This window comes from Knoellia pratensis (assembly GCF_042666395.1).
GTDB classification, from domain to species: domain Bacteria; phylum Actinomycetota; class Actinomycetes; order Actinomycetales; family Dermatophilaceae; genus Knoellia; species Knoellia pratensis.
In genome coordinates this window covers 503500-558441 of the sequence record NZ_JBHTDJ010000003.1, presented here as the reverse complement: position 1 = coordinate 558441, position 54942 = coordinate 503500, and the positions used below count along the sequence as shown (strand labels likewise).

61 protein-coding genes, 1 tRNA gene and 1 pseudogene (2 of these 63 cut by a window edge) are annotated in these 54942 nt (G+C 66.2%); 5 read left to right on the top strand and 58 right to left on the bottom strand.

Annotation, left to right across the window (positions count from 1 at the left end; all coding sequences use genetic code 11):
* The 4 genes from meaB to ACFQRE_RS12540 form a co-directional block, all read right to left on the bottom strand.
* On the bottom strand, positions 1-606 hold the 5' portion of the coding sequence (meaB, locus tag ACFQRE_RS12555; protein ID WP_380122760.1) for a methylmalonyl Co-A mutase-associated GTPase MeaB. 363 nt of this gene lie to the left of the window's left edge; 606 of the gene's 969 nt are visible here — the first part of the coding sequence; it begins with the start codon at positions 604-606; its stop codon lies beyond the left edge, outside the window.
* Positions 603-2792, bottom strand: coding sequence for a methylmalonyl-CoA mutase (scpA, locus tag ACFQRE_RS12550; RefSeq protein ID WP_380122758.1), 2190 nt, complete (start codon positions 2790-2792; stop codon positions 603-605). The genes meaB and scpA overlap by 4 nt, the downstream gene beginning before the upstream one ends.
* Positions 2789-4504 carry a methylmalonyl-CoA mutase subunit beta gene (locus ACFQRE_RS12545; RefSeq protein ID WP_380122756.1) on the bottom strand — a complete coding sequence of 572 codons (1716 nt, stop codon included), beginning with the start codon at positions 4502-4504 and terminating at the stop codon, positions 2789-2791. Before ACFQRE_RS12545 ends, scpA begins: the two co-directional genes overlap by 4 nt.
* A gap of 128 nt (positions 4505-4632) precedes the next feature.
* Positions 4633-5136, bottom strand: a complete 504-nt coding sequence (locus ACFQRE_RS12540) for a winged helix-turn-helix transcriptional regulator (protein ID WP_380122754.1) — start codon at positions 5134-5136, stop codon at positions 4633-4635.
* 108 nt (positions 5137-5244) lie between these two features.
* Between ACFQRE_RS12540 and ACFQRE_RS12535 the strand changes: the two genes are divergently transcribed.
* Positions 5245-5910, top strand: a complete 666-nt coding sequence (locus tag ACFQRE_RS12535; protein ID WP_380122752.1) for a dihydrofolate reductase family protein — start codon at positions 5245-5247, stop codon at positions 5908-5910.
* Entirely contained in the window at positions 5910-6473 is a 564-nt protein-coding gene (locus ACFQRE_RS12530; RefSeq protein WP_380122750.1) for a dihydrofolate reductase family protein, read from the top strand. Before ACFQRE_RS12535 ends, ACFQRE_RS12530 begins: the two co-directional genes overlap by 1 nt.
* Before the next feature lie 42 nt (positions 6474-6515).
* Here the strand turns inward: ACFQRE_RS12530 and ACFQRE_RS12525 are convergent, their stop codons facing one another.
* The 3 genes from ACFQRE_RS12525 to ACFQRE_RS12515 form a co-directional block, all read right to left on the bottom strand.
* The gene (locus tag ACFQRE_RS12525; RefSeq protein ID WP_380122748.1) at positions 6516-7538 is read right to left on the bottom strand and encodes an LLM class flavin-dependent oxidoreductase; all 1023 of its coding nucleotides are present in this window, start codon (positions 7536-7538) and stop codon (positions 6516-6518) included.
* Positions 7539-7596: 58 nt separating this feature from the next.
* Positions 7597-8445, bottom strand: coding sequence for a type I methionyl aminopeptidase (gene map / locus ACFQRE_RS12520; RefSeq protein ID WP_380122746.1), 849 nt, complete (start codon positions 8443-8445; stop codon positions 7597-7599).
* A gap of 72 nt (positions 8446-8517) precedes the next feature.
* Complete coding sequence (locus ACFQRE_RS12515; protein ID WP_380122744.1) at positions 8518-9075, bottom strand: NADPH-dependent FMN reductase; 558 nt, start codon at positions 9073-9075, stop codon at positions 8518-8520.
* 99 nt (positions 9076-9174) lie between these two features.
* Between ACFQRE_RS12515 and ACFQRE_RS12510 the strand changes: the two genes are divergently transcribed.
* Complete coding sequence (locus ACFQRE_RS12510; RefSeq protein WP_380122742.1) at positions 9175-9660, top strand: DinB family protein; 486 nt, start codon at positions 9175-9177, stop codon at positions 9658-9660.
* Positions 9661-9732: 72 nt separating this feature from the next.
* Here ACFQRE_RS12510 and ACFQRE_RS12505 read toward each other — a convergent pair whose 3' ends face one another.
* The 24 genes and pseudogenes from ACFQRE_RS12505 to ACFQRE_RS12390 all read right to left on the bottom strand — a co-directional run bounded on the left by ACFQRE_RS12505 (position 9733) and on the right by ACFQRE_RS12390 (position 22930).
* Positions 9733-10293 (bottom strand): adenylate kinase, encoded by a 561-nt coding sequence (locus tag ACFQRE_RS12505; protein WP_380122740.1) that lies wholly within the window; start codon positions 10291-10293, stop codon positions 9733-9735.
* The gene (gene secY, locus ACFQRE_RS12500) at positions 10293-11609 is read right to left on the bottom strand and encodes a preprotein translocase subunit SecY (protein WP_380122738.1); all 1317 of its coding nucleotides are present in this window, start codon (positions 11607-11609) and stop codon (positions 10293-10295) included. Before secY ends, ACFQRE_RS12505 begins: the two co-directional genes overlap by 1 nt.
* A 190-nt stretch (positions 11610-11799) precedes the next feature.
* Entirely contained in the window at positions 11800-12297 is a 498-nt protein-coding gene (rplO, locus tag ACFQRE_RS12495; RefSeq protein ID WP_380122736.1) for a 50S ribosomal protein L15, read from the bottom strand.
* Between the two features lie 2 nt (positions 12298-12299).
* A complete protein-coding gene (rpmD, locus tag ACFQRE_RS12490; protein WP_009775947.1) occupies positions 12300-12482 on the bottom strand; it encodes a 50S ribosomal protein L30 in 183 nt (60 codons plus the stop codon).
* On the bottom strand, positions 12482-13153 hold the full coding sequence (gene rpsE / locus ACFQRE_RS12485; protein ID WP_380122734.1) for a 30S ribosomal protein S5: 672 nt from the start codon (positions 13151-13153) through the stop codon (positions 12482-12484). The genes rpmD and rpsE overlap by 1 nt, the downstream gene beginning before the upstream one ends.
* A gap of 49 nt (positions 13154-13202) precedes the next feature.
* The gene (gene rplR, locus ACFQRE_RS12480; RefSeq protein ID WP_380122731.1) at positions 13203-13577 is read right to left on the bottom strand and encodes a 50S ribosomal protein L18; all 375 of its coding nucleotides are present in this window, start codon (positions 13575-13577) and stop codon (positions 13203-13205) included.
* 3 nt (positions 13578-13580) lie between these two features.
* Positions 13581-14117: a 50S ribosomal protein L6 gene (rplF, locus tag ACFQRE_RS12475; protein ID WP_380122729.1), complete on the bottom strand. Its 537-nt coding sequence runs from the start codon at positions 14115-14117 to the stop codon at positions 13581-13583.
* Positions 14118-14128: 11 nt separating this feature from the next.
* Positions 14129-14527, bottom strand: coding sequence for a 30S ribosomal protein S8 (gene rpsH / locus ACFQRE_RS12470; protein ID WP_009775951.1), 399 nt, complete (start codon positions 14525-14527; stop codon positions 14129-14131).
* A gap of 142 nt (positions 14528-14669) precedes the next feature.
* On the bottom strand, positions 14670-14855 hold the full coding sequence (locus ACFQRE_RS12465; RefSeq protein WP_009775952.1) for a type Z 30S ribosomal protein S14: 186 nt from the start codon (positions 14853-14855) through the stop codon (positions 14670-14672).
* Between the two features lies 1 nt (position 14856).
* On the bottom strand, positions 14857-15420 hold the full coding sequence (rplE, locus tag ACFQRE_RS12460) for a 50S ribosomal protein L5 (protein ID WP_380122727.1): 564 nt from the start codon (positions 15418-15420) through the stop codon (positions 14857-14859).
* Between the two features lie 5 nt (positions 15421-15425).
* On the bottom strand, positions 15426-15773 hold the full coding sequence (rplX, locus tag ACFQRE_RS12455) for a 50S ribosomal protein L24 (RefSeq protein WP_380122725.1): 348 nt from the start codon (positions 15771-15773) through the stop codon (positions 15426-15428).
* A gap of 1 nt (position 15774) precedes the next feature.
* Entirely contained in the window at positions 15775-16143 is a 369-nt protein-coding gene (gene rplN, locus ACFQRE_RS12450) for a 50S ribosomal protein L14 (RefSeq protein WP_009775955.1), read from the bottom strand.
* Between the two features lie 105 nt (positions 16144-16248).
* Positions 16249-16542, bottom strand: a complete 294-nt coding sequence (gene rpsQ, locus ACFQRE_RS12445; RefSeq protein ID WP_380122722.1) for a 30S ribosomal protein S17 — start codon at positions 16540-16542, stop codon at positions 16249-16251.
* A 32-nt stretch (positions 16543-16574) separates the two neighbouring features.
* Positions 16575-16787 (bottom strand): annotated as a pseudogene (gene rpmC / locus ACFQRE_RS12440) (50S ribosomal protein L29); the annotation flags it as partial.
* Positions 16787-17206, bottom strand: a complete 420-nt coding sequence (gene rplP, locus ACFQRE_RS12435) for a 50S ribosomal protein L16 (protein WP_009775958.1) — start codon at positions 17204-17206, stop codon at positions 16787-16789. The gene rplP and the pseudogene rpmC, both read right to left, overlap by 1 nt.
* Positions 17206-18024, bottom strand: a complete 819-nt coding sequence (rpsC, locus tag ACFQRE_RS12430; RefSeq protein ID WP_009775959.1) for a 30S ribosomal protein S3 — start codon at positions 18022-18024, stop codon at positions 17206-17208. The genes rplP and rpsC overlap by 1 nt, the downstream gene beginning before the upstream one ends.
* Positions 18025-18026: 2 nt before the next feature.
* Positions 18027-18425 carry a 50S ribosomal protein L22 gene (gene rplV / locus ACFQRE_RS12425; RefSeq protein ID WP_380122719.1) on the bottom strand — a complete coding sequence of 133 codons (399 nt, stop codon included), beginning with the start codon at positions 18423-18425 and terminating at the stop codon, positions 18027-18029.
* Positions 18425-18706 (bottom strand): 30S ribosomal protein S19, encoded by a 282-nt coding sequence (rpsS, locus tag ACFQRE_RS12420; protein WP_380122716.1) that lies wholly within the window; start codon positions 18704-18706, stop codon positions 18425-18427. Before rpsS ends, rplV begins: the two co-directional genes overlap by 1 nt.
* Before the next feature lie 17 nt (positions 18707-18723).
* On the bottom strand, positions 18724-19560 hold the full coding sequence (gene rplB, locus ACFQRE_RS12415; RefSeq protein WP_009775962.1) for a 50S ribosomal protein L2: 837 nt from the start codon (positions 19558-19560) through the stop codon (positions 18724-18726).
* 31 nt (positions 19561-19591) lie between these two features.
* Positions 19592-19897: a 50S ribosomal protein L23 gene (gene rplW, locus ACFQRE_RS12410; RefSeq protein ID WP_009775963.1), complete on the bottom strand. Its 306-nt coding sequence runs from the start codon at positions 19895-19897 to the stop codon at positions 19592-19594.
* Positions 19894-20913 carry a 50S ribosomal protein L4, sunset domain variant gene (gene rplD, locus ACFQRE_RS12405; protein WP_380122713.1) on the bottom strand — a complete coding sequence of 340 codons (1020 nt, stop codon included), beginning with the start codon at positions 20911-20913 and terminating at the stop codon, positions 19894-19896. Before rplD ends, rplW begins: the two co-directional genes overlap by 4 nt.
* A gap of 8 nt (positions 20914-20921) precedes the next feature.
* Positions 20922-21578 (bottom strand): 50S ribosomal protein L3, encoded by a 657-nt coding sequence (gene rplC / locus ACFQRE_RS12400; RefSeq protein ID WP_380122711.1) that lies wholly within the window; start codon positions 21576-21578, stop codon positions 20922-20924.
* Between the two features lie 10 nt (positions 21579-21588).
* On the bottom strand, positions 21589-21897 hold the full coding sequence (gene rpsJ, locus ACFQRE_RS12395; protein WP_009775966.1) for a 30S ribosomal protein S10: 309 nt from the start codon (positions 21895-21897) through the stop codon (positions 21589-21591).
* 448 nt (positions 21898-22345) lie between these two features.
* Entirely contained in the window at positions 22346-22930 is a 585-nt protein-coding gene (locus tag ACFQRE_RS12390) for a hypothetical protein (protein ID WP_380122709.1), read from the bottom strand.
* 236 nt (positions 22931-23166) lie between these two features.
* On the opposite strand from ACFQRE_RS12390, the gene ACFQRE_RS12385 reads away from it, so the two are divergent.
* The gene (locus tag ACFQRE_RS12385) at positions 23167-24192 is read left to right on the top strand and encodes a family 43 glycosylhydrolase (protein WP_380122707.1); all 1026 of its coding nucleotides are present in this window, start codon (positions 23167-23169) and stop codon (positions 24190-24192) included.
* 231 nt (positions 24193-24423) lie between these two features.
* Here the strand turns inward: ACFQRE_RS12385 and tuf are convergent, their stop codons facing one another.
* From tuf to ACFQRE_RS12250, 27 genes are all read right to left on the bottom strand, one after another.
* Entirely contained in the window at positions 24424-25620 is a 1197-nt protein-coding gene (tuf, locus tag ACFQRE_RS12380; RefSeq protein WP_380122705.1) for an elongation factor Tu, read from the bottom strand.
* 160 nt (positions 25621-25780) lie between these two features.
* Positions 25781-27898 (bottom strand): elongation factor G, encoded by a 2118-nt coding sequence (fusA, locus tag ACFQRE_RS12375; RefSeq protein WP_009775970.1) that lies wholly within the window; start codon positions 27896-27898, stop codon positions 25781-25783.
* Positions 27899-28042: 144 nt separating this feature from the next.
* Positions 28043-28513: a 30S ribosomal protein S7 gene (rpsG, locus tag ACFQRE_RS12370; RefSeq protein WP_009775971.1), complete on the bottom strand. Its 471-nt coding sequence runs from the start codon at positions 28511-28513 to the stop codon at positions 28043-28045.
* On the bottom strand, positions 28513-28887 hold the full coding sequence (rpsL, locus tag ACFQRE_RS12365) for a 30S ribosomal protein S12 (RefSeq protein ID WP_009775972.1): 375 nt from the start codon (positions 28885-28887) through the stop codon (positions 28513-28515). Before rpsL ends, rpsG begins: the two co-directional genes overlap by 1 nt.
* Before the next feature lie 352 nt (positions 28888-29239).
* Positions 29240-29773, bottom strand: a complete 534-nt coding sequence (locus tag ACFQRE_RS12360; protein ID WP_380122702.1) for a GNAT family N-acetyltransferase — start codon at positions 29771-29773, stop codon at positions 29240-29242.
* 100 nt (positions 29774-29873) lie between these two features.
* Complete coding sequence (locus ACFQRE_RS12355) at positions 29874-33764, bottom strand: DNA-directed RNA polymerase subunit beta' (RefSeq protein ID WP_380122700.1); 3891 nt, start codon at positions 33762-33764, stop codon at positions 29874-29876.
* Between the two features lie 112 nt (positions 33765-33876).
* Complete coding sequence (rpoB, locus tag ACFQRE_RS12350; protein ID WP_380122698.1) at positions 33877-37365, bottom strand: DNA-directed RNA polymerase subunit beta; 3489 nt, start codon at positions 37363-37365, stop codon at positions 33877-33879.
* Between the two features lie 433 nt (positions 37366-37798).
* Positions 37799-38188, bottom strand: coding sequence for a 50S ribosomal protein L7/L12 (rplL, locus tag ACFQRE_RS12345; RefSeq protein ID WP_380122696.1), 390 nt, complete (start codon positions 38186-38188; stop codon positions 37799-37801).
* A 78-nt stretch (positions 38189-38266) separates the two neighbouring features.
* Complete coding sequence (rplJ, locus tag ACFQRE_RS12340) at positions 38267-38902, bottom strand: 50S ribosomal protein L10 (protein ID WP_380122695.1); 636 nt, start codon at positions 38900-38902, stop codon at positions 38267-38269.
* A gap of 235 nt (positions 38903-39137) precedes the next feature.
* Entirely contained in the window at positions 39138-39263 is a 126-nt protein-coding gene (locus tag ACFQRE_RS12335; RefSeq protein WP_380122693.1) for a hypothetical protein, read from the bottom strand.
* Positions 39264-39275: 12 nt separating this feature from the next.
* Complete coding sequence (locus tag ACFQRE_RS12330; RefSeq protein ID WP_380122691.1) at positions 39276-40022, bottom strand: hypothetical protein; 747 nt, start codon at positions 40020-40022, stop codon at positions 39276-39278.
* A 65-nt stretch (positions 40023-40087) separates the two neighbouring features.
* Positions 40088-40807 carry a hypothetical protein gene (locus tag ACFQRE_RS12325; RefSeq protein WP_380122689.1) on the bottom strand — a complete coding sequence of 240 codons (720 nt, stop codon included), beginning with the start codon at positions 40805-40807 and terminating at the stop codon, positions 40088-40090.
* Positions 40791-41282: a hypothetical protein gene (locus ACFQRE_RS12320; protein ID WP_380122687.1), complete on the bottom strand. Its 492-nt coding sequence runs from the start codon at positions 41280-41282 to the stop codon at positions 40791-40793. Before ACFQRE_RS12320 ends, ACFQRE_RS12325 begins: the two co-directional genes overlap by 17 nt.
* A complete protein-coding gene (locus tag ACFQRE_RS12315; protein ID WP_380122685.1) occupies positions 41279-42550 on the bottom strand; it encodes an MCE family protein in 1272 nt (423 codons plus the stop codon). Before ACFQRE_RS12315 ends, ACFQRE_RS12320 begins: the two co-directional genes overlap by 4 nt.
* A complete protein-coding gene (locus ACFQRE_RS12310; RefSeq protein ID WP_380122683.1) occupies positions 42547-43773 on the bottom strand; it encodes an MCE family protein in 1227 nt (408 codons plus the stop codon). The genes ACFQRE_RS12315 and ACFQRE_RS12310 overlap by 4 nt, the downstream gene beginning before the upstream one ends.
* Entirely contained in the window at positions 43770-44996 is a 1227-nt protein-coding gene (locus ACFQRE_RS12305) for an MCE family protein (RefSeq protein ID WP_380122681.1), read from the bottom strand. The genes ACFQRE_RS12310 and ACFQRE_RS12305 overlap by 4 nt, the downstream gene beginning before the upstream one ends.
* 11 nt (positions 44997-45007) lie before the next feature.
* The gene (locus ACFQRE_RS12300; RefSeq protein ID WP_380122679.1) at positions 45008-45979 is read right to left on the bottom strand and encodes an MCE family protein; all 972 of its coding nucleotides are present in this window, start codon (positions 45977-45979) and stop codon (positions 45008-45010) included.
* Positions 45976-47004: an MlaD family protein gene (locus ACFQRE_RS12295; protein ID WP_380122677.1), complete on the bottom strand. Its 1029-nt coding sequence runs from the start codon at positions 47002-47004 to the stop codon at positions 45976-45978. Before ACFQRE_RS12295 ends, ACFQRE_RS12300 begins: the two co-directional genes overlap by 4 nt.
* On the bottom strand, positions 47001-48311 hold the full coding sequence (locus ACFQRE_RS12290; protein WP_380122675.1) for an MCE family protein: 1311 nt from the start codon (positions 48309-48311) through the stop codon (positions 47001-47003). Before ACFQRE_RS12290 ends, ACFQRE_RS12295 begins: the two co-directional genes overlap by 4 nt.
* Positions 48312-48313: 2 nt before the next feature.
* Positions 48314-49141, bottom strand: coding sequence for an MlaE family ABC transporter permease (locus tag ACFQRE_RS12285; RefSeq protein ID WP_449274549.1), 828 nt, complete (start codon positions 49139-49141; stop codon positions 48314-48316).
* 13 nt (positions 49142-49154) lie between these two features.
* Positions 49155-49922 carry an MlaE family ABC transporter permease gene (locus tag ACFQRE_RS12280; protein ID WP_380122672.1) on the bottom strand — a complete coding sequence of 256 codons (768 nt, stop codon included), beginning with the start codon at positions 49920-49922 and terminating at the stop codon, positions 49155-49157.
* Positions 49919-50926: an ABC transporter ATP-binding protein gene (locus tag ACFQRE_RS12275; protein ID WP_380122670.1), complete on the bottom strand. Its 1008-nt coding sequence runs from the start codon at positions 50924-50926 to the stop codon at positions 49919-49921. The genes ACFQRE_RS12280 and ACFQRE_RS12275 overlap by 4 nt, the downstream gene beginning before the upstream one ends.
* Positions 50927-51306: 380 nt before the next feature.
* Complete coding sequence (rplA, locus tag ACFQRE_RS12270) at positions 51307-52029, bottom strand: 50S ribosomal protein L1 (protein ID WP_380122668.1); 723 nt, start codon at positions 52027-52029, stop codon at positions 51307-51309.
* 142 nt (positions 52030-52171) lie between these two features.
* Entirely contained in the window at positions 52172-52609 is a 438-nt protein-coding gene (rplK, locus tag ACFQRE_RS12265; RefSeq protein WP_380122666.1) for a 50S ribosomal protein L11, read from the bottom strand.
* Between the two features lie 70 nt (positions 52610-52679).
* On the bottom strand, positions 52680-53597 hold the full coding sequence (nusG, locus tag ACFQRE_RS12260; protein ID WP_380122663.1) for a transcription termination/antitermination protein NusG: 918 nt from the start codon (positions 53595-53597) through the stop codon (positions 52680-52682).
* Positions 53598-53670: 73 nt separating this feature from the next.
* Complete coding sequence (gene secE / locus ACFQRE_RS12255) at positions 53671-53943, bottom strand: preprotein translocase subunit SecE (RefSeq protein WP_380122661.1); 273 nt, start codon at positions 53941-53943, stop codon at positions 53671-53673.
* 31 nt (positions 53944-53974) lie between these two features.
* Positions 53975-54047 (bottom strand) — tRNA-Trp (locus ACFQRE_RS12250).
* 172 nt (positions 54048-54219) lie between these two features.
* Here ACFQRE_RS12250 and ACFQRE_RS12245 point away from each other — a divergent pair.
* On the top strand, positions 54220-54942 hold the 5' portion of the coding sequence (locus ACFQRE_RS12245) for an aminotransferase (protein WP_380122659.1). Its footprint extends 573 nt past the window's final position; the window shows 723 of its 1296 coding nt (coding positions 1-723); the start codon lies at positions 54220-54222; its stop codon lies beyond the right edge, outside the window.

The window sequence follows — 54942 nt, the reverse complement described above, 5'->3', positions numbered from 1 at the left end:
CTCCCCGTCACCATCGGCCTTGTTGACCGCGATGACGTCGGCGAGCTCGAGGATGCCGCGCTTGATCCCCTGCAGCTGGTCACCGGCTCGCGCCAACGTCAGCAGCAGGAACGTGTCGACCATCTCGGAGACAGCGATCTCGTTCTGCCCCACGCCAACGGTCTCGACGATGACGACATCGAAGCCCGCAGCCTCGAGGACGAGCATCGACTCGCGGGTCGCACGCGCCACTCCGCCGAGGTGACGACCACTGGGGCTCGGCCGGACGAACGCGTGGTCGCTCGCGCTGAGCTCAGCCATGCGAGTGCGGTCGCCCAGGATCGATCCACCAGTGCGCCGCGAGCTCGGGTCGACGGCGACGACCGCGACCCGGTGCCCGCCCTCGATGAGGCGGACTCCCATCGCGTTGACGAAGGTCGACTTCCCGGCACCCGGAACACCCGAGATCCCCACTCGCACAGCCGAACCCGTGTATGCCGTGAGCTCGGTCAGCAGGGCACGTGCCCTTGCGCGGTGGTCGGGTCGGGTCGACTCGACCAGCGTGATCGCGCGCGCGATGTGGGTCCGCGAGCCAGCGCGGATCCCGTCGAAGAGCTCGTCGGTCACGCGCCGGCCTGGGCAGCGGCATCCAGTCGGGAGCGCAGGTCGGCGATGAGGCCGATCGCCGCCGTCGAGATGACGGTGCCGGGCGGGTAGATCGCGTCCGCGCCGGCGGCGCGCAGGTCGTCGAAGTCCTGGGACGGGATGACTCCACCGACCACGATCATGAGGTCCTCGCGACCCAGCGCATCGAGCTCCTTGCGCAGTGCGGGCACGAGGGTCATGTGGCCAGCAGCCAGCGACGAGACACCGACGACATGGACGTCGGACTCGACTGCCTGACGCGCGACCTCGGTCGGCGTCTGGAACAGCGGGCCCACGTCGACGTCGAAGCCGAGATCGGCGAACGCCGTGGCGATGACCTTCTGTCCCCGGTCGTGGCCGTCCTGACCCATCTTGGCGACGAGGATGCGCGGGCGACGGCCCTCGGCCTCCTCGAACTCTTCGACGAGACCCTGCGCCTTGCGCACGTTGGCGTCGGAGCCTGCTTCGTCGGAGTACACGCCCCCGATCGTACGGATCTGGGCGGTGTAGCGACCGAACGCCTCCTCCATCGCGTCGGACATCTCCCCGACGGTGGCCTTGGCACGGGCCGCGTCGATGGCGAGGGCCAACAGGTTGGTCTCGAGCGAGCCGTCGGAACCACTGCGGGCGGCGGCGGTCAGGCGCTCCAGGGCCACGCGGCATACGTCATCGTCGCGCTCTGCGCGCAGGCGCTCGAGCTTCGCGATCTGGCTCTTGCGTACCGCCGCGTTGTCGACCTTCAGGACCTCGATCGGCTCATCGCCGTCCGGCACGTAGCGGTTGACGCCGATGACCGGCTGCTGGCCCGAGTCGATGCGGGCCTGGGTGCGGGCGGCCGCCTCCTCGATGCGCATCTTGGGGATGCCGGCCTCGATCGCCTTGGCCATGCCACCGGCAGCCTCGACCTCCTCGATGTGCGCCCAGGCGCGCTCGGCGAGGTCGTGGGTCAGCCTCTCGACGTAGGCCGAGCCGGCCCAAGGGTCGATGGTGCGGGTCGTGCCCGACTCCTGCTGGATGACGAGCTGGGTGTTGCGGGCGATGCGCGCGCTGAAGTCGGTCGGCAGGGCGATGGCCTCGTCGAGAGCATTCGTGTGCAGGCTCTGCGTGAGTCCCTGCGTCGCGGCCATCGCCTCGATGCAGGTGCGGACGACGTTGTTGTAGACGTCCTGCGCGGTGAGCGACCAGCCACTGGTCTGGCAGTGGGTGCGCAGGCTGAGCGACTTCGCGTTCTTGGCGCCCTGCTCCTCGACGAGCCGCGCCCAGAGCAGGCGGGCCGCGCGCATCTTGGCGACCTCCATGAAGAAGTTCATCCCGATGGCCCAGAAGAAGGACAGCCGCGGGGCGAAGCGGTCGACGTCGAGGCCGACCTCCTTGCCGGCGCGGAGGTACTCGATGCCGTCGGCCAGCGTGTAGGCGAGCTCGAGATCCTGCGTCGCTCCGGCCTCCTGCATGTGATAGCCGGAGATGGAGATCGAGTTGTAGCGCGGCATCTTCTCGGACGTGAACGCGAAGATGTCGCTGATGATCCGCATCGACGGCTCGGGCGGATAGATGTAGGTGTTGCGGACCATGAACTCTTTGAGGATGTCGTTCTGGATGGTCCCCGACAGTTTCTCGGGTGGGACCCCCTGCTCCTCGGCCGCCACGACGAAGAGTGCGAGCACGGGGATGACCGCGCCGTTCATCGTCATCGACACCGACATCTGGTCGAGCGGGATGCCGTCGAAGAGGGTGCGCATGTCATAGATCGAGTCGATCGCGACACCGGCCATGCCGACGTCACCCTCGACGCGGGGGTGGTCGCTGTCGTAGCCGCGGTGGGTCGCGAGGTCGAACGCGACACTCAGACCCTTCTGACCGGCAGCGAGGTTGCGGCGGTAGAACGCGTTGGACTCCTCGGCGGTGGAGAACCCGGCGTACTGGCGGATCGTCCACGGCTGGTTGACGTACATCGTCGGGTAGGGGCCGCGCAGGTAGGGCGGCGCACCCGGCACGGTCTCGAGGAAGTCGAGTCCTTCGAGGTCGGCGCCGGTGTAGAGCGGAGGCACCTCGATCTGCTCTGGGGTGAGCCACGCCTGCGCTCCGAGGTCGGGCGTCTCGGCATCGGCGTCGCCGGCTGGCAGCCCGTCACCGAGGTCGACCTGGCTGAAGTCGGGGATGGTGCTCATGCTGGAGCTCCCGTCTCGTCGAGGAGGGCGGAGAGGAAGGCGACGACGTCCGTGTCCTTGGCGACACCCTCGTAGCCCTGGTCGTTGCCAGTGAGTGCGGCGCCGGACTCTGCCCCGTCCTCGACGGCGTCGATGCCTGCCACGGTGAGCAGGTTGACCGCGTCGATGCGCTTGTCGGCGGCGCGAGGCACGTCGAGGGTCGGCACGGCGACGCGCGGTGAGTGCCCGTGCTTCGCGGCGTATTCCGCAGAGCGGTCGCGGAGCGCTTCGAAGATCGACGAGTCACGGTGCGGCACAAGGGCATTGGGCGCCGCGGGCAAATGGGCTCGAGCCACCCGCTCGAGCGGCTTCTCGCCAGCGAGCGGGAAGGTGCTCACACCGGTGATCGGGGTGGAGCGCGTTGCCAGGGCCGCATCGCGCTCGGCGACGGCAGCCGAGATCCGCTGTGCGACAGCGCCATTCGCGAGCGCGAGAGCCATGCCGCCGACCGCCTCGATCTCCTGGAAAGTCGCCCACGCGGCCTTGGCCACGTCGTCGGTGAGGGTCTCGACGTACCAGGAGCCACCCGCAGGATCGGTGACCCGCGCGACGTTGGACTCCTCGGCCAGGAGGATCTGGGTGTTGCGAGCGATGCGCCGGGAGAAGGGCGTCGGCAGTCCCGACACGGTGTCGAACGGCAGCACGGTGATGGCATCGGCACCACCGAGGCTCGCACCGAACGTCGCGAGAGTGCTGCGCAGGATGTTGGTCCAGGCGTCGTCGCGGGTGAACATGCGCCCGGAGGTCACGGCGTGGGTGAAGGCACCACGGGACTTCTCGGGGACGCCGACACTCTCCCCGATGCGCGCCCAGGCACGGCGCAGGGCGCGCAACGCGGCCGCAGTGAGGAACTGGTCGGCGCTCGCACTGACCCGGAACTCGATGTGGCGGAACGCCTCCGCGACATCGACGCCCTCGGACTCGAGGTGACGCAGGTAGGCCACCCCCGTCGCGAGCGCGAAGGCGACCTCGTCGGTCACCGTCGCACCCGCATCGCCATGGACCCGGGTGTCGATCGTGATGGCACGAACCTCGCCATGGTCGGCGAGGCGGCGAACCGCGTCGGCCAATGGCGTCAGGTCGGGCGCCGAGCCGGTGCGTGCCGCGGCACCGAGCGGGTCGTGGCCGAGGTTGCCCGAGCCCGCACGAGAACCGGACAGGACGGCATACAGGGCGTCTGCGGCAGCGGCCTGGTCGTCCCACGAGGAGACAACGACCGGGGCCAGGTCGAGGCGGACGTCGGCCAGGGCTTCGGCCACGTCGGAGGGGGCCAGACCGTCGACGCCGACGTGGAGCCACACGGAGGTCACGCCGTTCTCGAGGTCGGCGAGGACGAGCTTGCGGGTTGCGGCGGCGTCGGGGTCGTCGTGCAGCTGACGCACATCCCAAGGGACATCGGCATCGCGCAGGGCGCGGCCACGGGTGAAGGGCATCGCGCCGGGCACGCCGAGCGGCGCAGGCTCCGAGGACTTCGTGTAGAGCGGCTCGATGTCGAGGCCACCCTCGAGGTGCGTGCGCATGGAGGCGACAGCGTCTTCACCGCTGAGGTGCTGGTCCTCGGTTCGCCCCTTGTTGACCACACCCGCGACGAGGTCTCGCCACTGCTCCTGCGTGCGTTCCGGGAAGTGTGCCGCCAGCGCCATCGCTGCGGGCCGCTTGGGGGCCACCGTCATCCACTGCTCCTCAGCCGATCGGGTCAAGTCCGCACCTGTCGTCCGGAGGTCTGCGAACCTCTCGTCACCCTACCGGTGGGCCGGGTCTGGGCAGACGAGAGTTTGCGCACACCGAGACGGCTCGGCGCCTATGCGGATGCCTGCTTCGCAACGACCTTCTCGTATGCCGTCCGCAGCCTTTCGCTCGCCCGTGGACCTTCGCTGGGTGGCAGGGGTGCGCCGAGGTGGCGGGCGCGCAGCTCGTCCATGAGCTCGGCGACCATCGTGGGGCCGCCCTCCTCCATGAGCTGCTGCCGGATGGTGAGTTCGGGCGTGGTCTCACGGTGGGCCCGACCCCAGGTACCGAGCGCAACGAGGACTGGCAGGGTCTGGATCCCGGCCTCGGTGAGGCTGTAGCGAGCGCGCTGGCCCCGCGTTGCGTCGTCACGGGTGAGGATTCCGCCGGCGACCAGCGCCTTGAGCCGCGACGAGAGAACGTTGCTCGCAATGCCCTCGTCGGAGCCGGTGAGGAGTTCACGGAAGTAGCGGCGGTCGCCGAACATCATGTCGCGCAGCACGATGACGCTCCAGGGGTCACCGAGGGCCTCGACGGCGGCGTTGATCGCGCAACCCGACCGTGGCTCACCGCGCATGTCTCTCCTCGGGAAGTCGTGTGGCGATAGTGCTTGCGATCAGCAACCACTCTACTCTAGCCTGAGTTCTGGTTGCACTTCGCAATCACTCTCGCCAAGGAGCACGACATGTCCATCGTTCGGGTCGCAGCGTTCACCATCTCCGTCGACGGCTTCGCCAGTGGTGAGGGCCAGTCACTCGACACACCGTTCGGTCATGCCGGCGAGCGCCTCCATGCGTGGATGTTTCCGCCCGAGACCGGCGGTCAGACCAAGGCCAAGTACGGCGTCGACGGAGCCCTCGCCGCTGTGAGCTACGACGACGGGTCGGTCGGCGCGGAGATCATGGGACGGCGCAAGTACTGGCCCTACCCCGGCCCGTGGACCGACGACACGTGGCGCGGATGGTGGGGAGAGAACCCGCCCTTCCACACCCCGGTCTTCGTGATGACGCACCACCCCCACGAACCGATCCAGATGGAGGGCGGGACGACGTTCCACTTCGTCGACGGCACCCCCGAGCAGGTCCTGGCCACGGCGCGTGAGGCCGCGGGTGACCTCGACGTTCGCATCGGCGGTGGTGCCATGGTCGTGCGCGAGTTCCTCAAGGCCGGCCTCGTCGACGTCCTTCACCTCGTCATCGCGCCCATCGTCCTGGGTCGCGGCGAGTCTCTCTGGGAGGGCCTCGAAGGCATCGAGTCCCAGTTCGACATCCAGACCGTGACCTCCGCCAGGCCGGGCTACGTCCACCAGTTCTGGCAGCGCAAGGGTCTCGGCCAGACAGAGGTGTCCTGATGGGACGCCTGCGCTACGGGATGATCGTCTCCCTCGACGGTTACGCCCGTGACACTTCGGGCTCGTTTGCCTGGGCGAGACCCGACCACGATCTGCACTCGTTCGTCAACGAGCAGGAGCGCGACGTGCGGACCCACGTCTACGGCCGGGGCCTGTGGGAGACGATGCGCTACTGGCAGGACCCCCCTCCGGGCGAGCTCGGCGCACCCGAGCACGACGAGTTCGCCGCCATCTGGCAGCAGACCGACAAGGTCATCGTGTCTACGACGATGGACCCGCCTCCCGAGCCCCGGACCGAGCTCTGGGACCATCTCGACCTCGATCGACTCGCCACCCTGGTGCGAGAGAGCCCGACCGACGTGAGCATCGGCGGACCGACCCTCGCGTCACACGCCCTCAAGGCGGGGCTGGTGGACGAGATCACGGCATACGTCATGCCTCACGTCGCCGGCGGCGGACTCCCCTGGCTGCCTGACGGCTTCACATCCAAGCTCACACTGCGCGAGCAACGCGCCTTCGACAGCGGCGCCGTCGCCCTCATCTATGACCTTGAAAACCTATGACGTGCGAGTGAGTGACGTGACGAGCCCGTAACCGGACCCACGTCAGTCGCGCCAGCCCAGGGCCGGAGCCACGTGGGTGAGGATGCTCTCGAGAATGTGGGCGTTGTAGTCCACGCCGAGCGTGTTCGGGATCGTCAGGAGCAGGGTGTCCGCCGCTGCAATGGCCTCGTCCTGCGCGAGCTGGCGCACCAGCTCGTCCGGCTCTGCGGCATACGACTTCCCGAAGCGAGCGAGCCCACCGTCGATCATCCCGACCTGGTCGGTGCTGCGCCGGTCCGCGCCGAAGTAGGCATGATCCTGTGCCGTCACCAGCGGGAAGATGCTGCGGCTCACCGACGTCCGCGGTGTCCGCTCGTGGCCGGCCTCGCGCCAGGCGTCCTGGAACATCTGGATCTGCTCGGCCTGCAGCTGGTGGAAGGGGACACCCGTGTCCTCGGTGAGCAGCGTCGAGCTCATGAGGTTCATCCCCTGCTGTGCGGTCCACACTGCGGTCGCGCGGGTGCCGGCCCCCCACCAGATGCGGTCGCGCAGGCCCGCGGAGTGCGGTTCGACGCGCAGCAGACCGGGCGGGTTGGGGAACATCGGGCGTGGGTTGGGCTCGGCGAATCCGTCGCCGTCCAACACGGTGAGGAACTCGGCCGTATGCCGTCGCGCCATGTCGGCGTCCGACTCACCTTCACGGGGGTCGTGACCAAAATGCCGGTAGCCGTCGATGACCTGCTCGGGCGATCCTCGGCTGATACCGAGCTGAAGTCGTCCCTGCGCGATGAGGTCCGCCGCTCCGGCGTCCTCGGCCATGTAGAGCGGGTTCTCGTAGCGCATGTCGATGACGCCCGTGCCCAGCTCGATCCGGCGCGTCTTCGCCCCGGCGGCGGCGAGCAGCGGGAAGGGCGACGCGAGCTGCTGGGCAAAGTGGTGCACCCGGAAGTACGCCCCGTCGGCACCCAGTTCCTCGGCCGCGACCGCCAGTTCGATCGACTGCAGCAACACATCGGACGCCGTGCGGACTGCCGACTGCGGGTGAGGGTTCCAGTGGCCGAAGGACAGGAATCCGATGCGCTTCATACCTGCATTCAACACCGCGGATCGCGGCGCATTCCTCGCGCCGGGCTCAGGCCTCGGGTCAGGCGAGCGGCGCGTAGGCAACGCCGAGTTCGCGCAGCTTCGCCTCGCCGCCGTCGACGGCCGTAAGGACCCACAGGCCCTGAGCCGTCGCGGCCACGGTGTTCTCCCAGTGGGCGGCACGTGAGCCATCGTTGGTGACGACCGTCCAGTCGTCCTCGAGGACCCGATTGGCCTCGGCGCCGAGAGTGATCATCGGCTCGATCGCAATGGTCGTGGCGTCGACGACGGTCGGCCCCTTGCCGCTCACGCGGTAGTTCGGGACCTGAGGATCCATGTGCATCGACGTGCCGATGCCGTGACCGACATAGTCCTCGACGATGCCGTACTCCCGCCCACGCCGCTCCCCCGATGCGGTGATGCTGTCCTCGACGGCCTCGCCGACGGCATACAGGCTCTTGCCGACCGCCAGGGCCGCGATGCCGGCCCACATCGAAGCCTCGGTGTCATCGATGAGTTCGAGATCCTCGGGACGCCCGGCCTCACGGCCGCCGACGATGATCGAGAGGGCTGCATCGCCGTGCCAGCCCTCGATGATCGCGCCGCAGTCGATGGAGAGCAGGTCACCCTCCTCTAGCACCCGACCCCCGGGTATGCCGTGCACGACCTCCTCGTTGACAGAGGTGCAGAGCGTGCCGGTGAAGCCGTGATAGCCCAGGAAGCTCGGGGTGCCCCCACCGTCGCGGATGTGCGCTTCGGCCAGAGCGTCGAGCTCCTTGGTCGTCATGCCCGGCTTGACCGAGTCACGGGCCAGCTCGAGCGTCCGACCCACGAGCAGCCCGGCCGCCCGCATGAGCAGCACCTGCTCGTGAGTCTTGGCCTCGATGCGCTCACGTCCGAACAGTCCCATGCCCCGCAACCTACAGCCGCGCCTCCCGCTCCCCCGAATCACGAAGGGGCGAGAGGCGCGCAAGGGCTGGGATCAGGACTGGGCCGGGACCTCGTCGAGGTCGAGAACCTTGCTGTGCAGGGTCTCGAGGAGGTCGCGCAGCCCGCTGGCAGCTGCGTCACCATCGAGGACGACACCCTCGGTGCTGAGCTGCTCGGGGAAGCTCAGGCCCACGGAGCCGACGACTTCGGCCTTGACGTGCGTGAGGACCTTGGTGAGGTCCGCGACTGCGTCGGTCGCGCCCGACCAGCCGTAGCCGACGAGAGCAACGGGCTTGGCGTTCCACTCGGCGAAGAGGTAGTCGATGGCGTTCTTGATCGGCGCCGGGAAGCTGCGGTTGTACTGCGGGGTCACGACGACCACCGCGTCGGACTCGAAGATCTCACTCGCCCAGGCCTGCGTGTGGGGCTTGGCGTAGTTGCCCTGCATGGGCATGCCCTCCTCGTCGAGGAACGGCAGCCCGATCTGCGCGAGGTCGAGGACCTTGACCTCCCACTGCTCGGGGTCGGCCTGCTCACTCACCCATTGGGTGACCGTGTGGCCGATGCGGTTCGGACGGGTACTGGAGACGATGATGCGCAATTGATTCACATTTCAACCAACAGGGTATGCCGGGTGCGCATTCCCGGACCGCCGCACCGTGCGCTCGGCGGGGCCGGCCCGTGGCTGGGTGAGCCTAGGGTGGCCGACATGGACCGCGAACGTGAGAACCTCGCCGCTGCCCTGGCCAGCGCCCGGCGTCATGTGCTGAGGCAGGTGGAGGGACTCGACGACTCGGCGATGCGGCGACCGGTGCTCCCTTCGGGCTGGAGCGTGCTGGGCCTCCTCCGTCACCTCACCCTGTCGGACGAGCGCTACTGGTTCGAGGTCGTCGTCGCGGGCGAGCCGTTCGACTGGTGGCCCGAGGGCAAGGACGCGGACTGGCGTGTCTCCCCCGACGAGTCAGCCGACGACATCGTCGCGGCCTACCGGGCAGCGATCGGCGCCTCGGACGCGATCCTGTCCACCCATGCACTCGACGCTGCTCCGAGGCATCGCGAAGCCACCTGGGACAGCGACGACTTCACCGACGTGCGCGACATCGTCCAGCACGTCATCCTCGAGACCGCGACCCACGCTGGACAGCTCGACGCCGTGCGCGAGCTCATCGACGGCCGCCAGTACATCGTGCTCTGAACCCAGCAACACCGAAGGCGGGGTATGCCGGGACGTGAGTCCCGGCATACCCCGCCTTGTCGTGTTGAGAGGTCAGCTCAGCGCGGAGATGATCCGCTCGCTGACCTCGTCGACCTCACCGAGACCATCGACCTCGACGAGCAGACCGCGCTCGCCGTAGATCTCGACCAACGGAGCGGTCTCGCGGCGGTAGATCGCCTGCCGCTCACGGATGACGTCCTCGGTGTCGTCGGCGCGACCCTCGATCTCGGCCCGCTTGAGCAGGCGGCCGACGACCGCGTCCTCGTCGACGGTGAGTGCGAGGACCTTGTCGAGGCCGTGGTCGTGCTTGGCGAGCATGGCCTCCAGCGCGGTGACCTGACCGGTCGTGCGCGGGTAGCCATCGAGCAGGAAGCCCGGCTCGCAGTCGTCCTGGGCCAGCCGGTCCTCGACAATCGCGTTGGTGATGTCGTCGGAGACGTAGCCGCCGGCAGCGGTGATCTCCTGGACCTGCTTGCCGAGGTCCGTGCCGTTCTTGATGTTGGCGCGGAAGATGTCACCCGTGGAGATCGCGGGGATCCCGAAATGCTCTGCGATACGGGCAGCCTGGGTGCCCTTGCCTGCTCCGGGGGGGCCGAGAATGATCAGACGCATTAGCGGAGGAACCCTTCGTAGTGACGCTGCTGCAGCTGGGACTCGATCTGCTTCACGGTCTCGAGTCCGACCCCGACGATGATCAGGATCGAGGTGCCACCGAACGGGAAGTTCTGGTTGGCACCGACGAGGACGAGAGCGAGCAGCGGAATGATCGAGATCAGCGCGAGGTAGATCGCACCCGGGACGGTGATACGGGTGAGGACGTACTGAAGGTATTCCGCCGTGGGTCGCCCGGCTCGGATACCCGGAATGAAGCCGCCGTACTTCTTCATGTTGTCGGCGACCTCAGTGGGGTTGAACGTGATCGAGACGTAGAAGAACGTGAAGAAGAGGATGAGCGCCGTGTAGGTCAGGCCGTAGGCCCAGGTGTCGCCGCCGGCGTAGTTGGCATCGATCCAGTCCACCCAGCCCGGCGAGGTCCCGTCAGCCTTGCGGTTGAACTGCGCGAGCAGCGTCGGGAGCGCGAGCAGCGAGCTGGCGAAGATGACCGGGATGACACCGGCCATGTTGACCTTGAGCGGGATGTAGGTCGAGGTGCCGCCGTAGACGCGACGCCCCACCATCCGCTTGGCGTACTGGACCGGGATACGGCGCTGGCTCTGCTCGACGAAGACCACCAGGGCGATGATGACGAAGCCCATCAGGATGATCCCGATGAAGATGTCCCAGCGACCTTCCTTCTGCTGGATCGCCCAGAGGGCGCCGGGGAAGGACGCCGCGATCGAGGTGAAGATCATGATCGACATGCCGTTGCCGACACCGTGGTCGGTCACGAGCTCACCGAGCCACATGACGAGGCCGGTACCGGCCGTCATCGTGAGCACCATAATGAGGATCGTGACGATCGAGTCGTCGGTCAGGATGTTGGTGCACGCCGGGTTCGCGAACAGCTGCGACGGGTTCTGCGCGAAGGTGATGAAGGTCGCCGACTGCAGCACGGCCAGGGCGATCGTCAGATAACGCGTGTACTGCGTCATCTTCGACTGCCCGGCCTGGCCCTCCTTCTTGAGGGCCTCGAACTTGGGGATCACCACCGTGAGGAGCTGGATGATGATGCTCGCCGTGATGTAGGGCATGATCCCCAGCGCGAAGATCGACAGCTGGAGCAAGGCCCCACCGCTGAAGAGGTTCGCCAGGCCAAGCAGGTCGTTGGCCTCCCCCGCACCCTTCTGGCACGCCTGGATGAGCGAGTAGCTCACGCCGGGCGTCGGCACCTGGGCGCCAAGGCGGTACAGAGCGATGATCCCAAGCGTGAACAGGATCTTCCTGCGCAGGTCGGGCGTCTTGAACGCGCGGCCGAAAGCGGTGAGCACAGGTCCTCCAGGTGGGCGGCGGTAGCCGCGTCAGTGGTGATCGACGAACAAAGATACCCCGGCGTCGTCCGCGGTCGGCGACCGCAGTCTTCTCAGGGGGTCAAACGACGTATGCCGCAAGGCGAGTTCCCGGATTGCCTCCGGGAACCGCGCCCTGCGGCATACGCACTGCTGTTGTCAGCGACCCAGATCAGATCTGGGTGGCCGAACCGCCTGCGGCGACAATCTTGTCCTTGGCGGACGAAGAGAACGCGTTGGCGGTGACGTTCACGGCAACGGTGATCTCGCCGGTGCCAAGCACCTTGACGAGCTCGTTGTCGCGAACCGCACCCTTGGACACGAGATCCTCGACGCTCACGTCTCCACCATCGGGGAAGAGCGAGGACAGCTTGTCGAGGTTCACGACCTGGTACTCGGTCTTGAACGGGTTCTTGAAGCCGCGCAGCTTCGGAAGACGCATGTGGAGGGGGGTCGAGCCACCCTCGAAGCGCTCCGGAACCTGGTAGCGGGCACTCGTACCCTTGGTTCCACGACCTGCGGTCTTACCCTTCGAGCCCTCACCACGACCCACACGGGTCTTGGCGGTCTTGGCTCCCGGGGCGGGACGCAGGTGGTGGACCTTGAGCGCCGAACCGCCGTTGGCGGATCCCGAGGACTGAGCCTCGGTGTTCTTCTGCTTCTCAGCCATGATCACTCAACCTCCTCGACGGCAACGAGGTGCGTCACCGTCTTGACCATCCCGCGAATCTCGGGACGGTCCTCCTTGACGACGACGTCGCCAATGCGCTTGAGACCGAGGCTGCGCAGCGTGTCACGCTGGTTCTGCTTGCCGCCGATCCCTGAACGGGTCTGAACTACCTTGAGACGAGCCATCACGCACCTGCCTTGGCCTCGGCGATGCCAGCAGCCTGGGCGCGGAGCATCGCAGCGGGGGCAACTCGGTCCACGGGAAGGCCGCGACGGGCAGCAACGGCCTCGGGACGCTCAAGCTCCTTGAGAGCCTGGACGGTCGCGTGGACGATGTTGATCGCGTTGGACGAACCGAGGCTCTTGGAGAGCACGTCGTGAACGCCGGCGCACTCGAGAACCGCACGCACCGGGCCACCGGCAATGACACCGGTACCGGGGCTGGCGGGACGGAGCATGACGACGCCGGCAGCGGCCTCACCCTGGACGGGGTGCGGGATCGTGCCCTGGATGCGCGGGACCTTGAAGAACTCCTTCTTGGCCTCCTCGACACCCTTGGCGATCGCGGCAGGAACTTCCTTGGCCTTGCCGTAGCCGACACCCACGGTGCCGTCTCCGTCACCGACGACGACGAGGGCGGTGAAGCTGAAGCGACGACCACCCTTGACGACCTTGGACACACGGTTGATGGTCACGACTCGCTCGAGGTACTGGCTCTTCTCGGCCTCACGGCCGCCACCACGACGGTCGTCGCCGCGGCCACCGCGACGGTCTCCGCCGCCACGGTTGTCGCTGCGCTCGCCACCGGCGGCGTTTGCGGTTGCGGGACCGGTGCCTCGACGCTGGGGTCCGGGCATCAGATGTTCCTTCCAGAAACGGTGTCAATCACAGAATTCTTCGCACGGGTCACAGCGACAGCCCACTTTCGCGGGCGCCATCGGCGATGGCCGCAACGCGACCGTGGTACTTGTTGCCGCCACGGTCGAAGACAACAGCCTCAACGCCAGCAGCCTTGGCACGCTCGGCCACGAGCTCGCCGACCTTCTTGGCCTTGGCGGTCTTGTCGCCCTCGATGGAGCGGACGTCGGCCTCCATGGTCGACGCCGACGCGAGGGTCTTGCCCACGGTGTCATCGACAACCTGGACGAAGACGTGACGCGACGAGCGCGACACGACGAGACGGGGACGCACTGCCGTGCCCGCGACATGCTTGCGGAGACGAACGTGGCGACGGCCGCGCGCGGCGACCTTGCCCTTGGCACGCTTGATGATCATTCCCATGGCCTACTTACCAGCCTTTCCGACCTTGCGGCGGATGTGCTCGCCGGCGTAACGCACGCCCTTGCCCTTGTACGGGTCAGGCTTTCGGAGCTTGCGAATGTTGGCGGCCACCTCACCGACGAGCTGCTTGTCGATGCCCTCGACCTGGAACCTGGTGGGGTTCTCGACAGTGAAGGTGATGCCCTTCGGCGGCTCGACCGTGATCGAGTGCGAGTAACCGAGTGCGAACTCGAGCGAACCGCCCTTGTTCTGCACGCGGTAACCGGTGCCGTGGATCTCGAGCTTCTTGACATAGCCCTCGGTCACACCGAGAACCATGTTGTGGATGAGCGAGCGGGTCAGACCGTGGAGCGAACGCGACTCGCGCTCGTCATTCGGGCGGCTGACCTGCACCTGGTCATCGTTCTTCTCAACCTGAATGGGCTGAGCCACCGTGTGCGCGAGTTCGCCCTTGGGACCCTTGACCTTGACGGTCTGGCCCTCGACGTTGATCTCGACACCGGAGGGGATGGCAACCGGAAGACGTCCGATGCGCGACATGTCAGATCCCCTTACCAGATGTAGGCGAGGACTTCCCCACCCACACCCTTGCTAGCGGCCTGCCGGTCTGTCAGCAGACCAGAAGACGTCGAGATGATGGCGACACCGAGTCCACCGAGAACCTTCGGGAGGTTGGTCGACTTGGCGTAGACGCGCAGTCCGGGCTTGGACACGCGACGCACACCGGCGATGGAACGCTCGCGGTTGGGGCCGTACTTGAGGTTGACGGTCAAGGTCTGTCCGACCTCGGCCTCCTCGACGGTCCAGCCGGCGATGTAACCCTCGGCCTCGAGGATCTCCGCGATGTGCGACTTGAGCTTGCTGAACGGCATGGCAACCGTGTCCTTGTGCGCCGAGTTGGCGTTCCGGACGCGGGTCAACATGTCCGCAATCGGGTCAGTCATTGTCATTGGGCTTCTCCGCCCTCTCTCACCGTGGTTTCATCCGGGGCTGCTGCTCCGGCTGACCTTCGATGTAGATGGTTTTGGGGTATGCCGCGGGTGCGGCGTGATCTCGGCTGCGCCGAGACCGGGATGGCTGAGTCAGCCGTGGTCACCAAGAAGACTTCGTGATACCGGGGAGCTCGCCGCGGTGGGCCATCTCCCGGAAGCAGATTCGGCACAGGCCGAACTTGCGGTACACGGCGTGGGGACGGCCGCAGCGCTGGCAGCGCGTGTAACCGCGCACCTTGAACTTCGGCTTCTTGTTGGCCTTGTTGACAAGAGCAGTCTTCGCCATCTCAGCTGTTCTCCTTGAACGGGAAGCCGAGCGCCTTGAGCAGCGCGCGTCCCTCGTCGTCGTTCGTCGCGGTGGTGACGATGGTGATGTCCATGCCCCGGACGCGGTCGATCTTGTCCTGGTCGATCTCGTGGAACATTGACTGCTCCGTGAGGCCGAAGGTGTAGTTGCCGCGACCGTCGAACTGCTTCGGGCTCATGCCACGGAAGTCACGGATGCGGGGAAGAGCGACCGAGATGAGGCGGTCGAGGAACTCCCACATGCGGTCGCCACGCAGCGTGGTGTGCGTGCCGATCGGCATGCCCTCACGCAGCTTGAACTGGGCGATCGACTTGCGAGCCTTGGTGACAACCGGCTTCTGGCCGGTGATCGCCGTGAGGTCGCGCACCGCGCCGTCGATGAGCTTGCTGTCCTTGGCTGCATCGCCGACACCCATGTTGACGACGACCTTGACGACGCCGGGAACCTGCATGACGTTGGCGTAACCAAACTGCTCCAGCAGGCTCGCGCGGATCTCGTCCGCGTAGCGCTGCTTGAGGCGGGGCTTCGTAACAGTCTCAGTCATCTGGTTCACAGGTCCTTGCCCGAGCGCACGGCGACGCGGGTACGGGTCGCCTTCTGGCGCCCGTCACGCTCGACGGTCTCGACGCGGGTCTTGGTACGGGTCGGCTTCTTGTCCGAAGGGTCGACGACGGCCACGTTGCTCACGTGGATCGGCGACTCCTGGACGACGAGGCCACCGGTCTGGCTGCCACGGGCAGTCTGGCCGGCCTTGGTGTGACGGGTCACGCGGTTGACGCCCTCGACGAGCACGCGGTTCTTCTCACGGTCGACAGAGATGACCTTGCCGGTCGAACCCTTGTCCTTGCCCGTGAGCACCTGGACGGTGTCGCCCTTCTTGATGCCAAACTTCGCCATGTCAGAGCACCTCCGGCGCCAGCGAGATGATCTTCATGAACTTCTTGTCGCGCAGCTCGCGGCCCACCGGGCCGAAGATGCGCGTGCCACGAGGGTCACCATCGGTCTTGAGCAGCACAGCTGCGTTCTCATCGAACTTGATGTAGGAACCGTCTGGACGACGGCGCTCCTTCTTGGTGCGGACGATGACCGCCTTGACGACATCGCCCTTCTTGACGTTGCCACCGGGGATGGCGTCCTTCACGGTGGCGACGATGGTGTCGCCGATACCGGCATACCGGCGACCCGAGCCCCCGAGAACACGGATGCAAAGGATTTCCTTGGCACCGGTGTTGTCGGCGACGCGTACTCGCGACTCCTGCTGGATCACTTATCTGTCTCCTATACGTCGTGCTGGTTCTCTGCTAAGCCGGTGGGCAGCAAAGCCTGGCCGAACTTTCGGGGGGCGCGGGGGGCCTGGCCCCCCCGCAAAGTATTACTTGGCCTTCTCGAGGATCTCGACCACGCGCCAGCGCTTGGTCGCCGAGAGCGGGCGGGTCTCCATGATGAGGACGCGGTCACCGATGCCGGCGACGTTCTCCTCGTCGTGTGCCTTGACCTTGCTGGAGCGACGCAACACCTTGCCGTACAGGGCGTGCTTCACGCGGTCCTCGACCTCGACGACAACAGTCTTGTCCATCTTGTCGCTGACCACGTAACCCTGGCGGGTCTTGCGGTAGTTGCGTGCCTGCGTTTCGGCCACGGTCTCGTCCTTCACGTTCTCACTCACTTGCTCTCCTCCGACTTCGCCGGGCCGGAGCCGATGCCGAGCTCGCGCTCACGCATTTCGGTGTAGATCCGGGCGATGTCCTTGCGGACGGCGCGCAGCCGACCGTGGTTGTCGAGCTGGCCGGTGGCGGACTGGAACCGCAGGTTGAACAGCTCCTCCTTGGCCTTGCGCAGCTCGTCGACGAGACGATCCTCGTCGAATCCACGCAGCTCGTTGGAGATCAGGTCCTTGGAACCGATAGCCATCAGAAGTCACCACCTTCACGCTGGACGAAGCGGCACTTCATCGGCAGCTTGTGCATTGCCAGACGCATGGCTTCACGCGCGACCTCTTCGGACACACCGGAGATCTCGAACATGATGCGGCCGGGCTTGACGTTGGCGATCCACCACTCGGGCGAACCCTTACCGGAACCCATGCGGGTCTCAGCCGGCTTCTTGGTCAGCGGGCGGTCGGGGTAGATGTTGATCCACACCTTTCCACCACGCTTCATGTAGCGGGTCATCGCAATACGAGCGGACTCGATCTGACGGTTGGTCACGTAGGCCGGCTCGAGAGCCTGGAGGCCGTAGTCACCAAACGCGATGGTCGTCCCACCCTTGGCAGCGCCCGAACGACCCGGGTGGTGCTGCTTGCGGTGCTTGACGCGACGGGGAATCAACATCAGCTGGACGCTCCCTCAGTGGTCACTGCCGAAGTCGTGTCGGCTGCGGGGGCCTCGGTCGCCTGGGGAGCCTGGGTCTCCGGACGGTCGCGACGAGCGCGAGCCGGACGGTCGGCACCTTCGCGACGCGGCGGGCGGCCCTGGCGCGGCGCGGTGGCCTGCTGGGCAGCGAGCTCACGTGCGGTGACGTCGCCCTTGTAGATCCAGACCTTCACACCGATGCGGCCGAAGGTGGTGCGGGCCTCGTAGAAGCCCACGTCGATCTGCGCGCGGAGGGTGTGCAGCGGCACACGGCCTTCGCGGTAGAACTCGGTGCGGGACATCTCAGCGCCGCCGAGACGGCCGGAGACCTGGACGCGGATGCCCTTGGCACCTGCGCGGGTCGCCGACTGCATGCTCTTGCGCATGGCACGACGGAACGAGACACGAGCAGAGAGCTGCTCGGCAACGCCCTGGGCCACGAGCTGAGCATCGGTCTCGGGGTTCTTGACCTCGAGGATGTTCAGCTGGACCTGCTTGCCCGTGAGCTTCTCGAGCTCGCCGCGGATGCGGTCGGCCTCGGCGCCACGGCGACCGATGACGATGCCCGGACGTGCCGTGTGGATGTCCACGCGGACGCGGTCACGGGTGCGCTCGATCTCGACCTTGGAGATGCCTGCACGCTCCATGCCCTCGGACATGAGCTTGCGGATGGCGACGTCTTCCTTGACGTAGTCGCGGTAGCGCTGACCCTCCTTGGTGGAATCAGCGAACCAACGGCTGCGGTGCTCGGACGTGATACCCAGGCGGAAGCCGTGCGGGTTGACTTTCTGACCCATGTTCAGCGGCCTCCCTTCGAGTTCTTTGCCTGCTTGGGTGCAACGACCACGGTGATGTGGCTCGTGCGCTTGTTGATGCGCGAGGCGCGGCCCTGCGCACGCGGACGGAAACGCTTCATGGTCGCGCCCTCATCGACGAACGCGGACGTGATGAAGAGCTCGTGCTCGTCGAAACGCTCGGCGGTCTTGTCGGCCTTGAACCGGGCGTTCGCGATGGCGCTCTCGAGCACCTTCAGGATCGGGTCCGATGCACCCTGCGGGGCGAAGCGCAGCGTGGCAATGGCCTCGGTTGCGTTCTTGCCGCGGATCAGGTCGATGACGCGACGCGCCTTCTGCGGGGTGACTCGCACGGAGCGGGCCTGGGCCCGAGCCTCGAGAGTCACGGTGTCGTTGGTAGGCATCAGCGGCGCCGGCCCTTCTTGTCGTCCTTCACGTGACCCTTGAAGGTGCGCGTGCGTGCGAATTCGCCGAGCTTGTGGCCGACCATCGACTCGGTGACGAACACCGGGACGTGCTTGCGGCCGTCGTGGACGGCGAGAGTGTGACCGAGCATGTCCGGGCTGATGACCGAACGGCGCGACCAGGTCTTGATGACGTTCTTGGTGCCCGCTTCGTTCTGGACGTCGACCTTCTTCTGAAGGTGGTCGTCGATGAAGGGGCCCTTCTTCAAGCTACGAGGCATGTGTCAATGGCTCCTTGTCAGCGCTTCTTGCCAGTGCGGCGTCGGCGGACGATCATCTTGTCGCTCGGTTTGCCCGGGCGACGGGTGCGGCCTTCGGCCTTGCCCCAAGGGGAGACCGGGTGACGACCACCGGAGGTGCGGCCTTCGCCACCACCGTGCGGGTGGTCGACCGGGTTCATGACGACACCACGGACGGTCGGGCGCTTGCCCTTCCAGCGCATGCGGCCGGCCTTGCCCCAGTTGATGTTGGACTGCTCGGCGTTGCCGACCTCACCGATCGTCGCGCGGCAGCGCGCGTCGACGTTGCGGATCTCGCCGGACGGCATACGCAGCTGGGCGTAGGGACCGTCCTTGGCAACAAGCTGGACGCGGACGCCGGCCGAACGCGCGATCTTCGCGCCGCCACCGGGGCGGAGCTCGACAGCGTGAATGACCGTACCGGTCGGGATGTTGCGCAGCGGGAGGCTGTTGCCGGGCTTGATGTCGGCGCCAGGACCGTTCTCGATGTTGGCGCCCTGCTCCAGACCCTTGGGGGCCAGGATGTAGCGCTTCTCACCATCTGCGAAGTGCAGCAGAGCGATGCGGGCGGTGCGGTTGGGGTCGTACTCGATGTGAGCGACCTTGGCCGGGATGCCGTCCTTGTCGTGGCGACGGAAGTCAATGAGTCGGTAGGCGCGCTTGTGGCCACCACCGATGTGACGCGTCGTGATGCGACCGTTGTTGTTACGGCCACCGCTCTTGGTGAGCGGACGCACGAGCGACTTCTCAGGCGTGGTGCGCGTGACCTCGACGAAGTCGGCGACGCTAGAGCCGCGACGGCCAGGCGTCGTCGGCTTGTACTTGCGGATACCCATGTCGTGTTTCCTTAAGTTCCTCAGTCGTCTCTCAGGCGCCAGCGCTGCCGAAGATGTCGATCGTGCCCTCGCGGAGGGTGACGATCGCGCGCTTGGTGTCCTTGCGCTTGCCCAGTCCGAAGCGGGTGCGCTTGGTCTTGCCCTTGCGGTTCAGCGTGTGGACCGAGTCGACCTTGACGTTGAAGATCTCTTCAATGGCGATCTTGATCTCGGTCTTGTTCGAGCGCGGGTCCACCAGGAAGGTGTACTTGCCCTGGTCGAGCAGTCCGTAGGACTTCTCGGAGACAACCGGCGCCAGCAGGATGTCGCGCGGGTTCTTTGCGATTGCAGGACTCACTTGACGTCCTCCTTGTCATCCGTGGCGATCGTCTGGGCAGCTTCGCCACCGGCCGGGACGAACCCGGCGGCCTTGGCGGCGTCCGCAGTGCGGAACCAGACCTCGGCCTCAGTGGCGTCATACCAACGCGAACCAGCCACGTGGTACTTCATGGAGTCCTTGTTGCCCTTGATGTCGAAGCCCGCAGGTGCGGTGCCGTCCTCGAGAGCAGCGTGGCTGTCGGCGCCGAAGCCACCGTCAACCTCAGCCTCGGCGGCCGTGGTTTCGACGACCTTCGCCGGCTTCTCAGCCTTTGTCGGCTTCTCAGCCTTCGCGGGCTTCTCAGCCTTGGGGGCCTTGGCAGCCTTGGCGGCAGGAGCCTCGACGACCTCGACCTCGACCTCAGCGGTCTTGACCTTGGCAACCGGGCCAGCGACGAACGCGTCGAACGCGGCCTGCGTGAAGACCACGTCGTCGGCGCAGAGCACGTCGTACGTGTTGAGCTGGTCGGCGACGATGACGTGGAGGTTCGTCAGGTTGCGCACCGACTTCAGCGAAACGATGTCACTGCGGTCGAGGACGACGAGCATGTTCTTGCGCTCGGTCAGCCCTGCGAGCAGTGCCACGGCTTCCTTGGTCGAGGGCGCGTCACCCGTGACGAGTGAAGCAACGACGTGGATGCGGCCGTGACGAGCGCGGTCGGAGAGGGCGCCGCGCAGGGCAGCAGCCTTCATCTTCTTGGGGGTGCGCTGCGAGTAGTCACGCGGCGTCGGTCCGTGGACGACGCCACCACCGGTCCAGTGCGGCGCGCGGGTCGAGCCCGCACGGGCGCGGCCGGTGCCCTTCTGACGGTGCGGCTTGCGACCACCACCGCGGACTTCGCCGCGGGTCTTGGTCGAGTGCGTGCCCTGGCGCGCCGCGGCGAGCTGGGCGACGACGACCTGGTGGATCAGGGGGATGTTGGTCTGCACGTCGAAGATCTCGGCGGGCAGGTCGACCGAAATCACGTTCGCGGTCTGCGTTGTCTGGGTAGCCATAACTGCGCTCACGCTCCCTTCACGGCGTTGCGGACGAGCACGACCGCGCCACGGGGGCCGGGAACCGCGCCCTTGACGAGCAGCAGCCCCTTGTCGGCGTCGACGGCGTGGATCGTGAGGTTCTGGGTGGTCTGACGCACGCCACCCATACGGCCGGCCATGCGCATGCCCTTGAAGACACGACCCGGGGTGGCGCAGCCACCGATCGAGCCCGGCTTGCGGTGGTTCTTGTGCGAACCGTGGGAGGACGAGACGCCGTGGAAGCCGTGACGCTTCATGACACCGGCGAAGCCCTTGCCCTTGGTCGTGGCGGAGATGTCGACGGCCTGTCCGGCCTCGAACGTCTCGGCGGTGAGCTCCTGGCCCAGCGAGTACTCGCCAGCGTCCGCGGTGCGGAGCTCGACGAGGTGGCGGCGCGGCGTGACGCCGGCCTTCTCGAAGTGGCCGGTGAGCGGCTTGGTCACCTTGCGCGGGTCGATCGCGCCGAACGCGATCTGCACCGCGGCGTAGCCGTCGGTCTCGGCGTTGCGCACCTGCGTCACGACGCAGGGCCCGGCCTCGATGACGGTGACGGGGATGAGCCTGTTGTCGGCGTCCCACACCTGGGTCATGCCGAGCTTCTTGCCCAGCACACCCTTCACGGTCTTGGTTGCAATGTCAGTCATCTGTCAACCCTCAGAGCTTGATCTCGATGTTGACGTCAGCCGGGAGGTCGAGACGCATCAACGAGTCGACAGCCTTGGGCGTCGGGTCGATGATGTCGATGAGGCGCTTGTGGGTGCGCATCTCGAAGTGCTCGCGGCTGTCCTTGTACTTGTGCGGCGAACGGATGACCACGAAAACGTTCTTCTCCGTGGGCAGCGGCACAGGGCCGACCACCGTTGCGCCGGCACGGGTCACCGTGTCGACGATCTTCCGCGCCGAGTTGTCGATGACCTCGTGGTCATACGACTTCAAGCGGATGCGGATCTTCTGTCCCGCCATCTTGGCTTCCGTCTCTCTCTCGCCGTCTTCTTACTTCTGTCTTTGGTCGATCCTCAGGTCCGACCCCCGAGGTCGGGCGTGTCGCGCCCGCTCCGCGGCCCGACGGCATACGCATTCCTGCGTCAGTCCGTCGGATGAATCGGAACTCCGTTGAATCGGAGCCGCTTTGCCTGCCGTGTGTCGCCCCGGCTTGACCGGTTCGAGTGGTTCTCACGTGCAGTGGTGGTCCGAACCCGACGAGTGGTCGAGGGGATGCGTCCCACACCAAGCAACTGGACAATAGTGCCAGAGGCGGGGGCGACCTACCAAATCGAGTCCGGGCCACACGGCATCCCCGCGCTCGTGGCGCGTCGCTCTCGTTGCTCGGGCAACGCAGCGGCCCCCGCGGTTCACGTCCCGCGAGGGCTGCTGCGAGGACATCGAAGCGATGTCATTGATCAGGGCGGGATCAGCGAGGCCCCCCGCCGAGCACGCCGGCGTCGAGGGCCTTGAGCACGGACGCCTTGTCGGCTGCCGTCAGCTTGCCGGCCTTGACCGCAGCGTCGAGCTTGTCCGAGAGCGCCGTGCGGTGCTCCGCCGTCCGGGTTGCGCGAACCTTCTCGAGGGCCGCGGTGACCTTGTCCGTGCTCACACCGAGTTCCTTGGCCAGAGCCGCGACGTATGCCGTCTGCCTGGCTTCGCGGTCGGCGTCCGTCGGCTTCGTACCCTCAGCGGGCTTCTCGGCGGGTTTGGAGGCCTCCCTCACCTCCTCGATGGCTGCCTGGACCTTGGCCTCGTCCAGACCGAGGGCCTTCGCGAGCGCACTGGCGTCAGCGCCCTTGAGGCCGCCCTTGCCATGCCCCGGGCCGCCTCGTTCGCCGGCACGCTCCCCCGGTGCGGTCGCCGATGGCGCCTCGCCACTCTGGGTCGACGACGACGTGCTCGGGGTTGGGGTGGTTTCGGCGAGGGCTTGGCTGGCCCCGAGGCCGACCGTGGCGATCGCGGCTGCTCCGGCCACACCGGCGAGGGCGGCCGTCTTGGTGATCCTGGGCATGGAGGGTTCCTCTCGTTGCAGTCGAACCCGGGGTGGTCGACCGTCGTCCCTCCACCGTGGCCCCCGCAACTGGACCCTGCGTATGCCGTACCTGTCACGAACCTGTCAACCGCTCAGCACTTCAGGTGCCCAGTCCCGGATGCGCACTCGCACCCTTGCCGGATGGCCGAGCCTGAGTACTGTTCGACCCACCGGGGGGTCAACGAGGATTCCCCGTCGACTCTATGGGGGAATCCATGTCAACAAGGATGCGCGCTGCCTGCGCGACCTTTGCTTCGATGCTCATCGCCGTGGGGGTGGCGCTGCCAGCGCAGGCCGAAGACCCACGCTTCCACGACACAGGGCTCACGTTTGCCGACCCGGGCTTCATCGAGACCCCAGAGGGAGTGACGATCCACGGCACGGGGGGTGTGGAACTCGACGATGGCACAGTCGGCGCCTTCCCCGCCGCCACGGCTCTCTCCTACGACGGCACGTACAGCCTGCAGCCACCCGGGGCTTCCCTGCCAGTCCTGCCCGACTGGGTCGGCCTCGCGCCGACCATGGGTCGACGACTGTGGGCGCCCAGCGTCATCGAGGTGAACGGCACCTACGTCATGTATTACACAGCCTGGAATGGAGACAAGAAGCGCAACTGCATCGGCATCGCGACGGCGTCCCTCGTGGACGGCCCGTTCGTCGAGGAAGGTGAACCCCTCTGCGCTCCGTCCGGGGCTGGGACCAAGGCCGAGGCCATCGACCCCAGCGCATACATCTCCGTCGAGGGTCGGTGCTACATGCTCTTCAAGACGAGCCAGAACAAGAACAGAGAGAACTTCAAGATCTGGGCCCAGAAGATGAGTACCAACTGCGTCACGCCGCAGGAGGAAAGTCCAAGGGTCAAGGTGAAGAGCAAGAACAGGATCGAGGCGCCGTTCATCCTCAACCCCAGTGAGGTCGGGGGAAGTGTCTACATGTTTGTCTCGCGCAAGAACTTCGCCACCTGCGACTACAACATCGAAGTGTGGCGGGCGGACGAAATGTGGGACGGCGACTTCACCAAGGAGAGGGTCCTGCTCAACCAGGAGAATTCAGGACTCTGTGGTCCCGGCGGCGCCACTGTCATCGACAGCAAAGAAGAGGGGACGCGAATCGCGTTCCACTCCTGGGACGTCCCCGATCCCAGCAATCCCGCCACGGTGCTGGATCCGGCCACGACGCCACGTAAAACCTGGACCGCGAAGATCAGCTGGGACAAGAAGGGTCGACCGCGGATCAGCTGATCTGCGCCCTCGGCGCCAGGGGGCGCAGAGCGTGGGCGAGGGCGCAACGATCGTTGCGCCCTTCGTCAGGCTGAGCGCCGCTGGTGCCGAGCGCCAGGTGCGTGACGGCATACGCCTCATTGAATCGCGGTTGGCCGCCGAAGGGCGCGCGAACATGCGGAAGGGCCCCACACCTCTTGCGAGGTGTGAGGCCCTTCTCGAGTGCGTCAGTGACGCAGTCGGTCGTTCAGATCACGCGGTGATCTTGGTGACGCGACCGGCGCCGACGGTCCGGCCACCCTCACGGATGGCGAACTTGAGGCCCTCTTCCATGGCGATCGGCTGAATGAGCTCGACCGACATCTCGGTGTTGTCGCCGGGCATGACCATCTCGGTGCCCTCGGGCAGCTTGACGACGCCGGTGACGTCCGTGGTGCGGAAGTAGAACTGGGGACGGTAGTTGTCGTAGAACGGCGTGTGACGGCCACCCTCATCCTTGGACAGGATGACAACGTTCGCCTCGAAGTTCTTGTGAGGCGTGATCGAGCCCGGCTTGCAGATGACCTGGCCGCGCTCGACGTCCTCGCGCTTGATGCCACGGATGAGCAGGCCGACGTTCTCGCCCGCACGACCCTCGTCGAGGAGCTTGCGGAACATCTCGATGCCGGTGACGGTCGTCTTGGTCGCGGGACCCTCGTGGATGCCGACGATCTCGACGTCCTCGTTGACGTTCAGGATGCCGCGCTCGATACGACCGGTGACGACGGTGCCACGACCGGTGATCGTGAACACGTCCTCGACGGGCATGAGGAACGGCTTGTCAACGTCGCGCTCGGGCTCGGGGACCGACTCGTCGACGGCGTCCATGAGCTCCATGACGGTTGCGCCCCACTCGGCGTCGCCCTCGAGCGCCTTGAGCGCCGAGACCTTGACCACGGGAACGTCGTCGCCGGGGAACTCGTAAGCCGAGAGCAGCTCACGAACCTCCATCTCGACGAGCTCGAGGATCTCCTCATCGTCGACCATGTCGGCCTTGTTGAGGGCCACGACGATGTAGGGGACACCAACCTGGCGAGCCAGGATGATGTGCTCCTTCGTCTGCGGCATCGGGCCGTCAGTGGCGGCGACAACGAGAATCGCACCGTCCATCTGAGCAGCACCGGTGATCATGTTCTTCACGTAGTCCGCGTGACCGGGGCAGTCAACGTGTGCGTAGTGACGCTTCTCGGTCTGGTACTCGATGTGCGCGATCGAGATCGTGATACCGCGCTGCTTCTCTTCGGGTGCCTTGTCGATGTCGTCGAACGCGAACTGCGGGTTCAGGTCCGGATACTTGTCGTGCAGGACCTTGGAGATCGCAGCAGTCAGCGTCGTCTTACCGTGGTCAATGTGACCAATGGTGCCGATGTTGACGTGCGGCTTGGTCCGCTCGAACTTTGCCTTCGCCACTTTTTGTCCTCCTCAGGACTCTTCTTTGGTGAAACGCTTCACGGCCGTGCAGGACGTGGCGTCGTTCTGGGGGTTGTGCATGTGGTTGTTCTGGAACGCAGTCGATACGGCAGGCGTGCCGACGTCTTGCCCAGATCCGGACCAGCGACCAGTCTAGCGGTCACTCGCCCCGGGTCTTGGCGATGATCTCTTCGGCAACGGACTTGGGGACCTCTGCGTAGGAGTCGAACTCCATCGAGTAGTTCGCCCGGCCCTGCGTCTTCGACCGAAGGTCTCCGACATAACCGAACATCTCGGACAGCGGAACAATGCCCTTCACGACCTTGGCACCGCTGATGTCTTCCATGGCCTGGATGTGGCCACGGCGCGAGTTGATGTCGCCGATGACGTCGCCCATGTACTCCTCGGGCGTACGCACCTCGACGGCCATCATCGGCTCGAGGATCACGGGGTCGGCCTTGCGGACGGCCTCCTTGAGCGCCATCGACCCAGCGATCTTGAACGCCATCTCCGAGGAGTCGACGTCGTGGTAAGCACCATCGAGCAGCGAGGCCTTGATGCCGACGAGCGGGTAGCCGGCGAGCACGCCGTACTGCATGGCGTCCTGGATACCGGCGTCGACCGACGGGATGTACTCGCGCGGGATGCGGCCACCGGTGACCTTGTTCTCGAACTCGTAGAGCTCGCCGGACTCGGTCGTGTCCAAGGGCTCCAGACGGATCTGGATCTTGGCGAACTGGCCCGAGCCACCGGTCTGCTTCTTGTGGGTGTAGTCGTGCTTCTCGACCGTGCCCTTGATGGTCTCGCGGTAGGCGACCTGCGGCTTGCCGACGTTGGCCTCGACGTTGAACTCGCGCTTCATGCGGTCGACGAGGATGTCGAGGTGGAGCTCGCCCATGCCGGCGATGATCGTCTGGCCCGTGTCCTCGTCGAGGTGGACCTGGAAGGTCGGGTCCTCGGCCGAGAGCTTCTGAATGGCCGTGGAGAGCTTCTCCTGGTCACTCTTGGTCTTGGGCTCGATCGCGACCTGGATGACCGGGTCCGGGAACGTCATCGACTCGAGCACGATCTGCTGGTCGGGGTCACTCAGGGTGTCACCCGTCGTGGTGTCCTTCAGACCGATCGCGGCGTAGATGTGGCCGGCGAGGGCCTCGTCGACCGGGTTCTCCTTGTTGGCGTGCATCTGGAAGAGCTTCCCGATGCGCTCCTTCTTGCCCTTGGTCGTGTTGACGACCGCGGTGCCGGCGGAGATGTGGCCGGAGTAGACGCGGATGAAGGTCAGCGTCCCGAAGAACGGGTGCGTCGCCACCTTGAACGCCAGCGCCGAGAACGGCTCCGTCGTGTCCGGCTTGCGCGTCAGCTCGACCTCCTCGTGGTTCGGCTTGTGGCCGACCATCGGGGGGACGTCGATCGGCGAGGGGAGGTAGTCCACGACCGCGTCGAGCATCGGCTGGACGCCACGGTTCTTGAACGCCGAACCACACAGGACCGGGTAGAGCTCGGAACGCACGGTGAGCGTGCGGATGCCGGCCTTGATCTCGGCAACGGTGAGGTCCTCGCCACCGAGGTACTTCTCCATGAGGGTGTCGTCGGACTCGGCGACCCGCTCGATGAGGTGGTGGCGGTACTCGTCAGCCTTGGCCTGGAGGTCTGCGGGGATCTCCTGGACCTCGTACTTGGCACCCATCGTCACGTCACCCTTGGAGTCACCGGGCCACACGAGAGCGCGCATCTCGACGAGGTCGATGACCCCGAGGAAGTCGTTCTCCGCGCCGATGGGCAGCTGGATCACGAGCGGCTCCGCGCCGAGGCGGTCCTTGATGGTGTCGACGGTGAAGTAGAAGTCCGCGCCGAGCTTGTCCATCTTGTTGACGAAGCAGATGCGGGGGACGTTGTACTTGTCGGCCTGACGCCACACGGTCTCGGACTGGGGCTCAACGCCCTCCTTGCCGTCGAAGACTGCAACGGCGCCGTCGAGGACGCGCAGCGAGCGCTCGACCTCGACCGTGAAGTCGACGTGACCGGGGGTGTCGATGATGTTGACCTGGTTGGCGCCCCAGAAGGAGGTCACGGCGGCAGACGTGATCGTGATGCCGCGCTCCTTCTCCTGCTCCATCCAGTCGGTCGTGGACGCGCCATCGTGCGTCTCACCGATCTTGTGGTTGACACCGGTGTAGAAGAGGATGCGCTCCGTCACCGTGGTCTTGCCGGCGTCGATGTGGGCCATGATGCCGATGTTGCGGACCTTGGTCAGGTCCGTCAGGACGTCGAGTGCCACTCGGTTTTCTCATCTCGCTCGTTGCGGAAGTTCTGCGTGCTGTGTTTTGTGCGGTGCTGCTGTGTCGTGCGGGTGCAGTTCCAACGGAACTGCGGGCTCCGGTATGCCGGGAGCGCAAGGCGCGCACCCGGCATACCGGGAAAATCACCAGCGGTAGTGCGCGAAGGCCCGGTTGGACTCGGCCATCTTGTGCGTGTCCTCGCGACGCTTGACTGCAGCGCCGAGGCCGTTGGAGGCGTCGAGGATCTCGTTCATGAGGCGCTCGGTCATCGTCTTCTCACGACGCTGACGCGAGTAGCCGACGAGCCAGCGCAGCGACAGGGTCACGGCGCGGTTGGGCTTGACCTCGATCGGGACCTGGTAGGTCGCACCGCCGACGCGGCGGGACTTGACCTCGAGGGTCGGCTTGATGTTGTCGAGCGCGCGCTTGAGCAGCAGCACGGGGTCGGTGCCGGTCTTCTCGCGGGCACCCTCGAGGGCGCCGTAGACGATCGTCTCGGCGATGGACTTCTTGCCATCGAGGAGGATCTTGTTGACCAGCTGGGTCACCAACGGGCTCTGGTAGACCGGGTCGATGAGGAGCGGGCGCTTCGGAGCGGGGCCTTTACGGGGCATTACTTCTTCTCCTTCTTGGCGCCGTAACGGCTGCGAGCCTGCTTGCGACCCTTGACACCCTGGGTGTCGAGCGAGCCGCGGATGATCTTGTAGCGAACACCGGGGAGGTCCTTCACACGGCCACCACGAACGAGCACGATGGAGTGCTCCTGGAGGTTGTGACCCTCACCGGGGATGTAGGCGGTGACCTCGATGCCGGAGGTCAGCTTGACGCGCGCGACCTTGCGGAGCGCGGAGTTCGGCTTCTTGGGGGTGGTGGTGTACACACGCGTGCACACGCCGCGGCGCTGCGGAGAGCCCTTGAGGGCAGGAGTGGTCGTCTTCGTGACCTTGTCCTGCCGGCCCTTGCGCACCAGCTGGTTGATGGTAGGCAACCTGGATCCTTTGTCTGTCTGGTCGATGTCACGGCGGATGCCGCAACTCCTTGTGTTGTCCGGTGCTCGACCCCCGCGTTCGGGTGTGTCGCACCAGGTGCTCTCCCCTGCACTCCCCATTCCAGCCCGCAGCGCGGTGAAGCGACACGGTCGTGGTGTGGGTTGCCCGGCGAGAGGTGGGCGGTCACGTTCCGTGGGCGCTCGGCGCCCTGCACATGACCAACGTCTGGGCCTAGCCAGACACGGTGATCAACGATACCGGTATGCCGGTGGGGCACCAAATCGCGCCAGCCCGCACCCCCTCGGCTGCACTTCGCAATCAGAGCGGGGTCAGGCTTCGAGTCGGGCAGGGTCAGGCTTCAAGTCTTTCAAAGGCCGGCGCATATCGGAAAGGCCCCGCCTGCTCGGGCCTCCACGCACGAAGCGTCTTGATCTGGAAGTACTTCTCCTCCCAGGGGCCGGGCGAGCCGACGCCGAGCCCGGAGGCCGTGACAAAGCCGAAATGCCCGTAGTACTCCGGGTCGCCCAGCAGCACGATCGCGGCGTCCCCACGCTGCTCGGCCGAGGCGATGACCGAGGCCATGAGGGCGGCGCCGATCCCCTGCTGCTGCAGTGCGGGCGCCACGGCGATCGGCCCGAGGCCCACGCAGGGCCTCTCCCCCATCGTCGCCGCCGAGCACATCACGTGGCCCACGACAGCACCGTCGAGCTCGGCCACGAACGTCAGCTCGTCGATGACGTCGCCGTCCCCACGCAGTTCGTCGATCAGAGCCGACTCGACGGATCGAGCGGCTCCCTCGACTCGCGAGAAGGCATCGTCGTGGAGCGCGGCGATGCCCGCGTGGTCGTCGACGCCCTCGCGCCGGATGATCATGTCGTCACGCATGGGCTCACCCTCTCACCTCGTTGGGGACGACGAAGGGCGGGTATGCCGTGTGAGTGACTCACACGGCATACCCGCCCTTGCGTTTGTTCAGTTCAACCGATCAGAGCCGGTCGAGACCGAGCTCGCTGTCGTCGAGCCGGACGGCCTCGCCCGAACCCGCACCGAAGCCCGGGTAGGCGAACTCGTCGTAGTTCGGCATCGAGTACATCGCGGCCTTGGCCTCTTCGGTCGGCTCCACGTTGATGTTGCGGTAGCGGAGCAGGCCCGTCCCGGCAGGGATGAGCTTTCCGAGGATGACGTTCTCCTTGAGGCCGAGGAGGGTGTCGGACTTGCCCTCCATGGCTGCCTCGGTGAGGACGCGGGTGGTCTCCTGGAAGGAGGCCGCCGACAGCCAGGACTCCGTTGCCAGCGAGGCCTTGGTGATACCCATGAGCTCGGGACGACCCGAGGCAGGAGTGCCACCCTCAGCGACGACGCGACGGTTCTCGTCCTCGAAGCGACCACGCTCGGCGAGCATGCCCGGAAGCAGGTCCGCGTCGCCGGCCTCGATGATCGTGATCCGGCGGAGCATCTGCCGGACGATGACCTCGATGTGCTTGTCGTGGATCGACACACCCTGCTGGCGGTAGACGTGCTGGACCTCGTCGACAAGGTGCATCTGCACCTTGCGCGGACCGAGGATGCGCAGCACCTGCTTCGGGTCGATGGAACCCACGGTGAACTGGGTTCCGACCTCGACGCTCTGACCGTCGGTGATGAGCAGGCGGGCGCGCTTGCTGACCGGGTAGGCGTGCTCTTCCGAGCCGTCGTCCGGCGTGAGCAGGATGCGACGAGCCTTGTCGGTCTCGTCGATCGTGACGCGGCCACTGGCCTCGGCGATCGGCGAGACACCCTTGGGGGTGCGGGCCTCGAAGAGCTCGACCACACGCGGCAGACCCTGCGTGATGTCGTCGCCAGCCACACCACCGGTGTGGAAGGTACGCATCGTGAGCTGGGTACCGGGCTCACCGATCGACTGGGCCGCGATGATGCCGACGGCCTCACCGATGTCGACGAGCTTGCCGGTCGCGAGCGAACGGCCGTAGCAGAGCGCACACGTTCCGACCTTGCTGTCGCAGGTCAGGACCGAGCGGACCTTGACGCTGTCGACACCGGCCGCGAAGAGCGCGCCGATGACGAGGTCACCGAGGTCGATGCCGGCCTCGGCGAGAGTCTCGCCGTCCTTGACGACGTCCTCTGCCAGCGTGCGGGCGTAGACCGAGGTCTCGACGTCGTCGTGGACGGTCCGGTTGCCCGAACGCTCGTCGGTCGCCGCGATCGGCATGGCCAGACCACGGTCGGTGCCACAGTCGTCCTCACGGATGATGACGTCCTGCGACACGTCGACGAGACGACGCGTGAGGTAACCCGAGTCAGCCGTACGCAGCGCGGTGTCAGCAAGACCCTTGCGCGAACCGTGCGTGGAGATGAAGAACTCGAGCACCGACAGACCCTCGCGGAAGTTCGCGCGGATCGGGCGGGGGATGATCTCGCCCTTCGGGTTGGACACGAGTCCACGCATGCCGGCGATCTGGCGCAGCTGCATCCAGTTACCGCGAGCACCCGAGCTCACCATGCGGAAGATGGTGTTGGTGGCCGGAATGTTGGCCTCCATCTCCTTGGCGACCTCGTTGGTGGCCTGGGTCCAGATCTCGATGAGCTCCTGACGACGCTCGTCGTCCGTGATGAGACCACGCTCGTACTGAACCTGGACCTTGGTGGCCTTGACCTCGTAGCCCTCGAGGATCTCGAGCTTGCGCGGAGGCGTGACGACGTCGGAGATGGCGACCGTGATGCCGGACCGCGTGGCCCAGTGGAAGCCGTACTCCTTGAGTGCGTCGAGCGAGGCCGCGACCTGCACCTTGGTGTAGCGCTCGGCGAGGTCGTTGACGATCGTCGAGAGAGCCTTCTTGTCAACCTGGTGGTTGATGAACGGGTAGTCCAGGGGAAGCGTCTCGTTGAAGAGCGCGCGACCCAGGGTCGTGTCCGCAAGCCACTCGGCGAGGTAACCCTCGTCGTCGACCTCGAGGCCCTCGGGCAGGACCGCACCCGGCGTCGGAACGACGTGGTGGAGGCGGATCTTGACCGGCGTGCCCAGCAGGATCTCGCCGGCGTCGAAGGCCATGCGGGCCTCGTAGACGGTCGAGAAGACCCGGCCCTCACCCTGGCTGCCCTCAATGGGCGAGGTCAGGTGGAACAGGCCGATGATCATGTCCTGGGTCGGCATGGTGACGGGGCGACCGTCAGCCGGCTTGAGGATGTTGTTGCTCGAGAGCATGAGGATGCGGGCCTCGGCCTGCGCCTCTGCGGAGAGCGGCACGTGCACGGCCATCTGGTCACCGTCGAAGTCCGCGTTGAAGGCGGTGCAGACGAGCGGGTGGATCTGGATGGCCTTGCCCTCGACGAGCTGAGGCTCGAAGGCCTGGATGCCGAGGCGGTGCAGCGTGGGTGCACGGTTGAGCAGAACCGGGTGCTCGGTGATGACCTCTTCGAGGACATCCCACACGACGGAACGGTGACGCTCGACCATGCGCTTGGCCGACTTGATGTTCTGCGCGTGGTCGAGGTCCACCAGACGCTTCATCACGAACGGCTTGAACAGCTCGAGAGCCATCTGCTTGGGCAGACCACACTGGTGCAGCTTGAGCTGCGGGCCGACGACGATGACCGAACGGCCGGAGTAGTCGACGCGCTTGCCGAGGAGGTTCTGACGGAAGCGCCCCTGCTTGCCCTTGAGCATGTCGGACAGCGACTTGAGCGGACGGTTGCCGGGACCCGTGACCGGGCGACCACGACGACCGTTGTCGAAGAGGCTGTCGACGGCCTCCTGCAGCATCCGCTTCTCGTTGTTGACGATGATCTCGGGTGCGCCGAGGTCAAGCAGTCGCTTGAGGCGGTTGTTGCGGTTGATGACGCGACGGTAGAGGTCGTTGAGGTCCGACGTCGCGAAGCGGCCACCGTCGAGCTGCACCATCGGGCGCAGGTCCGGCGGGATGACCGGGACGGCGTCAAGAACCATGCCGGCCGGCTTGTTCGTCGTCGTCATGAAGGCCGAGACGACCTTGAGGCGCTTGAGCGAACGGGTCTTCTTCTGACCCTTGCCCGTGGCGATGATCTCGCGCAGGAGCTCGGCCTCGGCCTCGAGGTCGAAGGACTCCAGACGCTTCTGGATCGCCGCGGCACCCATGCCACCCTCGAAGTACAGACCGAAGCGGTCACGCATCTCGCGGTAGAGGATCTCGTCGCCCTCGAGGTCCTGGACCTTGAGGTTCTTGAACCGGTCCCACACCTGCGCGAGACGCTCGACCTGAGCGTCCGCACGCTTGCGGATCTGGTTCATCTCGCGCTCGGCGGAGTCGCGGACCTTGCGCTTGGCGTCGGACTTGGCGCCCTCGGCCTCGAGTGCGGCAATGTCGCCCTCGAGCTTCTTGGCGCGGGTGTCGACGTCGGCGTCGCGACGGTTCTCGAGCTCCTTCTTCTCGACCTCGATCTGCGCCTCGAGCGAGGGCAGGTCGGTGTGGCGCTGGTCCACATCGACGCTCGTGATCATGTACGCGGCGAAGTAGATGACCTTCTCGAGGTCCTTCGGCGCGAGGTCGAGCAGGTAGCCCAGGCGTGACGGGACGCCCTTGAAGTACCAGATGTGGGTGACGGGGGCGGCGAGCTCGATGTGGCCCATCCGCTCACGACGCACGGCCGCACGGGTCACCTCGACGCCGCAGCGCTCACAGATGATGCCCTTGAAGCGGACGCGCTTGTACTTGCCACAGGCGCACTCCCAGTCCCGGGTCGGACCGAAGATCTTCTCGCAGAAGAGTCCGTCCTTCTCGGGCTTGAGGGTGCGGTAGTTGATGGTTTCGGGCTTCTTCACCTCACCATGGCTCCACTCACGGATGGAGTCGGCGGTGGCGAGGCCAATGCGCAGTTCGTCGAAGAAATTGACGTCGAGCACGTGGTTCCTTCTCTCGTGTCTCTTGTAAGTCTGAAAGTGGGTCAGAAACAGGCTGGGTATGCCGTGCGCTCACCGAGCGCTTCGTGCGTCAGGTGCGCGCACGGCATACCGATCAGACCTCTTCGACCGAACTGGGCTCGCGACGCGACAGGTCGATCCCGAGCTCCTCTGCCGCACGGAAGACGTCTTCCTCGGCGTCGTGCATCTCGATCGCCTGGCCATCACTGGACAGGACCTCGACGTTGAGACACAGGCTCTGCATTTCCTTGATGAGCACCTTGAAGGACTCGGGAATGCCGGGCTCGGGGATGTTGTCGCCCTTGACGATGGCCTCGTAGACCTTCACGCGACCGTTGACGTCGTCCGACTTGATGGTGAGCAGCTCCTGCAGCGCGTAGGCCGCGCCGTAGGCCTCAAGTGCCCAGACCTCCATCTCACCGAAGCGCTGGCCACCGAACTGGGCCTTACCGCCGAGCGGCTGCTGGGTGATCATCGAGTACGGGCCCGTGCTGCGCGCGTGGATCTTGTCATCCACGAGGTGGTGCAGCTTGAGGATGTACATGTAGCCCACCGACACCGGCTCCGGGTACGGCTCGCCGGAGCGACCGTCGAAGAGCGGCGTCTTGCCGGAACCGTCGATGAGACGGACACCGTCACGGGTCTCGCGGGTGCTGTCGAGCAGGCCCACGATCTCGTCCTCGCGCACACCATCGAACACGGGCGACGCGACACGGGTGCCGGGCTGCGCGGAACGGGCGTCGTCGGGGATGAGGTTGGCCCAGTCGGGGTTGCCCACGATCTCCCAGCCGCGGCTCGCGGCCCAACCCAGGTGCAGCTCGAGGATCTGGCCGATGTTCATTCGACCGGGGACACCGAGCGGGTTGAGCACGACGTCGACCGGCGTGCCGTCCTCGAGGAACGGCATGTCCTCGACGGGGAGGATCTTGGAGATGACGCCCTTGTTGCCGTGACGACCGGCGAGCTTGTCGCCGTCCGTGATCTTGCGCTTGTTGGCAACGTGGACGCGCACCAGCTGGTTCACGCCCGGGGGAAGCTCGTCGCCCTCGTCCTTGTCGAACACCTTGACGCCGATGACCGTGCCGGTCTCGCCGTGAGGCACCTTGAGGGACGTGTCGCGAACCTCGCGCGCCTTCTCACCGAAGATCGCACGGAGCAGACGCTCCTCCGGGGTCAGCTCGGTCTCGCCCTTGGGCGTGACCTTGCCGACGAGGAGGTCGCCATCGCGGACCTCTGCACCGATGCGGATGATCCCGCGCTCGTCGAGGTCTGCGAGGACCTCTTCGGAGACGTTGGGGATGTCCCGGGTGATCTCCTCGGGGCCGAGCTTGGTGTCGCGGGCGTCGACCTCGTGCTCCTCGATGTGAATCGAGGAGAGGACGTCGTCCTGCACCAGACGCTGGCTGAGGATGATCGCGTCTTCGTAGTTGTGGCCTTCCCACGGCATGAATGCCACGAGGAGGTTGCGACCCAGGGCCATCTCGCCACCGTCGGTCGCAGGACCGTCGGCGATGAGGCCACTCTTTTCGACGCGGTCACCCTCGGAGACGATGACGCGCTGGTTGTAGCTGTTGCCCTGGTTGGACCGGGTGAACTTGTCGATCCGGTACGTACGGGACGTGCCGTCATCAGCAGCAACGGTGACGAGGTCAGCCGAAACCTCAGTGACCACGCCCGCCTTTTCGGCGATGACGACGTCACCGGAGTCGACAGCGGCGCGCAGCTCCATGCCGGTGCCGACGAGCGGGGCCTCGGCCTTGACCAGCGGCACCGCCTGACGCTGCATGTTGGAACCCATGAGCGCACGGTTGGCGTCGTCGTGCTCGAGGAACGGGATGAGCGCGGTTGCGGCCGAGACCATCTGGCGAGCCGAGACGTCGATGTAGTCGACGTCGTCGGCCGGGATGTACTCGACCTCGCCACCCTTGACGCGCACGAGCACGCGCTCGCTGGTGAAACGCTCACCAGCAGCGTCGAGCGCCGCGTTCGCCTGGGCGATGACGTGCTCGTCCTCTTCGTCAGCCGACAGGTAGTGGATCTCGTCGGTGACCCGACCCTTGGTGACCTTGCGGTACGGGGTCTCGATGAAGCCGAACGCGTTGATGCGGCCGTAGGACGCGAGCGAGCCGATCAGACCGATGTTGGGACCCTCAGGGGTCTCGATCGGGCACATGCGGCCGTAGTGCGACGGGTGGACGTCACGCACGTCCATGCCGGCGCGGTCACGGGAGAGACCACCCGGGCCCAACGCGGACAGGCGACGCTTGTGCGTCAGTCCGGAGAGCGGGTTGTTCTGGTCCATGAACTGCGACAGCTGCGAGGTTCCGAAGAACTCCTTGATCGAGGCCACCACGGGGCGGATGTTGATCAGGGTCTGCGGCGTGATCGCCTCGACGTCCTGGGTCGTCATCCGCTCGCGGACGACGCGCTCCATCCGGGACAGGCCCGTGCGGACCTGGTTCTGGATGAGCTCGCCGACGTTGCGCAGGCGACGGTTGCCGAAGTGGTCGATGTCGTCGGTCTCGACGCGAATCGCGACGTCTTCACCCTTGCGACGGCCCGGGAGGGTCTCGTCACCGTTGTGCAGAGCCACGATGTACTTGATCGTCGCGACGATGTCGTTGACGTTCAGCGTCGAGTCGGTGAGCTCGCCCTCGATACCCAGCTTCTTGTTGATCTTGTAGCGACCAACCTTGGCAAGGTCGTAGCGCTTGCCGTTGAAGTAGAGGTTGTCGAGCAGGTTCTGCGCGGCCTCGCGGGTGGGCGGTTCGCCCGGACGAAGCTTGCGGTAGATGTCGAGCAGGGCGTCGTCCTGGCCCTCGGTGTTGTCCTTGTCGAGGGTGAGCTCGATGGACTCGTAACCGGCGAACTCCTCGCGGATCTGCGCCTCGGTCAGACCGAGCGCCTTGAGGAGGACGGTGACCGACTGCTTGCGCTTGCGGTCGACGCGAACGCCCACCATGTCGCGCTTGTCGATCTCGAACTCGATCCACGCGCCACGGCTCGGGATGATCTTGGCGGTGTAGATGTCCTTGTCGGACGTCTTGTCGGGGGTGCGCTCGAAGTAGACGCCCGGGCTTCGGACGAGCTGCGAGACGACGACACGCTCGGTGCCGTTGATGATGAACGTGCCGCGCTCGGTCATGAGCGGGAAGTCGCCCATGAACACGGTCTGGCTCTTGATCTCACCCGTGGTGTTGTTCATGAACTCCGCGGTGACGAACAGGGGCGCGGAGTAGGTCTGGTCGCGCTCCTTGCAGTCCTCGATGGAGTACTTGACCTCTTCGAAGCGGTGGTCGCGGAACGAGAGCGACATGGAGCCGCTGAAGTCCTCGATCGGGGAGATCTCTTCGAAGATGTCCTCGAGACCCGAACGCTCCGGGACGTCGTCACGGCCGGCGGCGCGTGCCTGAGCGACACGCTCCTGCCAGCGCTCGTTGCCCAGGAGCCAGTCAAAGCTCTCGGTCTGCAGGGCGAGGAGGTCGGGGACCTCCATGGGCTCACGGATCTTGCCGAACGAAAGTCGGCCCGAAGCCGTCAATGCGGTGGTCACGGTCTTGGACGCGGTGCGCGAGGCAGCCAAGGATGGTCCTTCCACTGGCCATGTGTTTTTACGGTGGTCGCACGGCCCACAGCACCCGATCCCCTCTTCGTCGGTGAGCCGAACACGTGCAAGAGCCGGGATGCGGCGGGGGCACGGCGGAGGACGCTCGACGAGAGCGGGCGGAGGTCATGGGCAGGGCAAAGCAACAGTCTAGACCTAAAAGGGCGCAACAGTCCAACCCTGTCCAATCCGCGGGGAGCGCGGGTCGCAGGTCCGGTCATTCATCACAGGCGAGAAGCACGTGGTCTGACCCGGAAAGGATGACTGGCGCAGGCGCGCACGTCAAGCGCCCACCCGGCATACGCCGCATTTTGAGCGCGAAGACGCCCGGACATGCGGAACGGGCGGGACCGATCCAGTGGATCGAACCCGCCCGTTCGCGAGAAGTGCTCAGCCTTGGTGGAGGCTCAGGTCACTTGACCTCGACGGTCGCGCCTGCGGCCTCGAGCTGCTCCTTGGCCTTGTCGGCCGTGGCCTTGTCGACCTTCTCGACGACGGCCTTGGGGGCTCCATCGACGAGGTCCTTGGCCTCCTTGAGACCGAGGGAGGTCAGCGAACGGACCTCCTTGATGACGGCGATCTTCTTGTCGCCGGCAGCGGTCAGGATGACGTCGAACTCGTCCTGCTCCTCAGCGGCGGCAGCGGCGTCGCCGCCACCGGCTGCTGCGACACCAGCAACCGCGACGGGCGCGGCGGCGGTGACGTTGAAGGTCTCCTCGAACTGCTTGACGAACTCGGAGAGCTCGATGAGGGTCATCTCCTTGAAAGCCTCAAGGAGCTCGTCGGTGCTGAGCTTGGCCATGATGGCACCTTTCTACTTTTCGTGTATGCCGTGAGTGGCGGTGGTGTGTTTCCTGGAACCTCAGCACGTGCTGGGGTCTCAGGCGTCGTCGCCACCCGTGGCGACGTTTTCGGTGGCCTCGACCGCAGGTGCGGCGTCGGCGGGGGTCTCCTCAGTGGCAACCTCGGCCTCGGCCTCGGGAGCGGCATCAGCCGGACCCTCGGACTCGACCTTGGCACGCAGCGCGTCGACGACCCGAGCGGTCTGCGACAGCGGCGCGGCGAAGAGGTAGACAGCCTGGGTGAGCGACGCGTTCATCGCGCCGGCCAGCTTGGCGAGAAGCACCTCGCGGGACTCGAGGTCCGCGAGCTTGGTGATCTCCTGCGCAGTGAGAGCCTTGCCGTCAAGCAGGCCGCTCTTGATCACGAGGAGGGGGTGTGCCTTGGCGAAGTCACGCAGGCTCTTGGCAGCCTCAACCGGGTCACCGTCGACAAAGGCGATGGCGGACGGTCCCACGAGCTGGCCGTCGAAGGCCGTGACTCCGGCCTCCTTGGCGGCGAGCTCGGTCAGCGTGTTCTTGACCACGGCGTAGGTCGCGTTGCCACGAAGGGCGCCACGAAGCTCGGTGATCTGTGCCACCGAGAGCCCGCGGTACTCCGTCAGAACAGTGGCGCTGGAGCTACGGAACTTGTCCGCGAGCTCGGCAATCGCCGCCGTCTTGTCTGCACGAGACATTGGGCCTCCTTCCGTTGAGGACGACCTCTGGCTGAAGGCCCGCGACAAAAAGAATGAGCCCCGGCACAGGGCCGGGGCTCGTGATTCATGCGCTCGCAAGCGATGCATGCCTTCGAAACTCGTCCTGCGCTGGTTGCCCGCTCTCGCGGAACCTTCGATCTGGTGCGGGTGCACCAGACAACCGGCGGTCTTTGGTCAAGGGACACAGTACGGGCGGACCGGCCCAGCCACCAAATCACACCGCCCTGTGACCGACTTCGTGCCCCGCACGGACGGCGAGCGCCAGCGAGTTGTCCGTGCGGGGCACGAAGTCGAAATCAAAGACGAGGGCGAGCGCCAGCGAGTTGTCCGTGGGGGGCACGAAGACGATGCCTCAGCTGGAGGGGAAGCTCATCGGGCCGACCTGGTCGGCGGGGGGCTCGGCGATCTCGACCTTCTTGCCCCAGTCGCTGTAGGTGACCTTGATCGACTGGTCGGCAACCTTGGTCGAGATGGTCACCGGACGGTCGTCCTTGCCGAGGACGTAGGTCATGGTGAGTGACTGCGTCGGTGCACTGGCCGACGGGCTCGGGGTGGCGGTCGTGCCGAGCGCCTTGGCCGAGTCGACAGTGAACTCGTAGGTCGAGTTGCCGCCGGCCTGGGACTTGAGCGTGGCCTTGGTGCCCTTGAGGTTCTGCGCCATCTTGGTCGGGTCGCTGATGCCGCCTTCGGCGATGCCCTTGAACATCTGGCTGATCGGGTCCTTGGCCTTTGGGTCGATCTTGACCCACGGCTTGGCCTGGCCGGGCAGACCCTTGAGGAAGACGAAGTCGCCCACGGCGATGATCTCCATCTCGGATCCCTCGACCGGGACCTTGGTGTGCTGCTGCAGCTTGCCATCGACGTATCTGAAGTCGCCAGAAGCCTTTTGGCCGCCGGTCTCCATGGTCATGGTGCCGCTGCCAGCCTTCTCCATGGCGGTGACCATGCGCCCCGCGAGGTCGCCGGCGTCGACCGTGTCACCCTTCGCTTGGCTCGCGCTGGAGTCGGTGGTGCCCTCGGACGAGCTGCACGCGCCGAGCGCGAGCAGACCGGCCAGAGCGAGTGCAGCGCCACCGGAGCGGCGCATCGAGATCTTCATGGGTTCCCTCCCGGTTGAGTGCTTCGAGCCTAACGGCGCGGCCGGGCGGGCCACGAACGCCCTGTTCAGTAGGCCTTGAGGGACGAGACGAGCCAGCGGTTGCCCGACTTCGTCATCGTGGCGATGACGCGGTTCTGGTCGATCGACGGTTCCTTCTGGGTGTCGCTCGTGCGCGCCTGGTTGACGAACGCCTGAACAGTGACGGTGTCGGCTGTCTGCGACATGACACCGGCTTCGTAGACCCGGGCCTTGACCACGGTCTTGTCCTTCTGGGCCAGCGGGACGATCGTCTTGGTCATCGTCTCGCCGAACTCCTGCTTGAAGGCGCCGGTGAGCAACGCCTGGCTCGCCGGCAGCTGCTGGGTCATCGTCGAGTGGTTGTAGCTGAGGATCTGCTCGAGGGCGCTGCGCGCCGTGGCCGTGGCGGCGCTCGCCGCGCGGGGCCGCTCCCCCGGGTCGTTGCGCGTCACGACGAGGACGGTCGCCAACATGGCCACGCACACGACGAGCGCAAGAGCCGGGAAGAGGAGCGACCAAGCGACCTTCTCGTCGCCGGCGTCGGCGACGGCGTCGGCATCATGCGCCTGAACGTCCTCGGACGCGGCGCCGTCGACCGGCTCAGCTCGGTCGTCAGCATCAAGGACATCAGGATCAAGGACGTGAGGACCCACAGCGTCGTCGTGACCCTCAGGGATCTGCGGTTCAGCGTCGATCAACCCGTCCTCGCGAAGGGGTCGACGGCGCTGTCCGGCGACGCGAGGGCGACGGTTAGCCGACGAACTCAAGGCGCTCCACCTTCCACTGCTCACCGACGAGACGCAGACCCAGCTTGGTGCGATAGGTCTTCTTCTCGCCGTGGGGGACGACGGTGTTGCTCGTCGGCGCGATGACCCCGACGATGACGGTCGCGGAGTCGCGATCGCCCGCGACCAGCGCGGCCTCGGAGCGTTCGACCTTGCTCACGGACTTGTTGTCGACGATGACCTTCTTGAGCTCTTCGAGCTGGCTGGTGTAGCTCGCGAGGAACTCCCCCGTGGCACCCGCCTTGACCCGGTTGGTGTCCTCGTCGACCTTGCGGTAGTCGATCGTCGCGAAGTTCACGGCGTACTGGCGACCGGCGGCCAGGGCGTCGGACTGGGCCTGCTCGGTCGCTCGGGCGTTCCACCAGTCGCGGCCTCGGGTCGCCCCGAGAGCCACCGTGGCGACGAGCGCGAGCGCCGCCAGGCCCCAGAGGAGCCTGGCCGTCATCTGGCGGCTCATCGAGCGGCCTCCTGCATGATCCACGACCACGAGTCTGCCCCTGCCGCTCCCCCGGTCGGCGCCTGGGGTGCGAACACCTGCGGCGAACCCTCGGCGGCAGCGGCATTGCCCAACGGCATCATCTGGTTTGCCATGGCCAGCGGGTGCGACGACGCGACCCCGCTGCGTGGCCGAGGTGCGTTCTGGGCGCCACGGACGTTCGAGGCCGACCCGCGCGGGAGCGTGCATCCGGCTTTCGTGTTGGTGGGCGGGAGGTTCCCGGTGCGGTTGGGGTCGGTCTTCTGCGTGCCCTCGTAGCCCTTGGTGCAGGCCGCCGGATCATGCGCAGTCTGCAACCCGAAGTGGGCCGTGCCGTCGCCGGGTACGACCGTGAATCCTCCGGCGACCGCAGCCGGGTAGGTGACGAACATCTGCTCGATGCCATCGATGCGTGAGGTCGTCACCTGGCCGATGGTGATGAGGTTGGCGATGAGCGTCGCGAGATTGGACTGGTTGTCCTTGATGAGGCCCTCGAGCTCCTTGGACGCGACGACACCCCGGTCGAGGATGAGCCGCAGGTCGGTGTCGGACTTCTGAAGGGTCTCGGACAGGTTGGCGAAGTCGGTCGAGAAGTTCTTGATCTGGGGGGCCGTGTCGCGCTGCGTGTCGAGGACCGTCTTGCTCTGCTGGAGCAGGCGCACCGTCTCGGGAAGCGCGTCGATCGCTGCCTGCGTGAGGAGGTTGCCGTTGTCGATGAGGCGAGCCAGGTCCGGTCCCGACCCTTCGAAGCCGGCACCCAGCTCGTCGATGACCGTGCGCAGGTCGTCCTGGTCGACCGACTTGACGGTCTTGTCGACGTCGAGCAGCAGTTCGTCGACGCGGATCGGGTATGCCGTGTCCTTGCGCGGGATCGTGTCTCCCGATGCGAGGACGGGACCCCCGAAGGATCGTGGCTGCAGGTCGAGGTACTGCTCACCGACCGCCGAACGGTTCTCGACGATCGCGAGGGTGTCCTTGGGAACCTCGGACCCGCGGTCCAGCTGGGCCTGGACGAGAACGCCGTCCTTCTCGAGCTCCAGGCCGGTCACCCGACCGACCTTCACGCCGCGGTAGGTGACTTCGGACCCCACGAAGATCCCGCCGGACTGCGCAAAGCTTGCCGAGAACGACGCACCACCTCCGAGGAGGCGCTGGGTGAGACCGATGTAGTTCGCCGAAAGGATCGACACACCGACGATCGTGATGATGAGGAACGCCACGAGCTGCGCCTTGGTGAAGTTGCGGATCATGCCGCACCCCCGCCGTAGAGCGCGGTCCACGAGGTGTCGCGGCCGGTCTCGTCACTGAGGCAGAGCGGCGGACACAAGGGGTTCTTGGGCGTCGTCGTCGGCACCGGCACCCTGGGCACCGGCACCGTGGGCACCGGCACCGTGGGCACCGGCACGGTCGGGACCGGAACCGAGGGGAGGGGCAGCGGCGGCAGGGACGCGCCCGGAATCGGGGAACCGGGCAGCCCGTTGCCGAGCAGCTTGAGCTCACTCAGGTCGAGGTCGGCGGTGATGGACAGGTTGACGAAGTCACCCTTGATGGCCTCCAGCATCTTGTCCGGGAAGGGATAGGTCAACAGGATCTCGAGGGACTGGGGCAGGGCGTCACCCGCCGCGTTGAGCTGGGTCAGGATCGGGGCGAGAAGCTTGAGGTTGGCGAGCATGTCGTCCTTGGAACCCTGGATCACCTTGGTCCCGACGGCCCCCAGTCGACTGAGCGCCTGGAGCATCTGGGTGAGCTGGATGCGCTGGTCAGCGAGAACCTTGAGCCCCTTGGGGAGCTCCTCGAGCGTCTTGCCGATGAGCTCCTTCTGGGCCGCGAGCCTGGCGGCGAGCTGGTCGACCGCGTCGATGGCCCGCACGATCTCGCCCTTCTGGTCCTCGAGCCCACCGATGAACGTGTTGAGCTGCCCGATGAGGTGCTTGATCTCGTCGGTGTTGCCCCGCAGCGCGTTGTTGAGCTCCCTCTCGATGACAGCGAGCTGGGCGATGCCCCCACCGTTGAGGAGGAGCGACATCGCTGACAGGACCTCTTCGACCTCGGGGTTGCGGTTCGTGCGGTCGAGGGGGATCAGGTCGCCGTCGGACAGCGTGCCCACTCCCTTGCCGTCGGCCGGAGCTGCGAGGGAGATGTACTTCTCCCCCAACAACGAGGTCTGCTTGAGCTCGGCCGTCGCGTTGTCCGGCAGCTTGCTCGACGTCGGGACCGACAACGTCACCCGGGCCGTCCACCCGTTGAGCTCGATGTCCTCCACCTGGCCCACGGACACCTCGTTGATCTTGACCGCGGACTTGGGGACGAGGTCAAGAACGTCGGCGAAGTCGACCTTGACCCGCATCGAAGGCCCGTCGCCCTTGGCCCCACCGGGCAGCGGCAGGTCGAAGGCACCGTTGCACGAGCTCAGGGTCAGGGTCACGACGACCGCGAGCGCTACGGCGCGCAGGGCGCGCACGGCATACGTCATGGCTTCTCCTTCGGAAGGAGGCCGCCGAGTGTCGGGTCGGCCCCGCGGATCGTCACGTCCACGGTCTCGGGCTTCGCCGTCGCAGCAGCCGCCGCCGGGGCCACGAGCGGTGCCACGCCAGGTGTGGTCAGTGCCGTGGGGATGGCCGAGAGGCCGGGCAGGTTGAGGAGTCCGGGGATCAACCCACCCTTGGGGATGAGGCTCTGGAGCAGGGTGCACAGGTTGGGGTTGGCGTTGCCCGTGCCGGTCGGTCCGGTGAGGAGGGAACACAGGACGAGGGCTGGGTCATCGAGGCCGACGATGTTGGTGCGGGTGTCGAGCGAGCCGGAGGCCGAGTTGTAGGCGAGCCCGAGGTTGGACAGGGCCACCGGCGCGTTGTCCAACGTGCTCGCCAGGGCATCACGCTTGGACGCGACTGCCGTGGTCAGCTGGGTGAGCTGGTCCACGTCCTCGGTGAGCACCGCCCGGTTGTCCTTGACGAAGCTCGAGATCTCGCTGAGTGCCACCGCGAGGTTCTTGAGGGCGGCCGAGAGGTCGTCGCGCTCGCCGTCGAGCTGGTCGGAGACCTTGGACAGGTCGGTGTTGAGACGGCGCACCTGCGCGTCGTTGGTCGCGAGCATCCCGGTGAAGGTCTCGAGGTTCTTCACCGTGGCGAAGAGGTCACCGCGCCCCTCCGCAAACGTCTGAACCGCCTGTGACAGACCGCGATTCATGTCGTTGAGGTTCTGGCCGTTGCCCTTGAGGTTGCGCGCACTCGTGTCGAGCACGCGACTCAGCGCACCCTCCTTGTTGGCCCCTTCCGGGCCCAACGCGACCATCAGGTCGTCGAGGGACTGGGAGATCCGGTCTAGCTCGACCGGGACCGCCGTGCGTTCACGCGGGATGGCGGCACCGTCCTGCAGGACCGGACCGGACGTGTATGCCGGGAGCAGCTGGACGTAGCGGTCGCTCACGAGCGACGGCGCGACGACTGCTGCCTGGGCGTTCGCCGGAACCTTGACGTCCTGGTCGACCTCGAAGGTCACGCGCACCGTCTCACCACGCGGCTCGACCGCAGTCACCTTGCCGACCCTGACACCGAGCACGCGGACGTCGGAGCCGGCATAGAGGCCGACCGCTCGCGCGAAGTCGCCCGTCACCGTGACCTTCTCACCACGGGGCCACCACAGGAAGGCGCCCGCGACGAGGCCGACGACGACGAGCGCCGCGACGACCTTGCTCATGACTGAGCTCTTCATCGGCCCACCGCCCCGACCGGGACCGTGAGGTTCTGGATGTAGGTGTCGAACCAGCGGCCGTTGCCGAGCGCACTGGCGAAGACCCGCGTGAACGGGCCCATGGCCTCGATCGTCCTGGTCAGGTCACCTTCGTGCTTGCGGAGCGTCGCGAGCACCTTGTTGAGCTCGGCCAGTGTCGGGGCGAGCTGGGCCCGGTTGTCGCGGACCAGCCCGGTGATCTGCACTGCCATGGCACTGGTGTTGGTGAAGAGGGTGTGGATCGCATCGCGGCGCTCGTAGAGCTCGGCGAGCAGCAGGTCACCGTCGGTGATGATCTTCTCGATGACCTTGTTCTGGTCCGCCAGGGTCGCCGAGACGGAGTTGGCCGCCTTGAGCAGCGCCTTGAGCTCGGCGTCCCGCCCGGCGATCGTCTGCGACAGACGGGTCAGTCCGTCGAGGGCCAGCCTGACGTTGGCCGGAGTGTCGGTGAACTCGCTGGCGATGGTGTCGAGAGAGGTGGCGAGCTGCTGGGTGTCGATCCGCTCGGTCGTCTCTGTCAGGTCGGAGAAGGCATTGATGATGTCGTAGCTCGACACCGTTCGCGAGAGCGGGATCGTCGTGCCCTCGGCCATCTGGCCGCGGCCCTGGGGTTCGAGCGAGATGTACTTCTGGCCCAGCAGCGTCCTCATCCGGATCGAGGCCCCGGACTCGGCGCCGAAGGACACGTCCTGCGTGATGCGGAAGTCGACGTCAACCTTGTTGCCGACCAACCTGATGTCGGTGACCTTGCCGACTTTCACGCCCGCGATCCTGACCTCGTCGCCGGAGCGCAGGCCGCCCGCCTCACTGAACGACGCGGCATACGCCGTTCCGCCGCCGATGAGGGGCAACTTTGATGCATTGAACGAGGCGAGGAGGACGAGGCCGATGGCCAGGATGCCCGCGATGCCGATGGGCAACGGGTTCCTCTCACGGAAGGGCGTGTTCATCGGCACCTCGCCGCCGCAACGTTGTAGCCGAGACCACCGGGCGTGGGGCCGGTGGGCAGGACGAGGTTCTTGACGTCGAACCGACAGAGGTAGAAGTTGAACCACGACCCGTAGGACGCCGTGCGGGTGATCGTGTTGATCTTCTCCGGGGCGCCGGTGATGAACTTCTCGTAGAGCTGGGTGTTGGCCGGCTTGTTGAGGTTCTTGCTGAGGGCGCCGAGCTGGGCGATGTCGGTCTTGATGTCGGGCCGTCCCGCTGCGAGCAGCTGCGCGGTCTCGTCCGCGACCGAGTTGATGTTGGTGAGCGACTCGCCGATGGCCTTGCGGTCGGCCGCCAGGCCCGAGACGAAGCGCTGCAGCTGGATGAGCAGCTCGCCGAGGGCGGTGTCGTGCTGCTCCACCGTGGTGAGCACGGTGGTGAGATTGGTGATGACCCGGCCGATGACCTTGTCGCGGTCAGCCAGCGTGCCCGTGAGGGACGCCGTCTGCCCGAGGAGCGTGTTGATGTTGCCGCCCTCGCCCTGGAGCACCGAGATGATCTGCGCAGACAGCTCGTTGACGTCGTTGGGCGACAGTGCCGCGAACAGCGGTTTGAACCCGTTGAACAGCACCGTGAGGTCGAGTGCGGGGTGAGTGCGTTCGAGCGGGATCTTCGCGCCACTCTTGAGTGTCGTCGCGTTGCCCGGCCCCTGGGTGAGCGCGATGTAACGCTCGCCGACGAGGTTGCGGTACTTGATCGTCGCGACGGTTCCCTGCGTGAGCACGCTCGACGTGAGGACGTCGAACGTCACGTCGGCGTGCGTGCGGTCGGCGGCGACCTTGATGTCCTTGACCGACCCGACGCGGACACCGGCGATGCGCACCTCGTGGCCCTTGGCGAGCCCGGTGACGTCGGTGAACACCGCGGTGTAGGCATTGCGGTCACCCGGCTGGATGTTGGCGATCGTGGCGGCCAGCGTCCCGGTCGCCAGGATCGTGACAATCGCGAAGATGACGAACTTCACGAGGCTCGAGGTCGTCTTCACTGGTTCACCACCGTCCCGCGCAGCATCGGCCCGGCAAGGAGCGTTGCCAGGGAGGCGTCCTCGTCGGCCGCGACACCGGTCAGGGCACCGACGATCTTCTGCTCCTCGACCGTTCCGGCAAGGCCGGACTCGACGCTCGGGATCCGGGCCGCGGTCGGAGCGAGGAAAGCCTGTGGCAACACGGACTGGTTGGACGCGGTGGGCGCACCATCTGTGCCGTCCGCCGCCTTGGGCGACTGGTACGGGCTGCCCTGCCCGCCCTTGGGCTTCGGCAGGCCCTCGCAGCTGGGGGCCCGCTTCTCCCCCCACGCCGGTTCCTCACCTGGGTGGTAGGCCTTGGACTGAGGAGGGAACTCGAGGGTGATGTGGAAGATCCCGTCGCGGACCACGTCGCGCACCTGGGGAAGCCAGGCGACCAGGCCCTGGGTGAAGCAGGGATAGATCGGCGAGTGCTTGGCGAGCACCTGCAGGGTGGGGCGCTGGACGCGACCAACTTGGATGATGCGGTTCTGGTTCGTCTCGAGGAAGCCAGCCGTCGTGTTGGCGAATCCGGCTGTCCCGGCGAGGAATCCGGCCAGTTCCTTCTGCTTCTCCACGATCGTCGCGTTGGTCGTGAGCAACGCCTTCGCCGCACGGAGCAGCTCAGGTGCGGCAACGGCATACGTGCTCGCGAAGTCGGCCAGACCGGAGATGTCGGCCTGGATCGTCGGCAGGTGCGGGTTGAGCTGGGTGAAGTAGTCGTCGACCAGCACGAGGTTCTGGCCGAGCTTCGTGCCACGACCGTCGAGAGCAGTCGCGAGGGCGTTGAGAGTGGCCGAGAGCTTGGCCGGGTCGATCGATCGCAGGAGCGGCAGCAGGTCTTCGAAGACCTTCTCGAGCTCGATGGCCACCGTCGTGCGGTCCTGCGGGATCTCGTCTCCGGCGCGGATGGCGCGGCCCTGGTCGCCCTCGGGAGTGACGAGGTCGACGTAGCGCTCACCGAACAAGGTCTTGGGCAGCAGCCGCGCACTCACCTTGGCGGGGATGAGGCTGACCATCTCGGGCTTGAGGGCGAGGTGCAGGGTCGCCCCGTCGACACCCGCCTCGATGGACCGGACCTCGCCGACGATGAGGCCGCGGATCTTGACGTCGGAAGCCTCCTGCAGCTGGCTGCCGATGCGATCGGTGCGCAGCGTCACCTCGACGACGTCGGTGAAGACCTTCTTGAACGACGCGATCGACAAGGACAGGAGCAGGGCGATGATGAGCAGGAACGCCACACCATAGGTGCGGTGCCCGAGACGTCGCAGGGTGGTGGATCCGGCCATGGCTAACCCGCAATCCTCACTGTGGTCGTCGCGCCCCACACCGCGAGGGAGAAGAAGAAGTCGACGAGGTTGACGGCGACGATTGATGTGCGCACGGCCTTGCCCACAGCGACGCCGACACCGGCCGGTCCACCGCTCGCGGTGTAGCCGTAGTAGCAGTGGATCAGGATGATGATCACCGCGAAGACGAGGACCTTGAGGAACGAGTAGAGGATGTCTATCGGCGGTAAGAACAGATGGAAGTAGTGGTCGTAGGTGCCCTTGGACTGCCCGAAGTAGTCGGTGACGATGAATCTCGTCGCGGCGTACGAGGACAGCAGACCGATGACGTAGAGCGGGATGACGGCGATGAAGCCCGCGATCATGCGCGTGGTCACGAGGAAGGGCAGTGACGGGATGCCCATGACCTCGAGTGCGTCCACCTCCTCGGAGATCCTCATGGCACCGAGTTGCGCGGTGAAGCCACAGCCGACCGTCGCGGCCAGGGCCAGGCCCGCGACGAGCGGGGCGATCTCGCGGGTGTTGAGGTAGGCGGCGAGGAAGCCGGCAAAGGCTCCCGTCCCGAGCTGGTTGAGGGATGAGTAGCCCTGCAACCCGACCTGGCTGCCGGTGAAGAAGGCCATGAAGGTGAGAACGCCGACCGTGCCGGCGATGACACTGAGCGCGCCGCTGCCCAAGGAGACCTCGGCGAGCAGTCGGAGGATCTCTTTCTTGTAGCGACGGATCGTGCGCGGGCTCCACGCGATCGAACGCACGTAGAAGTGCATCTGGTCGCTGAGGCTGTCGAGCGCCCTGCCCGGGCGCGCCATCAGGTCCTTGGTGCGGCTCATCGTCGGCTCCCCATCAGATCTTCTGGGGAACGACTTGGAAGTAGATCGCCGAGACCACGAAGTTGATGACGAAGAGCAACATGAACGTGATGACCACGCTCTGGTTGACCGCGTCGCCCACACCCTTGGGTCCGCCACCCGCCGTCAGTCCCTTGTAGGAGGCGACGATCGCCGCGACGGCACCGAAGAGCAGAGCCTTGATCTCCGACGTCCAGAGGTCGGCCAGTTGCGCGAGCGCAGTGAACGACGCGAGATAGGCGCCCGGCGTCCCGCCCTGGATGACGACGTTGAAGAAGTAGCCCCCGCCCACACCGACGACGGACACGAGCCCGTTGAGGAGCACCGCCACGAGCATGGTCGCGAGGACACGAGGCACGACGAGACGCTGGATCGGGCTGATGCCGAGCACCTCCATCGCGTCGAGCTCCTCACGGATCTTGCGCGAGCCGAGGTCTGCACAGATCGCCGAACCACCGGCGCCCGCGATGAGCAGAGCCGTGACGATCGGCGAGGCCTCACGCACGACGGCGAGCACGCTGGCGGCGCCGGTGAACGACTGGGCCCCGAGCTGGCGGGTGAGGGTGCCGAGCTGGAGGGCGATGACCGCACCGAAGGGGATCGACACCAAGGCCGTGGGGACGATCGTCACCGAGGCGATGAACCAGCTCTGCTGGATGAACTCCTTGGTCTGGAACGGCCGCTTGGGCAGGGCGATCAGGACGTCGAGGGCAAGGGCGAAGAGCGCGCCAGCCTGCTTGAGCGGACCCGTGATGACGTTCATGTCGTGGCCCCCTGCGCGGGGGCGACGGCCTGGGCGGGGGCGACGGACTGTGAGACACCGGGGACGCCGGCGTTGCCGGACAGGAAGGATCCTGGCGGCGGCGTGACGTTGTTGGCCCGGCACCAGTCCCCCGGTGCCTTCTCCGCCGCACGGGCCGAACCATCGCTCGTCCTGAGCTGCAGCGGGATCGGGGGCAGCGGCGGCAGCTCCTGCCCGGACTCGGACGCGAGCTCGTCAGCGTCCTTCTCCTCGGACATCCCGATCGGACCAATGGTCTGGGCGTTGAGGAACTGGCGGACCACGGGCTCCTCGGAACTGAGCAGCATCTCGCGAGGCCCGAACATCGCGAGGTGGCGGTGATAGAGCAGGCCGATGTTGTCCGGGACGGTGCGGGCGGTGTTGATGTCGTGCGTGACGATGAGGAAGGTCGCGTCGATCTGTGCGTTGAGGTCGATGAACAACTGGTTGATGTAGGACGTGCGCACCGGATCGAGACCCGAGTCGGGCTCGTCGATGAGCAGGATCTCGGGGTCGAGCACCAGCGCTCGGGCCAGGCCCGCGCGCTTGCGCATGCCGCCCGAGATCTCGCCGGGCAACTTGTCCTCGGCACCGGTGAGACCGACCAGGTCCATCTTCTCGAGGACGATGCCGCGGATGACGGACTCGGACTTCTTGGTGTGCTCACGCAGCGGGAACGCGACGTTGTCGTAGAGGGTCATGGACCCGAAGAGCGCACCGTCCTGGAACAGCACGCCGAAGAGCTTGCGCACCTCATAGAGGTCGCGCTCCCTGAGGGTGACCAGGTCGTCGCCGTTGATGACGATCGAGCCCTTGTCGGGCTTGAGCAGGCCGACGAGCGTCTTGAGGAAGACGGACTTGCCGGTTCCGGACGGGCCCAGCATGACCGAGATCTCGCCCGCCGGGAGGGTGAGGGTGACGTCGTCCCAGATCTTCTGGGATCCGAAGGACTTCGTCAGTCCTTGGACCTCAATGGCGACACCCATGCAACACCTCTCTCCAGCCCCGTTGCATGGCCGGGAATCGTCACCGCGGGATGTGGAACCCGAGGCGACGGTGCAACAGGGCTTTGGCGAAGTTACCCCGGGGTTACCTGTGATTCAAGGCTTAGCGGCAGAGAGAAACCCAGGTCACACGGATTATGAGACGACTCAAGGCTCTGGCCCCATCGGGCGGGAGCCGAGATGGTCGTTCAGACCACCCCAGGGGGGTCTGTGTCGTCAGTCCGGTGCTCCGTCGGTGCCTCGAACCGCGTCGTCCACACGAGGAACGCACCGCGACTGCGGCTCGCGCCAACCTCATCGAGCCAACAACGAAGCGACCCCCGTTCGCAAGAACAGGGGTCGCTTCGTGTGCGAGGGGAGGATCAGGCGTCGGCCTGGCCATCCTCACCGAGCAGGTTGCGGGTCTTGGTGAAGTCCACCGGGATGCCGGGGCCCATCGTCGTCGACATGGTCGCCTTGCTGATGTAGCGACCCTTCGAGGACGACGGCTTGAGGCGGAGGATCTCCTCGAGCGCGGCCGCGTAGTTCTCGACGAGCTTGGTCTCGTCGAAGGAGGCCTTGCCGATGATGAAGTGGAGGTTGCTGTGCTTGTCGGCACGGAACTCGATCTTGCCGCCCTTGATGTCGGTCACGGCCTTGGCCGTGTCCATCGTGACGGTTCCGGTCTTCGGGTTCGGCATGAGGCCACGGGGACCGAGGACCTTGCCGAGACGACCGACCTTGCCCATGAGGTCAGGGGTGGCGACGATCGCGTCGAAGTCGAGCCAGCCGCCAGCGACCTTCTCGAGCAGGTCGTCGGAGCCGACGTAGTCAGCACCGGCAGCGCGAGCGGCCTCGGCCTTGTCGCCGTTGGCGAAGACGAGGACGCGAGCAGTCTTGCCCGTGCCGTGGGGGAGGTTCACGGTGCCGCGAACCATCTGGTCGGCCTTGCGCGGGTCGATGCCCAGACGCATGGCGACCTCAACGGTCTCGTCGTACTTGGCCTTCGCACCGGTCTTCGCGAGACGCACGGCCTCGAGCGGGGTGTAGGCGTTGTCGGCGTCGATCTTCTCCGCGGTGGCGCGGTAGCCCTTGCTGCGCTTCATGTTCTCTCCTGATGATTCAGAGATGGAGTTGTGGTGCGGGCCAGCGCTGGCCCTCCCACGCGTTTCGCTCGAGTGAACGAAACGCTTTTCGGTATGCCGCCCGCTCGCCCGAGCGGGCGGCATACCGACGTTGTCGGTGACCTCAGCTGAGGTCGGTCGTGATGCCCATCTGACGGGCGGTGCCGGCGATGATCTTCATCGCGGCGTCGATGTCGTTGGCGTTGAGGTCCGGCATCTTCTGCTCGGCGATCTCGCGCACCTGGTCCGTGGTCAGCTTGGCGACCTTGGTCTTGTGCGGCTCGCCGGAGCCCTTCTGGACGCCCGCAGCCTTCTTGATCAGCTCGGACGCCGGGGGCGTCTTGGTGATGAAGGTGAAGGAACGGTCTTCGAAGACGGTGATGACGACGGGGATGATGTTGCCCCGCTGGTGCTCGGTCGCAGCGTTGTAGGCCTTGACGAACTCCATGATGTTGACGCCGTGCTGACCGAGGGCGGGGCCCACGGGGGGAGCCGGGGTCGCCGCACCAGCCTGGATCTGCAGGTTGATGTAGCCGGAGACCTTTTTGCTCTTGGGAGGCATGCTGTGTGTCCTTTTGTTGGTTGTGGGCCCACGCCTTGGGCGATGACCCGGTTGCAGTGCTGGCGAACGGTCAGAGCTTGGAGACCTGGCTGAACGACAGCTCGACCGGGGTTTCCCGGCCGAAGATGGAGACGAGAACCTTGAGCTTCTGGCCCTCGGCGTTGATCTCGGAGATCGTCGCCGGCAAGGTCTCGAACGGGCCGTCCATGACGGTGACCGACTCGCCGACCTCGAAGTCGACGACCGGGGCCTGCGAGGCGGAGCCGGCGCCGGAAGCGGACGAGCCACCGGCGGCAGCAGCCGCGGCAAGCTCGAGCTCGGCCGGCTTGATCATCGTGTAGACCTCGTCGAGGCTCAGCGGCACCGGCTGGTGCGCGTTTCCGACGAAGCCCGTCACACCGGGCGTGTGGCGCACGGCGCCCCACGACTCGTCGGTGAGGTCCATGCGGACGATGACGTAACCGGGCATCCGGACCCGACGGACCAGCTTGCGCTGACCGCTCTTGATCTCGGTGACCTCTTCCATGGGGACCTCGATCTCGAAGATGAAGTCCTCCATGTTGAGGGACTGGATCCGGGTCTCGAGGTTGGTCTTCACGCGGTTCTCGTAACCCGCGTAGGAGTGGATGACGTACCAGTCGCCGAACTTCGAGGCGAGGTCTTCCTTGAAGGCCGCGATCGGGTCGATGTCCGTGGGGATGACGTCGCCGTCCTCGTCGGACTCGGTCGTCGCTGCCTCGAGGGTGCCCTCGGCGGGAGCGTCGGTGTCGACGTCCTCATCCGCAGTGTCGGCCTCGTCGGTGTCGGCCTCGTCGGTGTCGACGTTGTCGCGGGGACCGTCGGAGAGCGTGTCGAGGAACGCGGGGGCGGTGTCGCCAAGAGTCAGCGACTCACGCTGGGCAGCACTGTCGGACTCGTCGACGGCGAGCGTCTCGGGAGTCGCCGTCTCGTCGGCAGTGTCGCCATCGGACGTCGTGTGGTCGGACACGTGCAGACCTACTTCCTGTGCAGCGTTGAGTTCAAACGTGGTGCGGGCGCGACCTCTCGGACGCGACCAGGGCTCAGCCGCCGTCGCCGAAGACCAGGGCGACGAGCTTGCCGAAGCCGAAGTCCAGGGCGGACACGAGCGCCATCATCACGGTCACGAAGACGATGACGACGAGCGTGTAGTTCCACAGTTCGTTGCGCGTCGGTCGGACGACCTTGCGCAACTCGTCGAGGATCTGGCTGATGAACAGACCCAGAGACCCGAAGAGCCGTGACACGGGGTTGCGACCGTCGCCCGAGCTCTTGCTCGCACGTCGAGAGTCGCGGGACTCGCCCACTTCCGTCACAGTTCCTCTTCTCCGAAATGATCTGAACCTGCAGGGCAGGAGGGACTCGAACCCCCAACCGCCGGTTTTGGAGACCGGAGCTCTACCAATTGAGCCACTGCCCTAGGAACGCCCCCGCTGGGAGGGAGGTTCCGGAGGTGACAACAGGCATGACGAATCATGGTGCGATCACCGAGGAACCAGCATACGGGAGGAGCCCCGCCCACGCGAAACCGCGCCCCGATCACACGGTGACATGGGGTGATCCTTGCGCGTGGGTTCTGGAACGATGGGCGGGTGACCGAGCAGACCACCCTCGCCCCCCTGTCGTCCCTCTCCCCCGCGGAACTCGAGGACTTCCTCGAAACCCAGCGCACGGCATACGCCGAATTGCGGGGACACGGGCTCAAGCTCGACCTGACGCGCGGCAAACCGTCGGCCGAGCAGCTCGACCTGTGCAACGAGCTGCTCGAGTTGCCCGAGGGGTTCACGGATGCCCATGGAACCGACACCCGCAACTACGGTGGGCTGTCGGGTCTGCCCGAGCTGCGGACGATGTTCGCCGACCTCCTGTGGGTCGAGCCGGAGCAGGTCGTCGCGGGCGGCAACTCGAGCCTGACGATGATGCACGACTGCCTCGTCCAGCTCCTGCTGCACGGCGGCCCCGACTCCCCCAGGCCTTGGTCGCAGGAGGAGAGCGTGAAGTTCATCTGTCCCGTTCCGGGCTACGACCGGCACTTCACGATGCTCGCGTCCTACGGCATCGAGATGCTCAGCGTGCCGATGAACGACGACGGCCCTGACGTCCAGGCGGTGCTCGAGCTCGTCAAGGACCCTGCTGTCAAGGGCATCTGGATCGTCCCGACCTACGCCAACCCCTCGGGCGGCACCTGCTCGCAGGAGGTCGCGAGCGCCCTGGCGTCGATGGAGACGGCCGCGCCCGACTTCCGGATCTTCTGGGACAACGCCTACGCCTTCCACCACCTCACCGAGGACGAGGCCAAGAGCGCCGACATCATC

Coding starts and splice junctions, on each gene's coding strand:
- scpA (WP_380122758.1), bottom strand. CDS start 2,792: ATGAGCACCATCCCCGACTTCAGCCAGGTCGACCTCGGTGACGGGCTG.
- ACFQRE_RS12545 (WP_380122756.1), bottom strand. CDS start 4,504: ATGACGGTGGCCCCCAAGCGGCCCGCAGCGATGGCGCTGGCGGCACAC.
- ACFQRE_RS12540 (WP_380122754.1), bottom strand. CDS start 5,136: ATGCGCGGTGAGCCACGGTCGGGTTGCGCGATCAACGCCGCCGTCGAG.
- ACFQRE_RS12535 (WP_380122752.1), top strand. CDS start 5,245: ATGTCCATCGTTCGGGTCGCAGCGTTCACCATCTCCGTCGACGGCTTC.
- ACFQRE_RS12530 (WP_380122750.1), top strand. CDS start 5,910: ATGGGACGCCTGCGCTACGGGATGATCGTCTCCCTCGACGGTTACGCC.
- ACFQRE_RS12525 (WP_380122748.1), bottom strand. CDS start 7,538: ATGAAGCGCATCGGATTCCTGTCCTTCGGCCACTGGAACCCTCACCCG.
- map (WP_380122746.1), bottom strand. CDS start 8,445: ATGGGACTGTTCGGACGTGAGCGCATCGAGGCCAAGACTCACGAGCAG.
- ACFQRE_RS12510 (WP_380122742.1), top strand. CDS start 9,175: ATGGACCGCGAACGTGAGAACCTCGCCGCTGCCCTGGCCAGCGCCCGG.
- ACFQRE_RS12505 (WP_380122740.1), bottom strand. CDS start 10,293: ATGCGTCTGATCATTCTCGGCCCCCCCGGAGCAGGCAAGGGCACCCAG.
- rplO (WP_380122736.1), bottom strand. CDS start 12,297: ATGGCTGAGAAGCAGAAGAACACCGAGGCTCAGTCCTCGGGATCCGCC.
- rpmD (WP_009775947.1), bottom strand. CDS start 12,482: ATGGCTCGTCTCAAGGTAGTTCAGACCCGTTCAGGGATCGGCGGCAAG.
- rpsE (WP_380122734.1), bottom strand. CDS start 13,153: ATGCCCGGACCCCAGCGTCGAGGCACCGGTCCCGCAACCGCAAACGCC.
- rplR (WP_380122731.1), bottom strand. CDS start 13,577: ATGGGAATGATCATCAAGCGTGCCAAGGGCAAGGTCGCCGCGCGCGGC.
- rplF (WP_380122729.1), bottom strand. CDS start 14,117: ATGTCGCGCATCGGACGTCTTCCGGTTGCCATCCCCTCCGGTGTCGAG.
- rpsH (WP_009775951.1), bottom strand. CDS start 14,527: ATGACAATGACTGACCCGATTGCGGACATGTTGACCCGCGTCCGGAAC.
- ACFQRE_RS12465 (WP_009775952.1), bottom strand. CDS start 14,855: ATGGCGAAGACTGCTCTTGTCAACAAGGCCAACAAGAAGCCGAAGTTC.
- rplE (WP_380122727.1), bottom strand. CDS start 15,420: ATGACTGAGACTGTTACGAAGCCCCGCCTCAAGCAGCGCTACGCGGAC.
- rplX (WP_380122725.1), bottom strand. CDS start 15,773: ATGGCGAAGTTTGGCATCAAGAAGGGCGACACCGTCCAGGTGCTCACG.
- rplP (WP_009775958.1), bottom strand. CDS start 17,206: ATGTTGATTCCCCGTCGCGTCAAGCACCGCAAGCAGCACCACCCGGGT.
- rpsC (WP_009775959.1), bottom strand. CDS start 18,024: ATGGGTCAGAAAGTCAACCCGCACGGCTTCCGCCTGGGTATCACGTCC.
- rplV (WP_380122719.1), bottom strand. CDS start 18,425: ATGCCTACCAACGACACCGTGACTCTCGAGGCTCGGGCCCAGGCCCGC.
- rpsS (WP_380122716.1), bottom strand. CDS start 18,706: ATGCCTCGTAGCTTGAAGAAGGGCCCCTTCATCGACGACCACCTTCAG.
- rplB (WP_009775962.1), bottom strand. CDS start 19,560: ATGGGTATCCGCAAGTACAAGCCGACGACGCCTGGCCGTCGCGGCTCT.
- rplD (WP_380122713.1), bottom strand. CDS start 20,913: ATGGCTACCCAGACAACGCAGACCGCGAACGTGATTTCGGTCGACCTG.
- rplC (WP_380122711.1), bottom strand. CDS start 21,578: ATGACTGACATTGCAACCAAGACCGTGAAGGGTGTGCTGGGCAAGAAG.
- rpsJ (WP_009775966.1), bottom strand. CDS start 21,897: ATGGCGGGACAGAAGATCCGCATCCGCTTGAAGTCGTATGACCACGAG.
- ACFQRE_RS12390 (WP_380122709.1), bottom strand. CDS start 22,930: ATGCCCAGGATCACCAAGACGGCCGCCCTCGCCGGTGTGGCCGGAGCA.
- ACFQRE_RS12385 (WP_380122707.1), top strand. CDS start 23,167: ATGTCAACAAGGATGCGCGCTGCCTGCGCGACCTTTGCTTCGATGCTC.
- rpsG (WP_009775971.1), bottom strand. CDS start 28,513: ATGCCCCGTAAAGGCCCCGCTCCGAAGCGCCCGCTCCTCATCGACCCG.
- ACFQRE_RS12360 (WP_380122702.1), bottom strand. CDS start 29,773: ATGCGTGACGACATGATCATCCGGCGCGAGGGCGTCGACGACCACGCG.
- rplL (WP_380122696.1), bottom strand. CDS start 38,188: ATGGCCAAGCTCAGCACCGACGAGCTCCTTGAGGCTTTCAAGGAGATG.
- rplJ (WP_380122695.1), bottom strand. CDS start 38,902: ATGTCTCGTGCAGACAAGACGGCGGCGATTGCCGAGCTCGCGGACAAG.
- ACFQRE_RS12330 (WP_380122691.1), bottom strand. CDS start 40,022: ATGAAGATCTCGATGCGCCGCTCCGGTGGCGCTGCACTCGCTCTGGCC.
- ACFQRE_RS12320 (WP_380122687.1), bottom strand. CDS start 41,282: ATGAGCCGCCAGATGACGGCCAGGCTCCTCTGGGGCCTGGCGGCGCTC.
- ACFQRE_RS12315 (WP_380122685.1), bottom strand. CDS start 42,550: ATGATCCGCAACTTCACCAAGGCGCAGCTCGTGGCGTTCCTCATCATC.
- ACFQRE_RS12310 (WP_380122683.1), bottom strand. CDS start 43,773: ATGACGTATGCCGTGCGCGCCCTGCGCGCCGTAGCGCTCGCGGTCGTC.
- ACFQRE_RS12305 (WP_380122681.1), bottom strand. CDS start 44,996: ATGAGCAAGGTCGTCGCGGCGCTCGTCGTCGTCGGCCTCGTCGCGGGC.
- ACFQRE_RS12300 (WP_380122679.1), bottom strand. CDS start 45,979: ATGAACACGCCCTTCCGTGAGAGGAACCCGTTGCCCATCGGCATCGCG.
- ACFQRE_RS12290 (WP_380122675.1), bottom strand. CDS start 48,311: ATGGCCGGATCCACCACCCTGCGACGTCTCGGGCACCGCACCTATGGT.
- ACFQRE_RS12285 (WP_449274549.1), bottom strand. CDS start 49,141: ATGAGCCGCACCAAGGACCTGATGGCGCGCCCGGGCAGGGCGCTCGAC.
- ACFQRE_RS12280 (WP_380122672.1), bottom strand. CDS start 49,922: ATGAACGTCATCACGGGTCCGCTCAAGCAGGCTGGCGCGCTCTTCGCC.
- ACFQRE_RS12275 (WP_380122670.1), bottom strand. CDS start 50,926: ATGGGTGTCGCCATTGAGGTCCAAGGACTGACGAAGTCCTTCGGATCC.
- rplA (WP_380122668.1), bottom strand. CDS start 52,029: ATGAAGCGCAGCAAGGGCTACCGCGCCACCGCGGAGAAGATCGACGCC.
- rplK (WP_380122666.1), bottom strand. CDS start 52,609: ATGCCTCCCAAGAGCAAAAAGGTCTCCGGCTACATCAACCTGCAGATC.